At 66.1% G+C, this 54,723-nt stretch carries 56 protein-coding genes and 1 tRNA gene (2 of these 57 cut by a window edge); 28 read left to right on the forward strand and 29 right to left on the reverse strand.

The annotated features are described in order from the left end of the window. The 5 genes in view from mnmE to AC4PTO_RS16905 are tightly spaced (at most 12 nt apart) and all read left to right on the forward strand, a layout consistent with a single transcriptional unit that may run on beyond the window. Positions 1-797 carry the 3' portion of a tRNA uridine-5-carboxymethylaminomethyl(34) synthesis GTPase MnmE gene (gene mnmE / locus AC4PTO_RS16885; protein ID WP_492730486.1) on the forward strand. Its footprint begins 487 nt before the window's first position, so only the last 797 of its 1,284 coding nucleotides appear in the window; its start codon lies off the left edge, out of view; its stop codon occupies positions 795-797. A 12-nt stretch (positions 798-809) separates the two neighbouring features. Then, on the forward strand, positions 810-2,672 hold the full coding sequence (gene mnmG, locus AC4PTO_RS16890) for a tRNA uridine-5-carboxymethylaminomethyl(34) synthesis enzyme MnmG (protein ID WP_492730488.1): 1,863 nt from the start codon (positions 810-812) through the stop codon (positions 2,670-2,672). After that, complete coding sequence (gene rsmG / locus AC4PTO_RS16895) at positions 2,669-3,301, forward strand: 16S rRNA (guanine(527)-N(7))-methyltransferase RsmG (protein ID WP_492730492.1); 633 nt, start codon at positions 2,669-2,671, stop codon at positions 3,299-3,301. The genes mnmG and rsmG overlap by 4 nt, the downstream gene beginning before the upstream one ends. Then, on the forward strand, positions 3,294-4,109 hold the full coding sequence (locus tag AC4PTO_RS16900; RefSeq protein WP_492730494.1) for a ParA family protein: 816 nt from the start codon (positions 3,294-3,296) through the stop codon (positions 4,107-4,109). Before rsmG ends, AC4PTO_RS16900 begins: the two co-directional genes overlap by 8 nt. 4 nt (positions 4,110-4,113) lie before the next feature. Further along, complete coding sequence (locus AC4PTO_RS16905; RefSeq protein ID WP_492730496.1) at positions 4,114-5,004, forward strand: ParB/RepB/Spo0J family partition protein; 891 nt, start codon at positions 4,114-4,116, stop codon at positions 5,002-5,004. A 3-nt stretch (positions 5,005-5,007) separates the two neighbouring features. Here AC4PTO_RS16905 and AC4PTO_RS16910 read toward each other — a convergent pair whose 3' ends face one another. From AC4PTO_RS16910 to rph, 5 genes are read right to left on the reverse strand one after another with little or no spacing between them, the layout of a single operon-like run. Further along, positions 5,008-5,361, reverse strand: coding sequence for a YbaN family protein (locus AC4PTO_RS16910; protein ID WP_492730498.1), 354 nt, complete (start codon positions 5,359-5,361; stop codon positions 5,008-5,010). Continuing rightward, positions 5,361-6,515: a radical SAM family heme chaperone HemW gene (gene hemW / locus AC4PTO_RS16915; protein ID WP_492733673.1), complete on the reverse strand. Its 1,155-nt coding sequence runs from the start codon at positions 6,513-6,515 to the stop codon at positions 5,361-5,363. The genes AC4PTO_RS16910 and hemW overlap by 1 nt, the downstream gene beginning before the upstream one ends. Beyond that, positions 6,515-6,889 carry a RidA family protein gene (locus tag AC4PTO_RS16920; protein ID WP_492730500.1) on the reverse strand — a complete coding sequence of 125 codons (375 nt, stop codon included), beginning with the start codon at positions 6,887-6,889 and terminating at the stop codon, positions 6,515-6,517. The genes hemW and AC4PTO_RS16920 overlap by 1 nt, the downstream gene beginning before the upstream one ends. A 1-nt stretch (position 6,890) precedes the next feature. Then, positions 6,891-7,499 (reverse strand): RdgB/HAM1 family non-canonical purine NTP pyrophosphatase, encoded by a 609-nt coding sequence (rdgB, locus tag AC4PTO_RS16925; RefSeq protein WP_492730501.1) that lies wholly within the window; start codon positions 7,497-7,499, stop codon positions 6,891-6,893. After that, on the reverse strand, positions 7,496-8,209 hold the full coding sequence (rph, locus tag AC4PTO_RS16930; protein ID WP_492730503.1) for a ribonuclease PH: 714 nt from the start codon (positions 8,207-8,209) through the stop codon (positions 7,496-7,498). The genes rdgB and rph overlap by 4 nt, the downstream gene beginning before the upstream one ends. A 115-nt stretch (positions 8,210-8,324) precedes the next feature. On the opposite strand from rph, the gene hrcA reads away from it, so the two are divergent. Continuing rightward, positions 8,325-9,386, forward strand: a complete 1,062-nt coding sequence (gene hrcA / locus AC4PTO_RS16935; protein WP_492730504.1) for a heat-inducible transcriptional repressor HrcA — start codon at positions 8,325-8,327, stop codon at positions 9,384-9,386. 5 nt (positions 9,387-9,391) lie between these two features. Then, positions 9,392-9,943 carry a nucleotide exchange factor GrpE gene (locus AC4PTO_RS16940; RefSeq protein ID WP_492730506.1) on the forward strand — a complete coding sequence of 184 codons (552 nt, stop codon included), beginning with the start codon at positions 9,392-9,394 and terminating at the stop codon, positions 9,941-9,943. A 66-nt stretch (positions 9,944-10,009) separates the two neighbouring features. Here the strand turns inward: AC4PTO_RS16940 and mutS are convergent, their stop codons facing one another. After that, positions 10,010-12,655, reverse strand: a complete 2,646-nt coding sequence (gene mutS / locus AC4PTO_RS16945; RefSeq protein WP_492730507.1) for a DNA mismatch repair protein MutS — start codon at positions 12,653-12,655, stop codon at positions 10,010-10,012. A gap of 116 nt (positions 12,656-12,771) precedes the next feature. Here mutS and AC4PTO_RS16950 point away from each other — a divergent pair, with 116 nt between their 5' ends. After that, positions 12,772-15,039 (forward strand): NADP-dependent malic enzyme, encoded by a 2,268-nt coding sequence (locus tag AC4PTO_RS16950; protein ID WP_492730508.1) that lies wholly within the window; start codon positions 12,772-12,774, stop codon positions 15,037-15,039. Between the two features lie 34 nt (positions 15,040-15,073). Further along, positions 15,074-15,961 (forward strand): ribokinase, encoded by an 888-nt coding sequence (locus AC4PTO_RS16955; protein WP_492730509.1) that lies wholly within the window; start codon positions 15,074-15,076, stop codon positions 15,959-15,961. Here the strand turns inward: AC4PTO_RS16955 and phoB are convergent. From phoB to tsaD, 11 genes are all read right to left on the reverse strand, one after another. Next, positions 15,946-16,638, reverse strand: coding sequence for a phosphate regulon transcriptional regulator PhoB (gene phoB, locus AC4PTO_RS16960; protein WP_492730511.1), 693 nt, complete (start codon positions 16,636-16,638; stop codon positions 15,946-15,948). The genes AC4PTO_RS16955 and phoB overlap by 16 nt on opposite strands. 3 nt (positions 16,639-16,641) lie before the next feature. Further along, a complete protein-coding gene (gene phoU, locus AC4PTO_RS16965; protein ID WP_492733675.1) occupies positions 16,642-17,358 on the reverse strand; it encodes a phosphate signaling complex protein PhoU in 717 nt (238 codons plus the stop codon). Positions 17,359-17,369: 11 nt separating this feature from the next. Further along, positions 17,370-18,167, reverse strand: coding sequence for a phosphate ABC transporter ATP-binding protein PstB (gene pstB / locus AC4PTO_RS16970; protein ID WP_492730515.1), 798 nt, complete (start codon positions 18,165-18,167; stop codon positions 17,370-17,372). Between the two features lie 12 nt (positions 18,168-18,179). Beyond that, positions 18,180-19,514, reverse strand: a complete 1,335-nt coding sequence (pstA, locus tag AC4PTO_RS16975; protein WP_492730517.1) for a phosphate ABC transporter permease PstA — start codon at positions 19,512-19,514, stop codon at positions 18,180-18,182. Beyond that, entirely contained in the window at positions 19,511-20,956 is a 1,446-nt protein-coding gene (pstC, locus tag AC4PTO_RS16980) for a phosphate ABC transporter permease subunit PstC (protein WP_492730519.1), read from the reverse strand. The genes pstA and pstC overlap by 4 nt, the downstream gene beginning before the upstream one ends. 63 nt (positions 20,957-21,019) lie before the next feature. Beyond that, positions 21,020-22,060 carry a substrate-binding domain-containing protein gene (locus AC4PTO_RS16985; RefSeq protein ID WP_492730522.1) on the reverse strand — a complete coding sequence of 347 codons (1,041 nt, stop codon included), beginning with the start codon at positions 22,058-22,060 and terminating at the stop codon, positions 21,020-21,022. A gap of 135 nt (positions 22,061-22,195) precedes the next feature. Further along, positions 22,196-22,900, reverse strand: a complete 705-nt coding sequence (locus AC4PTO_RS16990) for a CbiX/SirB N-terminal domain-containing protein (protein WP_492730524.1) — start codon at positions 22,898-22,900, stop codon at positions 22,196-22,198. 275 nt (positions 22,901-23,175) lie between these two features. Next, on the reverse strand, positions 23,176-23,595 hold the full coding sequence (locus AC4PTO_RS16995) for an EVE domain-containing protein (RefSeq protein WP_492730527.1): 420 nt from the start codon (positions 23,593-23,595) through the stop codon (positions 23,176-23,178). After that, entirely contained in the window at positions 23,595-23,864 is a 270-nt protein-coding gene (locus tag AC4PTO_RS17000) for a YciI family protein (protein WP_492730530.1), read from the reverse strand. The genes AC4PTO_RS16995 and AC4PTO_RS17000 overlap by 1 nt, the downstream gene beginning before the upstream one ends. A gap of 2 nt (positions 23,865-23,866) precedes the next feature. Then, positions 23,867-24,823 carry an NAD(P)H-dependent glycerol-3-phosphate dehydrogenase gene (locus AC4PTO_RS17005; protein ID WP_492730532.1) on the reverse strand — a complete coding sequence of 319 codons (957 nt, stop codon included), beginning with the start codon at positions 24,821-24,823 and terminating at the stop codon, positions 23,867-23,869. Beyond that, positions 24,820-25,914 (reverse strand): tRNA (adenosine(37)-N6)-threonylcarbamoyltransferase complex transferase subunit TsaD, encoded by a 1,095-nt coding sequence (gene tsaD / locus AC4PTO_RS17010; RefSeq protein ID WP_492730534.1) that lies wholly within the window; start codon positions 25,912-25,914, stop codon positions 24,820-24,822. The genes AC4PTO_RS17005 and tsaD overlap by 4 nt, the downstream gene beginning before the upstream one ends. 72 nt (positions 25,915-25,986) lie before the next feature. On the opposite strand from tsaD, the gene AC4PTO_RS17015 reads away from it, so the two are divergent. The 4 genes from AC4PTO_RS17015 to AC4PTO_RS17030 all read left to right on the forward strand — a co-directional run bounded on the left by AC4PTO_RS17015 (position 25,987) and on the right by AC4PTO_RS17030 (position 29,686). Next, positions 25,987-26,703 carry a uroporphyrinogen-III synthase gene (locus tag AC4PTO_RS17015; protein ID WP_492730536.1) on the forward strand — a complete coding sequence of 239 codons (717 nt, stop codon included), beginning with the start codon at positions 25,987-25,989 and terminating at the stop codon, positions 26,701-26,703. 69 nt (positions 26,704-26,772) lie between these two features. Continuing rightward, positions 26,773-28,050: a COG4223 family protein gene (locus tag AC4PTO_RS17020; RefSeq protein WP_492730538.1), complete on the forward strand. Its 1,278-nt coding sequence runs from the start codon at positions 26,773-26,775 to the stop codon at positions 28,048-28,050. Positions 28,051-28,060: 10 nt separating this feature from the next. Continuing rightward, positions 28,061-29,566 (forward strand): heme biosynthesis protein HemY, encoded by a 1,506-nt coding sequence (locus tag AC4PTO_RS17025; protein WP_492730540.1) that lies wholly within the window; start codon positions 28,061-28,063, stop codon positions 29,564-29,566. 44 nt (positions 29,567-29,610) lie between these two features. Then, positions 29,611-29,686, forward strand: a tRNA-Thr gene (locus AC4PTO_RS17030). 128 nt (positions 29,687-29,814) lie between these two features. On the opposite strand, the gene AC4PTO_RS17035 is transcribed toward AC4PTO_RS17030, so the two are convergent. Both AC4PTO_RS17035 and AC4PTO_RS17040 read right to left on the reverse strand, forming a co-directional pair. Continuing rightward, positions 29,815-30,687 (reverse strand): LysR family transcriptional regulator, encoded by an 873-nt coding sequence (locus AC4PTO_RS17035; RefSeq protein WP_492730541.1) that lies wholly within the window; start codon positions 30,685-30,687, stop codon positions 29,815-29,817. A gap of 203 nt (positions 30,688-30,890) precedes the next feature. Continuing rightward, positions 30,891-31,481 (reverse strand): HD domain-containing protein, encoded by a 591-nt coding sequence (locus tag AC4PTO_RS17040; protein WP_492733677.1) that lies wholly within the window; start codon positions 31,479-31,481, stop codon positions 30,891-30,893. 170 nt (positions 31,482-31,651) lie between these two features. Here AC4PTO_RS17040 and ahcY point away from each other — a divergent pair, with 170 nt between their 5' ends. After that, positions 31,652-33,043, forward strand: coding sequence for an adenosylhomocysteinase (gene ahcY, locus AC4PTO_RS17045; RefSeq protein ID WP_492730543.1), 1,392 nt, complete (start codon positions 31,652-31,654; stop codon positions 33,041-33,043). A 234-nt stretch (positions 33,044-33,277) separates the two neighbouring features. Next, on the forward strand, positions 33,278-33,619 hold the full coding sequence (locus tag AC4PTO_RS17050; protein ID WP_492730545.1) for a DUF2853 family protein: 342 nt from the start codon (positions 33,278-33,280) through the stop codon (positions 33,617-33,619). A 56-nt stretch (positions 33,620-33,675) separates the two neighbouring features. On the opposite strand, the gene AC4PTO_RS17055 is transcribed toward AC4PTO_RS17050, so the two are convergent. Beyond that, positions 33,676-34,287 (reverse strand): enoyl-CoA hydratase/isomerase family protein, encoded by a 612-nt coding sequence (locus tag AC4PTO_RS17055; protein WP_492730547.1) that lies wholly within the window; start codon positions 34,285-34,287, stop codon positions 33,676-33,678. A gap of 117 nt (positions 34,288-34,404) precedes the next feature. Here AC4PTO_RS17055 and AC4PTO_RS17060 point away from each other — a divergent pair, with 117 nt between their 5' ends. The 3 genes from AC4PTO_RS17060 to AC4PTO_RS17070 all read left to right on the forward strand — a co-directional run bounded on the left by AC4PTO_RS17060 (position 34,405) and on the right by AC4PTO_RS17070 (position 38,083). Continuing rightward, complete coding sequence (locus AC4PTO_RS17060; protein ID WP_492730548.1) at positions 34,405-35,886, forward strand: DUF2125 domain-containing protein; 1,482 nt, start codon at positions 34,405-34,407, stop codon at positions 35,884-35,886. 72 nt (positions 35,887-35,958) lie between these two features. Continuing rightward, on the forward strand, positions 35,959-37,311 hold the full coding sequence (locus AC4PTO_RS17065; RefSeq protein ID WP_492730550.1) for a TldD/PmbA family protein: 1,353 nt from the start codon (positions 35,959-35,961) through the stop codon (positions 37,309-37,311). Beyond that, positions 37,298-38,083, forward strand: coding sequence for a 3'(2'),5'-bisphosphate nucleotidase CysQ (locus tag AC4PTO_RS17070; RefSeq protein WP_492730552.1), 786 nt, complete (start codon positions 37,298-37,300; stop codon positions 38,081-38,083). The genes AC4PTO_RS17065 and AC4PTO_RS17070 overlap by 14 nt, the downstream gene beginning before the upstream one ends. Before the next feature lie 6 nt (positions 38,084-38,089). Here the strand turns inward: AC4PTO_RS17070 and AC4PTO_RS17075 are convergent, their stop codons facing one another. Beyond that, the gene (locus AC4PTO_RS17075; protein ID WP_492730554.1) at positions 38,090-38,719 is read right to left on the reverse strand and encodes an NrsF family protein; all 630 of its coding nucleotides are present in this window, start codon (positions 38,717-38,719) and stop codon (positions 38,090-38,092) included. Next, the gene (locus AC4PTO_RS17080; protein ID WP_492730556.1) at positions 38,716-39,264 is read right to left on the reverse strand and encodes a sigma-70 family RNA polymerase sigma factor; all 549 of its coding nucleotides are present in this window, start codon (positions 39,262-39,264) and stop codon (positions 38,716-38,718) included. Before AC4PTO_RS17080 ends, AC4PTO_RS17075 begins: the two co-directional genes overlap by 4 nt. 188 nt (positions 39,265-39,452) lie before the next feature. On the opposite strand from AC4PTO_RS17080, the gene AC4PTO_RS17085 reads away from it, so the two are divergent. From AC4PTO_RS17085 to AC4PTO_RS17105, 5 genes are all read left to right on the forward strand, one after another. Continuing rightward, a complete protein-coding gene (locus tag AC4PTO_RS17085) occupies positions 39,453-39,725 on the forward strand; it encodes a BufA1 family periplasmic bufferin-type metallophore (RefSeq protein ID WP_492730558.1) in 273 nt (90 codons plus the stop codon). A gap of 63 nt (positions 39,726-39,788) precedes the next feature. Beyond that, complete coding sequence (bufB, locus tag AC4PTO_RS17090; protein WP_492730560.1) at positions 39,789-40,637, forward strand: MNIO family bufferin maturase; 849 nt, start codon at positions 39,789-39,791, stop codon at positions 40,635-40,637. After that, a complete protein-coding gene (locus AC4PTO_RS17095) occupies positions 40,621-41,415 on the forward strand; it encodes an HvfC/BufC N-terminal domain-containing protein (RefSeq protein ID WP_492730563.1) in 795 nt (264 codons plus the stop codon). The genes bufB and AC4PTO_RS17095 overlap by 17 nt, the downstream gene beginning before the upstream one ends. Next, complete coding sequence (locus tag AC4PTO_RS17100) at positions 41,403-41,867, forward strand: DoxX family protein (RefSeq protein WP_492730565.1); 465 nt, start codon at positions 41,403-41,405, stop codon at positions 41,865-41,867. Before AC4PTO_RS17095 ends, AC4PTO_RS17100 begins: the two co-directional genes overlap by 13 nt. A gap of 60 nt (positions 41,868-41,927) precedes the next feature. After that, entirely contained in the window at positions 41,928-42,482 is a 555-nt protein-coding gene (locus AC4PTO_RS17105; RefSeq protein WP_492730568.1) for a flavin reductase family protein, read from the forward strand. On the opposite strand, the gene AC4PTO_RS17110 is transcribed toward AC4PTO_RS17105, so the two are convergent. From AC4PTO_RS17110 to AC4PTO_RS17125, 4 genes are read right to left on the reverse strand one after another with little or no spacing between them, the layout of a single operon-like run. Further along, a complete protein-coding gene (locus tag AC4PTO_RS17110; RefSeq protein WP_492730569.1) occupies positions 42,483-43,046 on the reverse strand; it encodes a PqiC family protein in 564 nt (187 codons plus the stop codon). A gap of 15 nt (positions 43,047-43,061) precedes the next feature. Then, positions 43,062-45,083 (reverse strand): PqiB family protein, encoded by a 2,022-nt coding sequence (locus AC4PTO_RS17115; protein ID WP_492730571.1) that lies wholly within the window; start codon positions 45,081-45,083, stop codon positions 43,062-43,064. Positions 45,084-45,085: 2 nt separating this feature from the next. Further along, on the reverse strand, positions 45,086-45,715 hold the full coding sequence (locus tag AC4PTO_RS17120) for a paraquat-inducible protein A (protein WP_492730573.1): 630 nt from the start codon (positions 45,713-45,715) through the stop codon (positions 45,086-45,088). Next, a complete protein-coding gene (locus AC4PTO_RS17125; protein ID WP_492730575.1) occupies positions 45,712-46,347 on the reverse strand; it encodes a paraquat-inducible protein A in 636 nt (211 codons plus the stop codon). The genes AC4PTO_RS17120 and AC4PTO_RS17125 overlap by 4 nt, the downstream gene beginning before the upstream one ends. A 129-nt stretch (positions 46,348-46,476) precedes the next feature. On the opposite strand from AC4PTO_RS17125, the gene AC4PTO_RS17130 reads away from it, so the two are divergent. The 5 genes from AC4PTO_RS17130 to AC4PTO_RS17150 all read left to right on the forward strand — a co-directional run bounded on the left by AC4PTO_RS17130 (position 46,477) and on the right by AC4PTO_RS17150 (position 52,330). Then, on the forward strand, positions 46,477-47,331 hold the full coding sequence (locus AC4PTO_RS17130) for a flagellar motor protein MotB (protein WP_492730577.1): 855 nt from the start codon (positions 46,477-46,479) through the stop codon (positions 47,329-47,331). Positions 47,332-47,422: 91 nt separating this feature from the next. Next, positions 47,423-48,730, forward strand: coding sequence for a flagellar hook protein FlgE (locus tag AC4PTO_RS17135; protein ID WP_492730579.1), 1,308 nt, complete (start codon positions 47,423-47,425; stop codon positions 48,728-48,730). A gap of 36 nt (positions 48,731-48,766) precedes the next feature. Beyond that, on the forward strand, positions 48,767-50,221 hold the full coding sequence (gene flgK / locus AC4PTO_RS17140; protein WP_492730580.1) for a flagellar hook-associated protein FlgK: 1,455 nt from the start codon (positions 48,767-48,769) through the stop codon (positions 50,219-50,221). A 1-nt stretch (position 50,222) separates the two neighbouring features. Continuing rightward, on the forward strand, positions 50,223-51,236 hold the full coding sequence (locus AC4PTO_RS17145) for a flagellin family protein (protein ID WP_492730582.1): 1,014 nt from the start codon (positions 50,223-50,225) through the stop codon (positions 51,234-51,236). After that, complete coding sequence (locus tag AC4PTO_RS17150; RefSeq protein WP_492730584.1) at positions 51,233-52,330, forward strand: flagellar basal body P-ring protein FlgI; 1,098 nt, start codon at positions 51,233-51,235, stop codon at positions 52,328-52,330. The genes AC4PTO_RS17145 and AC4PTO_RS17150 overlap by 4 nt, the downstream gene beginning before the upstream one ends. Positions 52,331-52,336: 6 nt before the next feature. Here AC4PTO_RS17150 and AC4PTO_RS17155 read toward each other — a convergent pair whose 3' ends face one another. The 3 genes from AC4PTO_RS17155 to cobT form a co-directional block, all read right to left on the reverse strand. Then, a complete protein-coding gene (locus AC4PTO_RS17155) occupies positions 52,337-53,485 on the reverse strand; it encodes an amidohydrolase (RefSeq protein ID WP_492730586.1) in 1,149 nt (382 codons plus the stop codon). Between the two features lie 120 nt (positions 53,486-53,605). Further along, positions 53,606-54,361 carry an adenosylcobinamide-GDP ribazoletransferase gene (cobS, locus tag AC4PTO_RS17160; RefSeq protein ID WP_492730588.1) on the reverse strand — a complete coding sequence of 252 codons (756 nt, stop codon included), beginning with the start codon at positions 54,359-54,361 and terminating at the stop codon, positions 53,606-53,608. Continuing rightward, positions 54,358-54,723 carry the 3' end of a nicotinate-nucleotide--dimethylbenzimidazole phosphoribosyltransferase gene (cobT, locus tag AC4PTO_RS17165; protein ID WP_492730590.1) on the reverse strand. It continues 642 nt past the right edge of the window, so only the last 366 of its 1,008 coding nucleotides appear in the window; the start codon falls outside the window, past its right edge — the gene reads right to left on this strand; the stop codon is at positions 54,358-54,360. The genes cobS and cobT overlap by 4 nt, the downstream gene beginning before the upstream one ends.

Here is a 54,723-nt window from a genome sequence, read left to right on the forward strand (position 1 = left end):
CCGCCCTGATCGAGGCGACGATCGACTTTGCCGATGAGGATGTTCCCGTCGATGTCACGCCCGAAGTCTCGGCCCTGATCGAGGGGGTTGCGCAGGCCGTCGCGCGGGAATTGCACCGCGTGGGTGCGGCCGAACGCATCCGCGAGGGGTTCGAGGTTGCGATCGTCGGGCGTCCGAATGTCGGAAAGTCGACCTTGCTGAATGCGCTGGCCGGGCGCGAGGCGGCCATCACCTCGGAACATGCGGGCACCACGCGCGACGTGATCGAGGTGCGGATGGATATCGGCGGGCTGGCGGTAACGCTGCTGGATACCGCCGGGCTGCGCGACACCGAGGATGCGGTGGAGGCCATCGGGGTGAAGCGCGCGGTGGAGCGTGCAGAGGCCGCCGACCTGCGGGTGTTCCTGGTCGAGGCGGGGGATCTTCCGCTTCTCGATCCGCGCGAAGGCGATCTGGTCGTGCGGGCCAAGGCCGATCTGGGCACGGGCGACGGGCTGGCGGTGTCGGGCAAGACTGGCCGCGGCCTTGATGCGTTGATCCGCGCAATCACAGATATTCTGTCCGCGCGCGCCGCCGGCGCCGGTGTCATGACGCGAGAGCGGCACAGGATTGCGCTGGCTCACGCATTTGAGGCTTTGGAATCGGCGCGTCTTGAGGTATCCGGTGGCCCGGACCGCGCCGAGTTCGCGGCGGAGAATCTGCGCCAGGCCGCGCGGTCGCTGGAATCGCTGGTTGGCCGGGTGGATGTCGAGCATCTCCTGGACGAAATTTTCGCCAGCTTCTGCATCGGCAAGTAAGGAGTGTTTCACGTGAAACATTTTGACGTCATCGTTGTCGGGGGTGGCCATGCGGGCACCGAGGCCGCGCATGCGGCCGCGCGCATGGGTGCGCAGACGGCTTTGGTGACCTTGCGGCGCGATGCGATCGGCGTGATGTCGTGCAACCCGGCGATCGGGGGCCTGGGCAAGGGCCACCTCGTGCGAGAAATCGACGCGCTGGACGGTGTGATGGGGCGTGTCGCGGACCGGGCGGGGATCCAGTTCCGGCTGCTCAATCGTCGCAAGGGCCCTGCCGTTCAGGGGCCGCGAGCTCAGGCGGACCGCAAAATCTATCGTGAAACGATGCTGGCGTTGACCGAGGCGACCGGGAATCTTGAGGTCATCGAGGGCGAAGCCGCCGATTTCCTTCTTGAGGGTAAGGGCATCGTGGGCGTGCGGCTGGCGGACGGGGCCGAGATCCGCGCCTGCGCCGTGGTGCTGACGGCGGGCACCTTCCTGCGCGGCATCATCCATATCGGGGACCGCAAGACCCCCGGCGGCCGGATGGGGGACAAGCCTTCCGTTGCGCTTGCGGAACGGCTTGGCGCACTTGGCCTGCCGCTTGGCCGGTTGAAGACCGGAACCCCGCCGCGGCTGGACGGGCGCACGATTCGCTGGGATCTGCTGGAATCGCAGCCGGGCGACGATGTGCCCGCGATGTTTTCCTTCCTGCACCATGCGCCCTTCGTGCGGCAGGTCTCTTGCGGGATTACCCATACCAACGAAGCCACGCATGAGGTGATTCGAGAGAATCTTGCCCGCTCGGCCATGTATGGCGGCCATATCGAGGGGGTCGGCCCGCGCTATTGCCCCTCGATCGAGGACAAGGTCGTGCGTTTTGCCGACAAGACCGCGCACCAGGTTTTCCTTGAACCGGAAGGGCTTGACGATCACACGGTCTATCCCAACGGGATCTCCACCTCGCTACCCGCCGATGTTCAGGAGCGGTATGTCCGCTCGATTCGCGGGCTGGAAGAGGTGGCGATTCTCCAGCCTGGCTATGCGATCGAGTATGATTTCGTCGACCCGCGCGCCCTGCGCCCGACGCTCGAGCTGCGCGATCAGGCGGGGCTTTATCTTGCCGGGCAGATCAACGGCACCACCGGCTATGAAGAGGCGGCCGCGCAGGGGCTTGTCGCAGGGCTCAATGCGGCGGCGCGGGCGCTGGGGCGCGACCCGGTGATCTTCAGCCGGACGAACAGCTATATTGGCGTGATGATCGACGATCTTGTGGTTCGGGGGGTCAGCGAACCCTACAGGATGTTTACCTCACGCGCCGAGTTCCGCCTTTCGCTGCGTGCGGACAATGCCGACCAGCGGCTGACCGGGCTGGGCCAGGAGATTGGCTGCGTGGGGGCCGCGCGTGCCGAGGCCTTTGCGCGGAAGATGGATGCGCTCGATCGGGGCCGGGCGCTCCTCGAGGCCGAATCACTGACCCCGACCGAGGCGCTGAAGGCCGGGTTCCGGGTGAATCAGGACGGCCAGCGGCGCACGGCCTTCGCGCTTCTGTCCTTTCCGGACGTTTCCTTTGATGCGCTTGCGCAGGCAATGCCGGCCCTGGGCACGATCCCGCCCGAGATTGCCGAGCAACTGGGGCGTGACGCGCTTTACGCCAATTATGTCGTGCGACAAGAGGCCGATGCCGCGGCGATCAAGCGTGACGAAAGCTGGCAGATTCCCGAGGATTTCGATTTCGCCGCACTTCAGGGCCTGTCAAATGAGCTGAAATCCAAGCTCATGCGCGCGCGCCCGCAAACCCTTGGGCAGGCCGGGCGGGTCGATGGCGTGACCCCGGCGGCCCTGACGCTGATCCTTGCCCGGCTGCGGCAACAGGCGCGGGCGAAAACGGCGTGACGGATCAGGATTCCGAGGCCCGGCTTCTTGCGCTTTGCGATGTTTCACGTGAAACAATCGGCCGCCTTCGCACATATGAAGGCCTGCTGAAAAAGTGGAATCCGGCGATCAACCTGGTGTCCCGCCGCACGCTGGATGAGGTCTGGACCCGCCACTTCCTTGATTCCGCGCAACTTTTCGCGCAGGTTGACGATCCGAAGGGGATCTGGGCCGATCTTGGTGCGGGCGGCGGCTTTCCGGGTCTGGTGATTGCCATCCTGGCGCTTGAGAGGGCGCCCGCGCTGCGCGTGGTGCTGGTGGAAAGCGATCAGCGCAAATCGACATTCCTGCGGACCGTCGCAAGAGAGTTGTCTTTGCCCGTTACCGTCCTGACGGGGCGAATCGAGGATATCGCGCCGATCGGGGCACATATCGTCAGCGCCCGCGCCCTTGCGCCGCTGCCGCTGTTGCTGGATTACGGTCAGCGGCACCTGGCGCCGGGTGGAATTGCGCTGTTTCCGAAGGGCGGGACCTGGAAGGGCGAGTTGCACGAGGCGGCGCAGCAGTGGAAATATGAGGTTGAAACCGTGCCCAGCCTGACCGAACCATCTGCCATCCTGTTGAAGTTGAAAGGAATAACGCGTGTCTGATCCGACCCGGCCGCGCGCGCCCAAGATCATTGCGATCGCAAACCAGAAGGGCGGCGTGGGCAAGACCACGACGGCAATCAACCTTGCAGCGGCGCTTGCGGAAAGCGGCCAGAGGGTGCTTCTTGTCGATCTCGATCCGCAGGGCAACGCCTCGACCGGGCTCGGGATCGAACCCGAGGCCCGTGCGCGCACGACCTATGACCTGCTTCTGGACGAGGCGCCGATCGGCGAGGTGATCGCGCGCACGGATGTCGAGGGGCTTTGGATCTGCCCCGCGACCACGGACCTTTCCTCGGCGGATATGGAGTTGGTTTCGACCGAAAAGCGCAGCTTCCTTCTGCATGATGCGCTTCGCCAGACCGGAATCGATGCCTTTGCGCTGGATTATGTGCTGATCGACTGTCCGCCCTCGCTCAGCCTTTTGACGGTGAACGCCATGGTCGCCGCGCATTCGGTCCTGGTTCCGCTTCAGGCCGAATTCTTCGCGCTTGAGGGGCTTTCGCAGCTTTTGCTGACGATCCGCGAAATCCGCCAGACGGCGAACCGCGACCTTCGGATCGAGGGCGTAGTTCTCACGATGTATGACGTGCGCAACAATCTGTCACAACAAGTAGAGGCCGATGCCCGCGCGACACTGGGCGAAGTCGTGTTCCGCACGATGATCCCGCGCAATGTGCGCGTGTCCGAGGCGCCCTCTTACGCGTTGCCGGTTCTGAGCTATGATAGCGCCTCGCGCGGGGCGGCGGCCTATCGGGCGCTTGCGAAAGAGCTGCTGACGCGCCACGAATCGATCGGAAGGAAGGGGTGAAGGTATGAGTGACAAGAAGGCCGAACGGCGCGGGCTTGGGCGTGGGCTTTCCGCATTGATGGCGGATGTGAATCTGGCCAGCCCGTCCAGGGAAGAGGCACCGCGCCGCGCCGAAATGCGCATCCCGGTCGAGAATCTGGAGCCGAATCCCGATCAGCCCCGGCGCGATTTTTCGGCCGAGGCGCTGGACGAGCTTGCCGCCTCGATCCGCGAAAAGGGCGTGATCCAGCCGCTGATCGTGCGCCCGCACCCCCGAAAACCCGATCATTATGAGATTGTTGCCGGCGAACGCCGCTGGCGTGCCGCGCAGATGGCGCAGCTGCACGACCTGCCCGTGGTCATCCGAGAGCTTGACGATACCGAAGTTCTGGAAGTCGCCATCATCGAGAATATCCAGCGCGCCGACCTCAACCCCCTGGAAGAGGCGCTTGGATATCGGCAGCTGATGGACCGTTTTGGCCATACCCAGGAAAAAGTGGCCGAGGCCCTGTCGAAAAGCCGCAGCTATATCGCAAACCTTCTGCGCCTGCTGCAACTTCCCGAAGAGGTGCAGGGCTGGCTGCGCGAAGGCAAGCTGTCTGCCGGGCATGCCCGCGCGCTGATCACGACCGAAGATCCGGTGCGCCTTGCGAAAGAGGTCATCGCAAAAGGCCTTTCCGTGCGCCAGACCGAGCGTCTGGCGCAGCAACCGAAGGGCGCGTCCGCCCCAAGGAAAGCCACGCGGGGGCCTGAGAAAGACGCCGATACGCGCGCGCTGGAGCAGGATATCTCCGCAGCACTTGGTATGAAGGTTCTGATCGACCACAAGGGGTTGAGCGGCGGCAGCCTGACTGTCAGCTATGCCGACCTTGATGAGCTGGATCGTATCTGCCAGCTTCTCGGCTCGGGCCGGTAGGATTCAGGTATCGGGGCGGGTCCAGATGAACAGGGCCACCCCCAGAAGCACCACGGCCTGAAGCGCCAGAAGGGCGGGGCGCAGCCCGATTGCGACTGACAGCGCGAAACCCGCAATCATCGACAGGGTGGCGGCCCATTTTGCCGGCCGCGCAATGGCGCGCCGGTCAGACCATTCCTGGATCGCGGGGCCGAAACGTGGATGGGTGATCAGCCAGTGATGCAACCGCTCGGATGATCGCGCGAAGAAATAGGCGGCCAGCAGCATCAGCGGAACGGTGGGCAGAAGCGGGACGAAAGCCCCGATCAGGCCCAGTAAAAACGACACTATTCCAGCCAAAAGCCACAGGATACGCATCAGGGGAAAAGCCTTCTGAGGATTGCATCCAGAACGGCGCGCCCCTCGCGGGTGGCGCGCAGCTGGCCGGGGGAAAGGTCCAGCAGGCCAAGATCGGCCATCTCGTGGATGGCGTCGGCATCAAGCGCCTGCCCGGCAAGGCGGGCATAACGCCCGGTGTCGATTCCTTCGCGCAGCCGCAATCCGAACATCAGGTATTCCAGCGCCTGGTCCTGCGTGGGGACGGGTTCGGCCAGCACCTCACCGCTTCTGTGCGTTTCGACCATTTCAAGCCAGCGAAGCGGAGCCTTTGGGGTATCGGTCGCGGTCTTGATCCCGTTCAGCGTCAGGCGCCCATGCGCGCCCGGCCCGATGCCCGCATAATCGCCATAGCGCCAGTAGATCAGGTTGTGGCGGCTTTCCATGCCGGGGCGGGCGTGGTTTGAAACCTCATAGGCGGGAAGCCCGGCGGCTTCGCAAATATCTTGCGTTATCAGATACATATCTGCCGACAGATCCTCTGATGGCAGCCCGCGCAACTTGCCTGCCGCGTGGCGCGCGCCAAAGGCGGTGCCGTCCTCGATCGTCAGTTGGTAGAGCGAGAAATGATCGACGGCCATATGCAGGGCCCGCGTCAACTCGGCCCGCCATTCGGCCAGCGTCTGCCCCTGGCGGGCATAGATCAGATCGAAGCTGACCCGCTCGAACGTATCGCGGGCAATGCCGAAGGCGCGCTCGGCCTCGGCCACGGAGTGCAGCCGCCCAAGCCGGCGCAGGTCATCATCGTTCAGCGCCTGAATGCCCATGGACAGACGGTTCACCCCGGCATCCGCATAGCCGCGGAACCGCCCCGCCTCGGCCGAGGTTGGGTTGGCCTCCAGCGTGATTTCAAGGTCATTGGCGGTGGGCCAGGTTGCGCGGATCCGATCCAGAAGCGATGCGACAAGCTCGGCGGGCATCAACGAGGGCGTGCCGCCGCCGAAGAAAACCGTGTTCAGGACCCGCCCTTTTGTCAGCTCGCCGATCCTGTCGATCTCGCTCAGATAGGCTCTGTTCCAGCGGTTTATGTCGATTTCCGCGGCCACATGGCTGTTGAAATCACAATAGGGGCACTTGGCGGCGCAGAAGGGCCAGTGCAGGTAAAGCCCGAAGCCGCCATGGCGCCAATCCTCCATCATGGGTGGAAGGCCGTGACTTCGATCTCGATCTTCATCTCGGGCCGGATCAGCCCGGCGATCACCATCGTCGCGGCGGGGCGGATCTCGGACAATGCCGCGCCAAGGGCGGGCGTGACGGCATCGACAAGCGCCGCATCGGTCAGCGTGTATTGCACGCGCACGATGTCCTCCATGGCAAAGCCGCCCTCGTGCAGAACGCCGGCGATCGTGGCAAAGCAGTTGCGCGCCTGATCGGCCACATCCTCGGGAATTTCCATCGTGGCGTAGTCATAGCCCGTCACGCCGGAGACGAAGCACCACGGGCCTTTCACCACGGCGCGGCTGTAGCCCATGGTCCGCTCGAACGGGGAGCCTGTGGTGATGCGCTGCATGTTAACCTCCGAAACAGGCGACAAGTTTGCCGAAAGCATCGGCGCGATGGCTGATGCGGTTCTTCTGGGTGGGGTCCATTTCGGCGAAGGTCTGGGCATGGCCCGCGGGCTGGAACATCGGGTCATAGCCATGGCCCTGCGCCCCGCGCATCGGCCAGACCAGTTCGCCCTCGACCTTGCCCTCGAACACCTCGTCATGCCCGTCCGGCCAGGCCAGGACCAGGGTCGAGCGGAAGCGTGCCCTGCGCGGAAGCGGGGCGGATCGTGCCTCGCATTCGGCCCAGGTGCGGGTCATGGCCTGCGTGAAATCGCGGCCCTGCGGGGTTTCGGCCCAGTCGGCGGTATAGACGCCGGGCGCGCCGTCCAGCGCATCGACCTCGATACCGGAATCGTCGGCAAGCGCGGGCAGGCCGGTGGCCTTTGCGGCGGCATGGGCCTTGATGCGGGCATTGCCGATGAAGGTGGTCTCGGTTTCGGCCGGTTCGGGCAGGTTCATCGCGGCAGCGCCGACGCATTCGATACCGAACGGCGCCAGAAGGGCCGCCATCTCTTCCAGCTTGCCACGGTTATGCGTGGCCACCAGCAGGCGCTTGCCGTCGAACATCCTCATGCGGTGGCTGCCTTTTGCGCGGCGACAAGTTCTGCGATCCCGGCCTCGGCCAGATCGAGCAGCGTGTTCATCTGATCGCGCGAGAAAGTGGCCCCTTCGGCCGACATCTGCACCTCGATCAGCTTGCCCGAGCCGGTCAGGATGAAGTTGCCGTCGGTGCCGGCCTCGCTGTCCTCGGCATAGTCCAGATCGCAGACCGGCTGGCCGGCATAGATCCCGCAGCTGACCGCCGCGACATGATCGACCAGCGGGTCCGAGGTAACGAGGCCCGCCTTGAGAAGCCTGTTCACCGCAAGGCGCAGCGCGACCCAGCCGCCCGTGATCGAGGCGCAGCGCGTGCCGCCATCGGCCTGGATCACGTCGCAATCCACGACGATCTGCCGCTCGCCCAGGGCCACGCGGTCGACGCCGGCGCGCAGCGCGCGCCCGATCAGGCGCTGGATTTCCTGGGTGCGGCCCGATTGCTTGCCTGCCGCGGCCTCGCGCCGGTTGCGGGTGTTGGTGGCGCGCGGCAGCATGCCGTATTCCGCCGTGACCCAGCCCAGACCCGAGCCCTTGAGGAAGGACGGGGCCTTGTCCTCGATCGTGGCGGTGCACAGCACATGCGTATCGCCCATCCTGATCAGGCACGAGCCCTCGGCATGTTTCGTCACGCCCGTTTCAATTGAAATCGCGCGCATTTCGCTTAAGTTCCGGCCAGAGGGGCGCATGTCGTGTCCTTTCTTGGATATGGGGCCAATTACAAGGCGCCGTGCGCGCGATGCAACCCCGATTGACGCCCGAGGCGGGCGCGCCTTATCTGGATCGCGCCAAGGTGAACTGCGGATGACCGACGGATCGAATATCTATGCTGAGCTGAACGAACGCTCGCGCGAGGTTTTTCGCCGGGTGGTCGAGGGCTATCTGGAGACCGGGGATCCGGTCGGCTCGCGCACGCTGACCCGGCAGATGAGCGAGAAGCTGTCCGCCGCCACGGTGCGCAACGTGATGCAGGATCTGGAATATCTGGGCCTGCTGGACAGCCCGCATATCTCGGCCGGGCGGGTGCCCACGCAGCGCGGGCTGCGCATGTTCGTCGACGGGCTGATGGAGATCAGCCAGCTGACGCCCGACGACCGCGAAAAGATCGACGCGACGATGGGCGGGAACGATCCCGATGTGGGCTCGTTGTTGGACCGGGTGGGCAGCGCGCTTTCGGGGATCACGCAGGGCGCCTCGCTTGTGCTGACGCCCAAGCACGAGGCGCCGATCCGGCATATCGAGTTTGTCAGCCTGGGCCATGACCGCGCGCTTGTGGTGCTGGTCTTTGCCGACGGGCAGGTGGAGAACCGCGTGTTCGTGCCGCCGCCCGGCCAGACGCCCTCGTCGATGCGCGAGGCCGCGAATTTCCTCAATGCCATTGCCGAGGGGCGCACGCTTTCCGATCTGCGCCGCCAGATCGGCACGGAAATCGCCGCGCGCCGCCAGGAACTGGACAGCCTGGCGCGCGATCTGGTCGAAAGCGGCATGGCGCAATGGGAAAACGAGGGCGAGCATACCGAGCGGCTGATCGTGCGCGGACGTGCCAACCTGATCGGCGGGGAAGAGGATCTGGACCGGATTCGCAGCCTGTTCAACGATCTGGAGCGCAAGCGCGACATCGCCTCGTTCCTGCAACTGGCCGAGGATGGCGAGGGGGTGCGCATTTTTATCGGCTCGGAGAACAAGCTTTTCTCACTTTCGGGTTCCTCTCTGGTCGTCTCTCCCTATATGAACTCTGACCGGAAGATCATCGGTGCGGTCGGTGTGATCGGGCCCACGCGGCTCAATTACGGGCGCATCGTTCCGATCGTGGATTATACAGCGCAGCTGGTCGGACGGATGCTGTCCGGCCGCGGCAAGGGATGAGACGCATGAGTGAGATGAAGAAAGACGAAATCGCCGAGGATCAGGCGCAGATCGACGAGGAATTCGAGGATGTACTGACCGAAAGCGTGGATGAGGTGGCCGCACTTCGCGCCGAGCGCGACGAGCTGCGCGACCGTTTCATGCGTGCCCTGGCCGATGCCGAGAACATCCGCAAACGCGGCGAACGCGACCGGCGCGAGGCCGAGCAATATGGCGGGTCGAAGCTCGCGCGCGATCTTTTGCCGGTTTACGATGCGTTGCGGCGCGCGCTGGATGCGGCGGGCGAGGAACAGCGCAGCATGGCGGGCGGGTTGATCGAGGGGGTCGAGCTGACGCTGCGCGAGTTGCTTAACGTCTTTGGTCGCCACGGGATCGAGGCGATTGCCCCGGCGGTGGGTGACAGGTTTGATCCGCAGCATCACGAAGCGATGTTCGAGGCGCCGGTGCCGGGCACGGTGGCGGGCGATATCATCCAGGTGATGGATGAGGGGTTCATGCTGCATGAGCGGCTGTTGCGGCCTGCGAAGGTTGGCGTTTCGTCCACGCCGAAAGGCTGATCCCGAGGCCGGGGGGCCGTCTGCCCCCCGGACCCCCCGAGGATATTTGCGCGAAGATGAAGGGGATCAGTCCTTCAGCAGCGCGCGCAGTTCGTAAAGCGCGCCGAGCGCATCGCGGGGGGTCATCTCGTCGGGGTGCATGTCGCGCAGGCGGGTTTCAAGTTCGGAAATGGCCGGTTTCGCGGGGGCCGGTTGCGGCGCGGGCGAGACGGCGAAAAGCGGCAGGTCGTCGATCATCGCGCGGGTTTTCGCGCCGCCTTCGCGTTCGCCCTTTTCGAGCGCGTCCAGAACGATGCGGGCCCGGGCCACCACGGTCTCGGGCAAGCCTGCGAGGCGGGCGACCTGCACGCCGTAGGAGCGGTCGGCCGCGCCCTTGCGGACCTCGTGCAGGAAGATGACCTCTCCTTCCCATTCCTTGACGGTCACGGTGGCGTTGTCGACGCCGTCGAGCTTGGCCGAAAGCGCCGTCATTTCGTGGTAATGCGTGGCGAAAAGCGCGCGGCAGCGGTTGGCGCCGTGCAGGTGCTCCATCACCGCCCATGCGATGGACAGCCCGTCATAGGTGGCGGTGCCGCGGCCGATCTCGTCCAGGATGACGAGGGCGCGATCGTCGGCCTGGTTGAGGATCGCGGCGGTTTCGACCATCTCGACCATGAAGGTCGAGCGGCCGCGGGCCAGGTCATCGGCGGCGCCGACGCGGCTGAACAGTTGGCTGACAAGGCCGATATGCGCGCGGCGGGCGGGAACGAAGCTGCCGGCCTGTGCCAGAAGGGCGATGATGGCGTTCTGGCGCAGGAAGGTCGATTTGCCCGCCATGTTGGGGCCGGTCAGCAACCAGATCGCCGGGGTTCCGCCGCCGGTCAGGGCGCAGTCGTTGGCGATGAAGGGCTCGCCCGTGCGTTTGAGCGCGTGTTCCACGACAGGGTGGCGGCCGGCCTCGATTTCGAAGGCGCGGGTGTCGTCGATCTGCGGCTCGACCCAGTTCTCGGCGCTGGCGATGGATGCGAACGCGGCCGCAAGGTCGATTTCGGCAAGGGCGCGCGAGGCTTCGGAGATGGGCCCCGCCTGATCGAGGATTGCCTGTTTCAGGCTGTCATAGAGCCGCTTTTCGATTTCGAGCGCGTGGTTTCCGGCGTTCAGGATGCGGGTTTCCAGCTCGCTCAGTTCGACGGTGGTGAAGCGCACCTGATTGGCGGTGGTCTGGCGGTGGATGAAGGTTTCGCTGAGCGGCGGGGCGAGCATCTTTTCGGCATGGGTGGCGGTGGTTTCGATGAAATAGCCCAGCACGTTGTTGTGCTTGATCTTGAGCGCCTGGATGCCGGTGCGGGTGACGTAGTCGCCCTGCATCCGTGCGATCACGCCGCGGCCTTCGTCGCGTAGCGCGCGGGTTTCGTCCAGCTCTCCGTCATGACCGGGGGCGATGAAGCTGCCGTCGCGGGCCAGAAGCGGCGGTTCGGCCACGAGCGCATCCTGAAGCAGGGTGACAAGCACCTGATGGCCTTGAAGCGCGCGGGCGGCATCCTTGAGGCGGGCGGGGGCCTCGGATCCGGCCAGCCGATCCGCGATATGCCCGGCCTGTTCCAGCGCGTTGCGGATCGCGGCCATGTCGCGTGGGCCGCCGCGGTCCAGCGCAAGGCGCGAGAGCGCGCGATCCAGGTCGGGGCAGCGCTGCAGGTCGCTGCGCAGATCTTCCTGAAGGCGGCTCTGTTCTTGCAGGAAACGCACGGATTCAAGCCTGTCGCGGATTTCTGCCAGATCGCGCGAGGGGGCCGAGATCCGCCGTTCCAGAAGCCGCGCGCCGGCGGCTGTCACCGTGCGGTCGATCACCGAAAGAAGCGAGCCTTCGCGCCCGCCCGAAAGCGCCTGCGTCAGTTCCAGGTTGCGGCGGGTTGCGGCGTCGATCTGCATCGTGCCGCCGGGCGCTTCGCGGATCGGCGCGCGCACAAGGGGCAGCTTGCCGCGCTGCGTCATCTCAAGGTAATCGGCGATCGCGCCCATGGCCGAAAGCTCGGCCCGCGAGAAGGCGCCATAGGCATCGAGCGTGCCGGTCTTGAACAGCGCGCACAGCCGCTTTTCCGCGCCCTGGCTGTCGAAACTCGAGCGGGCAAGCGGGGTCAGCGACAGCGCGAAATCGGCGGTGACGGGGCCAAGCGCCTGTTCGTGGCCCTCGCTGACCAGCAATTCGCGCGGGGCAAGGCGCGCAAGTTCCGGCGCAAGGCGGATCATCGGGCAGGCCATCACCCGCAGCTCTCCGGTCGAGATGTCCACCCAGGCCAGCGCGCCTTCGTCGCGCACCCCGGCCCAGGCGGCAAGGTAGTTGTGGCGCCGCGCCTCCAGCAGGCTTTCCTCGGTCAGCGTGCCGGGGGTGACCAGCCGCACCACATCGCGCCGCACCACGGATTTGGCACCGCGCTTCTTCGCCTCGGCAGGATCTTCAAGCTGCTCGGCGATCGCCACGCGAAAGCCCTTGCGGATCAGCGACAGAAGATAGCCCTCGGCCGCGTGGACGGGAACGCCGCACATCGGGATGTCTTCGCCCATATGTTGGCCGCGCTTTGTCAGCGCGATATCGAGCGCGGCCGCCGCGGCCACGGCATCGTCGAAGAACATCTCGTAGAAATCGCCCATCCGGTAGAACAGGAGCGCGCCGGGATTGGCCTCTCGGATCGCCAGATATTGCGCCATCATCGGTGTGACGGTCTGCTCGGCCATGATTTCCCCCAAGTCTTTGCGCGACCCTACAAAAGCCCCTGTCCGGGTGCAAATCCATTGAGCGGCTAGACGCCGGGCGCTATGAGGGGCGGGCCTGCAGGAGGAGCCCGCACCCGATGACCAACAAGAACCGCATCACGCCCGAAGAAGCGCTGGCCTATCACCTCGATCCGCATCCGGGGAAATACGAGATCACGGCAAGCAAGCCGATGACCACGCAGCGCGACCTGTCGCTGGCCTACAGCCCCGGCGTCGCGGTTCCGGTCGAGGCGATCGCGGAAAACCCCGAGACCGCCTATGACTATACCGTCAAGGGCAACATGGTTGCGGTCATCTCGAACGGGACGGCGATCCTGGGGCTGGGCAATCTGGGGGCGCTGGCCTCCAAGCCGGTGATGGAGGGCAAGGCGGTCCTGTTCAAGCGCTTTGCCGACGTGAACGCCATCGACATCGAGCTGGACACCGAAGACCCCGACGAGATCATCCAGGCCGTGCGCCTGATGGGCCCCACCTTCGGCGGCATCAACCTCGAGGATATCAAGGCGCCCGAATGCTTCATCATCGAGCAGCGGCTGAAAGAGATGATGGACATTCCGGTGTTCCACGACGACCAGCACGGCACCGCCGTGATCTGCGCCGCGGGCCTGATCAACGCGCTGGAGCTTTCGGGCAAGAAGATCGAGGATTGCAGGATCGTGCTGAACGGCGCCGGTGCGGCCGGGATCGCCTGCCTCGAACTGGTCAAGGCGATGGGCGCGCGGCATGACAACTGCATCATGTGCGACACCAAGGGCGTGATCTGGCAGGGCCGGACCGAGGGCATGAACCAGTGGAAATCGGCCCATGCCGCCCGGACCGGGGCCCGCACGCTGGAAGAGGCGATGGTGGGGGCGGACGTGTTCCTTGGCGTCTCGGCCAAGGGGGCGGTCACGCCCGAGATGGTGGCAAGCATGGCCGACAATCCGGTGATCTTCGCCATGGCCAACCCGGACCCCGAGATCACCCCGGAAGAGGCCCATGCCGTACGCCAGGATGCCATCGTGGCCACCGGGAGGTCGGACTATCCCAACCAGGTCAACAACGTTCTGGGCTTTCCCTACCTGTTCCGCGGCGCGCTCGACATCAACGCCCGCGCGATCAACGACGAGATGAAGATCGCCTGTGCGCGCGCCCTTGCAGCCCTTGCGCGCGAGGATGTGCCCGACGAGGTGGCGATGGCCTATGGCCGCAAGCTGGCCTTCGGGCGCGATTACATCATCCCCACGCCGTTCGATCCGCGCCTGATCCACGTCATCCCGCCCGCCGTGGCCAGGGCCGGGATGGATACCGGCGTGGCGCGCCGCCCGATCATCGACATGGCGGCCTATGAGCATAACCTGAAGGCGCGGATGGACCCGACGGCCTCGATCCTGCAAGGCATCCACGCCCGCGCGCGCCAGGCGCAGGCCACGATGATCTTCGCCGAGGGCGACGATCCGCGCGTGCTGCGTGCGGCCGTCGCCTATCAGCGCGGCGGGCTTGGGCGCGCCGTCGTGGTGGGGCGCGAGACGGATGTGCGCGAAAAGCTTGAATCCGCCGGTCTTGCCGATGCCTATCGGGAGCTGGGCGTGGTCAATGCCGGCAGTTCGCGCCATATCGAGACCTACAAGGAGTTTCTCTATTCCCGCCTGCAACGGCAGGGCGTCGACCGGATGGAGGCGCACAAGCTGGCCACCCGCGACCGTCACGTCTTTGCGGCGCTCATGCTGGCGCATGGCCATGGCGACGGGCTGGTGACGGGGGTGACGCGCAAGTCGGCGCATGTGATGGACCTGATCAACAAGGTCTTCGATGCGCGCGCGACCGACGGCGCCGTGGGGATCACCGCGATCCTGCACAAGGGCCGGATCGTGCTGATGGGCGACACGCTGGTGCATGAATGGCCCGACGAGAACGACCTGGCCGATATCGCCACGCGCGGCGCGCATGTCGCACGCGGGTTGGGGCTGGACCCGCGGGTGGCGTTCCTGTCCTTCTCGACCTTCGGCTATCCGGTGTCCGAGCGTGCCACCAAGATGCTGACCGCGCCCAGGGTGCTGGATGCGCGCGGTGTCGATTTCGAGTATGACGGCGAAATGACCGTGGATGTGGCGCTCAATGCCGAGCAGATGGCCAACTATCCCTTCTGCCGCCTGTCCGGCCCGGCCAACGTGCTTGTGGTTCCGGCGCGGCACTCGGCCTCGATCTCGATCAAGCTGATGCAGGAAATGGCGGGCGCCACGGTGATCGGCCCGATCCTGACCGGGGTCTCGGCGCCGATCCAGATCTGTAGTTCGATGTCGACGGTGAACGACATCATCAACATGGCGGCGATTGCCGCCTGCCGGCTGGGGCAGGTGAAATAGCCCCGGCCACCGGGGCGCAGCGCGGGGGGACGAGATGACGATCTTTAATCTGGGGTCGATCAATATCGACCATTTCTACAGGCTTCCGCATCTGCCGCTGCCGGGTGAAACGCTGGCCGCGCTGTCCTATCGGCGCGGGTTGGGCGGCAAGGGCGCGAACCAGTCCGTGGCCGCCGCGCGTGCGGGTGCCGATCTGCGCCATATCGGTGCGGTCGGGGCCGACGGGCGCTGGATGGTCGCGCGGCTGGGTGAGCTGGGCGTCGATTGCACCCATGTGGCCGAGGTCGCCGAGGCTTCGGGCCATGCGATCATCAATATCGATGAGGCTGGCGAAAATGCGATCGTGCTGTATCCCGGCGCCAATCGTGCGATCCCGGCCGCGGCCGTGCAGAAGGCACTGGGCCAAGCCGGGCCGGGCGATTGGCTGATCTTGCAGAACGAGACCACGCTTCAGGCGGAAGCGGCCCGTTTTGCGCGGGAACAGGGTCTTTTCGTGGCCTATTCCGCGGCACCCTTCGATGCCGGGGCGGTGCGCGCCGTCCTGCCCCATGTCACTCATCTTCTGGTGAATGAGGTAGAGGCCGCGCAGCTTTGCGCGGCGCTGGAAACCGGGCTGCCGGATCTGCCCGTGCCCTATCTGGTGATGACGCTGGGCGCGCGCGGGGCCGTCTGGCAGGACCGGGCCGCAGGCACGCGGATCGAGGTTCCGGCCCTGCCCGTCACCCCCGTCGACACGACGGCGGCGGGCGACACATTCGCGGGTTACCTGATTGCGGCGTTGGCCGAAGGCATGCCGGCAGACGGGGCTATGCACCTTGCAGCCGCCGCCGCCGCGTTGAAGGTGACGCGGCCGGGCACGGCGGATGCGATTCCGGCGCGGGCCGAGGTTGCGGCCTTCATGGCCGCTCAACCCAGCGCGTAGCCGGTTCCGCGCACCGTGCGCACCGGATCGGAGCCGCCATGCGCCATCAGTGCCTTGCGCAGCCGGCCGACATGCACGTCGATCGTGCGGGTATCGACATAGATGTCGCGCCCCCAGACCCGATCCAGAAGCTGATCGCGCGTCCAGACCCGGCCGGGCTTTTCCATCAGCGTCGAAAGCAGGCGAAACTCGGTCGGGCCGAGTTTCAGGGGCTGGCCGTCGCGGAACACGCGGTGCTCGCCCGCATCCAGGACGATATCCTCGTATTGCAGCCGCTCTCCCATCGTGGCGGGGCGGGTGCGGCGCAACTGCGTGCGCAGGCGCGCCATCAGCTCGACCACGGAATAGGGCTTGACCACATAATCGTCGGCCCCGGTTTCCAGCCCGCGTACGCGGTCGGTTTCCTCGGAGCGGGCCGAAAGCATGATGATCGGGATCGGCCGGGTTTCGGGATTGGCCTTCACCCTTCGGCAGATCTCGATCCCCGAGACATTGGGCAGCATCCAGTCCAGAACGATCAGATCCGGCTTTTCCTCTTTCACCATCAGCAGGGCCTCGTCTCCATTGATCGCCATGGCGACGCGGAAGCCCTCGGCCTCGAGATTGTAGCGCAGAACCTCGCGCTGGGCGGACTCGTCCTCGACAACCAGAACGCAAGGCTGTTGGGCGGGGGTCATGTCTTAGTCCTCGGCCGTCGTGAAAGCGGTGACGCTTTCGGTTTTCGGGCGCGCCTCGTCGGGGGTTTCGCCGGTGACAAGGTAGATGACCTGCTCGGCGATCGAGGTGGCGTGGTCGCCCATCCGTTCGACGTTCTTGGCGATGAAATGCAGATGCATGCAGGCGGTGATGTTGCGCGGGTCTTCCAGCATGTAGGTCAGGAATTCGCGGAACAGTGCGTTATACATCTGGTCCACCTCGATGTCGCGGGCGCGCACATCGGCGGCAAGCTTTGCATCGCGCTGGATATAGCTGTCGATCGCATCGTTCAGCATCGTCTCGACCGTGCGCGACATGCGCCGGATCGCGCCGGCGGATTCGTTGATCGCGGGCATGGTCATCAGGACGTGGCTGCGCTTGGCGATGTTCTTGGCGTAATCGCCCACCCGCTCAAGGCTGGCCGAGATCTTTATGACCGAAAGCGCGACGCGCAGGTCGCTTGCGGCGGGCGCGCGCAGCGCGATCAGGCGCGCGGCCTCATGGTTGATTTGTTCCTCCAGCGCGTCGACGGCCTTGTCGCGCTTGCGCACGTCATTGGCCAGTTCCTCGTCGCGCATCTCAAGTGCGGTGGTGGCATCGTGGATCGCGGCTTCGACCATGCCGCCCATCTTCACGACCATTGCCTGAACCGTCTCGAGATCGCGGTCGAAGGCGGAAAGGATATGCTGGTTGCTCACGATATCGTCCTTTCTCAGCCGATGCGGCCGGTGATGTAGCTTTCGGTGCGCGGGTCCGAGGGGTTGGTGAAGATCTGCCCCGTCTCGCCGTATTCCACCAGGCTGCCAAGGTGGAAGAAGGCGGTGCGCTGGCTGACCCGTGCGGCCTGTTGCATCGAATGGGTGACGATCACCACAGAGAAGTTGGCCCGCAGCTCGTCGATCAGTTCCTCGACCTGCGCGGTTGCGATCGGGTCGAGGGCCGAGCACGGCTCGTCCATCAGAAGAACCTCGGGCGAGGTGGCGATGGCGCGCGCGATGCACAGGCGCTGCTGCTGGCCACCCGAAAGCCCGGTGCCGGGCGCATCCAGCCGATCCTTGACCTCGTTCCACAGCGCGGCCTTGCGCAGTGAATCCTCCACGATCCCCTCAAGCTCGCTGCGCGAGCGGGTCAGGCCGTGGATCTTGGGGCCGTAGGCCACGTTGTCGAAGATGGATTTCGGGAAGGGGTTGGGTTTCTGGAACACCATGCCCACCTTGGCGCGCAGCTGCACCGGGTCGACCTTGCGGTCGTAGATGTCCTCGCCGTCCAGCAGGATCTTGCCGCCGACCCGGCAGATGTCGATCGTGTCGTTCATCCGGTTCAGACAGCGCAGGAAGGTGGACTTGCCGCAGCCAGAGGGGCCGATGAAGGCGGTGACGGTCTTGCCGAGGATGTCGACGTCCACGTCCCTTAGGGCATGCGACGCGCCGTAATGGACCTGAACGCCTCGTGCCTCGATCTTGATATCGCTGGCTTTCACGGCTCTCTCCGTCAATCTCATGTCGTTCATTATCCGGGTTCCTTACCAGCGACGCTCGAAGCGGCGGCGCAGAATGATGGCCAGAAGGTTCATCGCCAGCAGGAACACCATCAGCACGATGATGGCCCCTGAGGCGCGTTCGATAAAGGCCGGATCGGCCCTTTGCGTGAAGTTGTAGACCTGCACCGGAAGCGCCGCGGCCGGGTCGCCGAAGCCTTCGGGCGGGGCGGCGGGGTATTCGCGCACGAAGGCCACCATCCCGATCAGCAGAAGCGGCGCGGTTTCGCCAAGCGCCTGGGCCAGCCCGATGATCGTGCCGGTCAGGATGCCGGGCATCGCCAGCGGCAGCACATGGTGGAACACCGTCTGCATCTTCGACGCCCCGATCCCGAGTGCCGCGTCCTTGATCGAGGGCGGCACTGCCTTCAGCGCGGCGCGGGTGGCGATGATGATGGTGGGCAGCGTCATCAGCGTCAGCACAAGCCCGCCCACCAGCGGCGAGGATTGCGGCAGGCCCGCGAAGTTGATGAAGACCGCAAGCCCCAGGATCCCGAACACGATCGAGGGCACCGCGGCAAGGTTGGCGATGTTCACCTCGATCAGGTCGGTCCATTTGTTCCTGGGCGCGAATTCCTCAAGGTAGATCGAGGTGGCCACCCCCAGCGGCAGCGCAAGCGCCAGAACGATCAGCATCATGTAGGCCGACCCCAGGATGGCGACGCCAAGGCCGGCGGCCTCGGGGCGCAGTTCCGAGGCGTCGGGGCCGAAGATGAAGCCGGGGTTGAAGGACAGCTCCATGATCCCCGCCGCGCGCAGCGTATCGGCCAGGCGCAGTTGTTCGGGGGTGACGTTGCTGTCCAGCTCGGCGCTTTGCAGGCTGACGCGGCCCTTGAAATAGCCGTCGATCCGGCCGTTCGCATAGGCCTTGAAACGGATCGTCTGGCCCACGAGGTCGGGATCGGCCAGCACCCTGTCGCGTAGCTGGGCCGGCGCCTCTTTCGAGATCAGGGCGCCCACGTCCTTCGCGCTCATCCCCTCGACGGCAAAGCCCTTTTCGGCCAGCTCGGCATTGAGGCTGGTCTGCAAAAGCTTGCCATAGCCGATCGTGGTGACCTTTTTCATCACCTCGGGGTCGCGCGTGCCGGATTTGTCCAGAACACCTTCGTCCAGCATCACATCCATCACCACGAAGGTCTGGCGGAATGCGCCCACGCCCTGCGCCAGAACCGAACTGAGCAGCACCACCAGCGCCAGCACACCGAACCCGACAGCGGCAAGGCCATACAGGCGAAAGCGTTTCTCGGCCGCGTTGCGCCGCTTCGTGCGGGTATCGAGCCTATAGAGAGAGCGATGGGTCGGGGCGGCTTGCGCGGTCATTCGTATTGCTCCCGGTATTTGCGCACGATGTAGAGCGCGAGGATGTTCAGCCCGAGCGTGAAGACAAAGAGCGTCAGGCCAAGCGCGAAGGCCACAAGCGTTTCGGGGCTGGCGAATTCGGTATCGCCGGTCAGCTGGCTGACGATCTTGACGGTGACGGTGGTCATCGCCTCGAACGGATTGAGGTCCATCTTGGCAGCGGCCCCCGCGCCCATGACGACGATCATCGTCTCTCCAATCGCGCGCGAGGCGGCCAGCAGGACCGCGCCGACGATGCCGGGCAGGGCCGCGGGCAGGATCACCTGCCGGACGGTTTCCGATTGTGTCGCGCCCAGCCCGTAAGAGCCGTCGCGCATGGCCTGCGGCACCGCATTGATGATGTCATCGGACAGTGACGAGACGAAGGGGATCAGCATGATGCCCATCACCAGTCCCGCCGTCATCACCGAGGACGAGGACGAGCCGAGCCCGAGCGGCTGCGCAAGGTAATCGCGCAGCATCGGCCCCACGGTGATCAGCGCGAAAAGGCCGTAGACGATGGTGGGAATGCCCGCGAGGATCTCGAGCAGCGGCTTGGCGGTGGCGCGGGTCTTCCTGCCGGCATATTCGGCCAGGTAGATCGCCGCGAAAATCCCCACCGGCACCGCGACCAGAAGCGCGATGAAGGATACATAGAGCGTGCCCCACAGAAGCGGCCAGATGCCAAGGTCCGACCCGCCGCGGAACTGCGGATTCCATGTCAGGCTGAGGAAGAACTCGCGCGCGGGATAGAGGCGGAAGAAATGCGTGGTCTCGAAGACCAGCGACAGCACGATCCCCAGCGTGGTCAGGATGGCCACCGAAGAGGCGCCGATCAGCAGGGCCTTGATGAAACGCTCGACCACGTTGCGGGCGCGGAAGGCGGGGGTGATGCGCGAAAATGCATAGGCAAAGCCCGCGCCCGACAGGGCGATCACCGCGACCGTCATCGCCAGCCGCCCCTTGGCGGCGCGGGCGCGATAGTCGGTGGCGGCGTCGAAGATGGCGGGTTTCACATCGTTGCCAAGGGCGATGCCGGCCTCGGCCAGGCGGCTGCGCAGCGTCGCGGGATCGAGGCTTGCGGTATCGGGCGCGCCGCGCGCGGCAAGAACGTCCAGACCGTCCGCGATGCGGCGCACATCGCTCATCACAAGGCTTTGCGACGATCCTTGCGGAATATCGGCCGGGGCGATCGTCGCGCCCACGCGCATGTCGATCAACAGGGGTTGAAGCACCAGCCAGCCCGCAAGAAACACAAGCGCCGGAACGGCGGCGAAAAGGGCGACCGACTGGCCGTAATATCCGGGCAGGGAATGCAGGGAACGGCTGTCACCTGACGCGGCGGACAGCGCCCTTTTGCGGCCGATCACGAAACCGGCAGCCGCAATCGCAAGGACGAGCAGGGCAAGAAGGCCAGGGGTCATTGGGAAATCCGCTTTTGCAAGAGGAACGGGTGGCACCTTTCCGACGCCACCCGCTTTGTCAGATCAGTTCAGCATGCCCATCGGGGTTTCGCTGGCGACCATCTCTTGCGTCTTGGCCAGCTCCGGGTCGGACACGAGGCCGTATTCAGCCAGCGGGCCATCGGGGCCGGCCATATCGTCCGAGACGAAGAACTCGATATACTCCTTCAGGCCCGGAATGACGCCCAGATGCGCGTTCTTGACGTAGAAGAAAAGCGGGCGCGACACCGGGTATTCGCCCGAGGCGATCGAGTCGACCGACGGCACCACGCCCGACATCGTGGCGACGCGCAGCTTGTCGGTGTTGTTCTGGTAGAAAGACAGGCCGAACACGCCGATGGCGTTTTTGTTCGCGGCGATGCGCGACAGGGTTTCGGTATAATCGCCGTCGATATCGACCGAGATGCCGTCGGTGCGCAGGCTCATGCACATTTCTTCGGCCTTGTCTTCGTCACCGCCATTGGCCGCGGCGAAAACTTCCATTGCACCGGTTTCCTCGCAGCCTTTCAGGATCACCTTCTCGTCAAAGACTTCGCGGGTGCCGTGCTTGGTGCCGGGGATGAAGGCCAGCAGGTCCTGCGCGGGCAGATCGGGGTTCACGTCGGCCCAGGTCTTGTTCGTGTTGGCGGTGACTGCGCCGTCCTTCACGATGTCCTTGGCAAGGGCGTTGAACCAGTCGGCCGGGGTGAAGGCGAATTCCGCGCCTCCGATATCCGAGGCGAAGACGATCCCGTCATAGCCGATGCGCACTTCCATGATCTCGGTCACGCCGTTCGAGGCGCACAGGTCGATGTCGGATTGCTTGATGCGCGAGGAAGAGTTGGCGATGTCGATCGTATTTTCGCCCACGCCTTCGCAAAGCTTCTTGCGGCCGGCGCCCGAACCGCCCGATTCGACCACCGGGGTCGGGAAATCGAAGTTCTCACCGAAGGCTTCGGCAACGATCATGGCATAGGGCAGCACGGTCGAGGAGCCGGCGGTCTGGATATTGTCGCGGGCGAAGGCGCCCGATGCCGATGCGGCAAGGATAGCCAAGGCGGAAACGGTGCATTTTGCGGTTTTCATGGATCACTCCTGAACATCTGGTGCGGGCCGTTGGTGGCCTCGAGGGCGGTCCTAAGCGGTTCGCATGACGCTTATGCAAATGTTGTGTGACATCTGCATGACAGGATGTTCAGGGGTCGGAAATCCGCTGCGGGGTCAGCCTGCGGCGTGGGTGGCCGCGCGGCGAAGCGCCGCGGCGATCAGCGCGGGCACGCCGGGATGCTCGCCGACGGGCGGCAGGCAGGGGCCCTCGAATCCGGCCGCACGCAGGGCCTGCGGCACGTCGTCGGCCACATGGCCGGCATGCAGCGCGAAGAAGGGCAGGCAGACGCCGCGCCCGATTTCCCGCGCGGTATCGGCCAGAAAGGGGGGCTCTTCGATCAGGCCGACGGCGATGCGGCCGAACCCGGTCAGCCGGGTCAGGTTTTCGGCCATGGCATAGCTTGAGTCCTTCGACCGCCGCGCGGTCCTCGATCCATGTGCCGCAAGCAAAAGCCCCGATTCTGCGGGTTCCAGCCCCGCGTCAAGCGCGGCCTTGGTGGTCGCCTCCGCGATCAGCCGGGGCAGCTCCGGCTCAAGGCCGAAAGGCGCCATCTGGCGCACCTCGGCCCCCAGCGCGGCAATTCGCCGGGGCAGTTCCTTGCCCGTGAACCAGCCCGCGGCCATGAAGAACGGATAGACCAGGGGCCGGTCAAGCCCGCGCAAGGCCTCGCCAAGCGCATCCCCGGCTGCCAGCGTGGCGCCACGCACGTCCCATTCCGGCACGAGCGCGCCAACCGCACGGGCAAGCGCCCGAAGCGCTTCTTGCTGCTCATCCGGATTCGAGGGCGATCCGTGCGCGACGATGACGGCGTGGGACATGCGGTTTCCTTTCGGCACAGATTAGGTCGGTATCGGATGAAGGCAACGGGTTTTCTTGCCGGAATATCCACCATGGTTAAGCGGAACGTTCCACTAATATTATGATTTTATGATACATTTAATCATCATTCGATTGCGCGGCACAGCGTTTCCGCGCTAGAATCCCCTTGTCGGCCAGAATGGCAGGACCCGGATAGAGTTTCACATGTGGTGCTTGGGGAAGCGTGTGGGGTGATGAAGGGTCCTGGCAGGGGTGCCGGGGCCCTTCGCTTTTGTCAGGGCTCGACGCCCCCCAACTCGCAGACGATCCGCCATTCCTCCTCGGTCACCGGCTGCACCGAAAGGCGCATGCTTTTAACCAGGGCCATCTCTTGCAGGCGCGGATCGGCCTTTACCTCGGCCAGCGTCACGGGGCGGACCAGCGGGCGCAGCGCGCGGATATCCACGCAGTCCCAACGCGGATCATCGGTCGTGCTGTCGGGGTGGCTTTCGGCGCAGACCTCGACGATGCCGACGATCTCCTTGCCGATATTCGAGTGATAGAAGAAGCCCTGATCCCCGATCTTCATCGCGCGCATGTTGTTGCGGGCCAGATAGTTGCGCACGCCGTTCCATTCCTCGCCCGCATCGCCCCTGGCGACCTGCATGTCCCAGCCCCAGACATCGGGCTCGGACTTGAAAAGCCATTTCGCCATCAGCCGATCACCTTCTTCCATTCCGTCACCGTGACCGATTCGAACAGCCCGGCCTTTGCATAGGGGTCGTTCTCGGCCCAGCCATGGGCGGCAGCAAGGCTGTCGGCCTCGATGATCACAAGCGATCCGCACATCGCCCCCTCTTCAAGGAACGGGCCGGCCATGGCGACGTTTCCGGTCTGCGCGATATAATCGAGATGCGCGGCGCGGGTGTCGAGGCGGGTTTGCAGATGGCCGGGCCGGTCCCGGCAGATGATTGCGAAAAGCATGCTCACTCCTGTTTCAATGGGCGCGAAAGAAGGGCCTGGACGGCCTCGGCGATGGTGATGCGGCGGTCGACAAGGGCGGCGACCATCTGCGCCACGGGCAGATCGAGGCCGCGTCGCGCCGCCATCGCGGCAACGGCCTTCGAGGTGGCCGCCCCCTCGACCGTGGTGGCGGTGTCGAAGGCCTCGCCCGCGCCCAGCGCGTGGCCAAAGCGGAAGTTGCGCGACTGCATCGAGGTGCAGGTCAGCACCAGGTCGCCCAGCCCCGAAAGGCCCGCCAGCGTGTCGGGTTGTGCGCCAAGCGCGATGGCCAGGCGGTTCATCTCGGCAAAGCCGCGCGTCATCAGCGCGGCGCGCGCCGAATCCCCAAGGCCCGCGCCGATCACGACACCCGCCGCGATGGCGATGACGTTCTTCAGCGCGCCGCCCAGCTCGGCCCCGATCGTGTCGGTGGTGCGGTAAAGCCGCAGGCTCGGGGTCGACAGAAGGGCCTGAAGCGCCGCGGCATCCTCGCGGCAGGCAAGGGTCAGCGCGGTGGGCAGGCCGCGCGCGATATCGGCGGCGAAGCTGGGGCCGGTCAGGATGGCGGCGCGCGCGTCCGGGCAGGCCTCGGCCATCAGGGCGACGGGGCCCTGCCCGGTGGCAAGGTCGATCCCCTTCGAGCAGGCGACAAGCGTCTTGCCCGACAACAGCGGCGCATGCGTGCCCAGAAAGGCCGCCATCTGCTGCATGGGCATCGCCAGAAGGATCACCCCGGCCGTGCAGGCCACCCCGATTTCGGCTGTAACAGAGACGTTTTCGGGCAGATCGACGCCCGGAAGGCGGGTGGTGTTGCGGCGGGTTTCCTGAATGGCGCGCACCTGGGCCGGATCGCGCGCCCAAAGCGTCACGGGGCCGTTCTGCGCAAGGCTGACTGCCAGCGCCGTGCCGAAGGCGCCCGCGCCAAGAACCGCGATGCTCATGCCTTGGCCCCCTTCTTTCCCGATCCCAGCAGCGCCGGGGCGTCCTGATCCAGCGGCCAGCGGGGCCGCGCCCAAAGATCCATGCCGTCACGATGGCCAAGGCGGAACCGCTCGATCCCCGCCCAGGCGATCATCGCGGCATTGTCGGTGCAAAGCGCAAGCGGCGGGGCGACGAACCGGGCACCATGCCGCGATGCAACGTCCTCCAGCGCGCCGCGGATCGCGCGGTTCGCCGCCACGCCTCCGGCCACGGCAAAGGCCGGGTGCGGCGGATCGCAGGCCAGATAGTCGACAAGGGCGCGGCGCGATTTCTCGGCCAGAACGTCGCGGATCGCGGCCTGGAACCCGGCGCAAAGATCGGCGCGTCTCCCGCGCGGCAGGCCGCCATGTTCGGCCACCACGGCATCGCGCGCGCGCAGCAGGGCCGTTTTCAGGCCCGAGAAGGACATTTCGCATCCCGGCCGGTCCAGAAGCGGGCGGGGAAAGGCGAAGCGGGCGGCATCGCCGGCGCCGGCCTCGGCCTCGACGGCGGGGCCGCCGGGCTGGGGCAGGCCAAGAAGCTTCGCGGTCTTGTCGAAGGCCTCGCCCGGGGCATCGTCGATCGTGCCGCCCAGACGGGTAAAGCTTTCGGGCCCGCGGACGATCAGGAACTGGCAATGCCCGCCCGAAACCAGCAGCATCAGATAGGGAAATTCCAGCCCGTCGGTCAGGCGCGGGGTCAGCGCATGCCCGGCAAGGTGATTGACGCCCACCAGGGGCAGGCCCGCCCCCGCGGCGATGCCCTTGGCGCACATCACGCCCGACATGACCCCCCCGATCAGGCCGGGTCCGGCCGTCACGGCCACTCCGTCAAGATCGCCGAACCCGATATCGGCCCGCGCCATCGCCTCTTCGACGCAAAGATCGAGCTTTTCGGCATGCGCCCGCGCCGCGATTTCGGGAACGACGCCGCCGAAATCGGCATGCAGCTCGGTCTGCCCCGCGACGACCGAGGCCAGGATCGCGGCCGCGCCCCCGTCCGCGCGCACGATCGCGGCCGCGGTGTCATCGCAGCTTGATTCGATGCCAAGAAATGTAAGGCTCTTCGTCATGATGCTCAGGTTGCATGGCCGTGTCTTCGCAGGTAACACCGGGATACCGAGTGCACAATCCCGGGGTTGTCCGTGCCCGACCAGCGTCCACCCCTTCTTCTGACCCGCCCGAGGGCCGCCTCGGAGCGATTCGCCACCGAGTTCCGGGCGCGGTTCGGCAAGGACTGGCCTGTCACCATCGCCCCCCTGATCGAGATAGCGGCGCTTCCCGCAGCCGTCCCGAAGGCGGATGCGGTGATCTTCACCTCGGAAAACGCGGTTGCGCCATTTGTCGCGGTTTCGCCCCCCGCAGGACGGCGGGCCTATTGCGTGGGCGGGCGCACCGGCAAGGTGGCCGGCGCCGCGGGGTTCGAGGTGATCTCGGGTCCGGGGGATGCCGTGCGCCTTTTGCCGCTGATCCTTGCCCATCACAGGGCGGGCAGCCTGGTGCATGCGCGCGGGCGCCATATCGCCGCGCCGCTTGCGGATCAGCTAAATTCCGCCGGAATAGAGACGTTTGAAGCGGTGGTCTACGAACAGCGCGACCAGCCCCTTGCGGCGCGGGCGGCGGTGCTTTTGCACGGGACGGGGCCGGTTCTGGTGCCGCTTTTCTCGCCGCGCAGCGCGGCGCTTTTTGCCGGGTTTGCGCAGGATTCCTCGGCCGAACTGCTGCTTGCTCCGATCAGCGCGGCCGCAGCGGCCCCCTGCGCGAACCTGCCCCGCGCCGCCCTTGAGCAGGCCGAACGGCCCGAGGCGGCCTCGGTGCTGGATGCGCTGGCGCGGCATCTGCAAAAAAGGGTTACGGGTTGAGTGGTTAGCCCCGGCTCATTAGATTGATCTCAGAGTGCCCGTTGCACCCGTATGTAAGGAGGAACCGCCGTGGCCAAACCGAAGACACCGAAATCGGCAGCAACGGAAGACACGGCAGATCAAATAGAAGATCAGGTAGCGGCAACACAGGCCGAAAGCGACAGGCAGGACCCGGCCCCCGATATGGCCGATCCCGTCGCGGCGGCCGAGCCTGCGCGGAAAGAACCGGCCGAGGTGGCCAAAGCCCCTGACAGCAAGGCGAAACCCAAGGATCCCAAGCCCGCAGACGTGCCGAAGCGGCCCGAACCGGCCGTAAGCAAGGCACCGGCTGCCGCGCCCGCACGCCGCAAGGGCGGCTTCGTGCCGATGGTTCTGGGGGGCATCGTCGCCGCCGGGATCGGGGCGGGGGCGACGATCTATCTGTTGCCGAAACTCCCGCCCGAATGGCTTCCGGTTTCTCAGACGCCACAGGTCGACGAGGCCGCCCTGCGGGAGGCGATCGACACCCAGGGCGCGCGGCTTGAGGCGTTGGGGAATGAACTGACCGCGCTTCGGGGCGCGGCGCCCGCTGCATCCGATCTTCAGGCCGCGCTGGCCGAACTGCGCCAGACCTCCGACGGGCTTGCGGCGGTGCAGACGCGCCTTGCCACGCTGGAAAGCCGCCCGGCGGAAGGCGGCGGCGCCCCCTCTGCCGCACTTGAGGCCCTTCAGCGCGACATGGAAGAGATGCGCGCCACGCTGGAGCAAAGCCGCAACGCCGGCGATACTACGCAGGAACAGATTGCTGCCGCCGCCGAGCAGGCCGCCGCACGCATTGCCGAGGCCGAGCAAGAGGCTGCCCAGTTGCGCCAGGAGGCCGATGCCGCCGCCCGCCGCGCCATGGCCCAGGCCGCCGTGGCCCGCCTTGCCGCTGCCGTCGAAAGCGGCATTCCGGCCGCCCCGGCGCTTGGTGATCTTCAGGCCGCGGGCGTCACGATTCCCACGGAATTGCAGGGCGACATCCCCAGCCTTGCCAGTCTGCGCAGCGGCTTTCCCGAGGCGGCGCGCGCCGCCCTTGCCGCCGCGCGCAAGGCGACGGCCGGCGAAGGCACGATGGACCGGATCGGCGCCTTCCTTCTGGCGCAGACCGGCGCGCGCTCGCTTGAGCCGCGCGAAGGGGCGGACCCCGATGCGATCCTGTCGCGCGCCGAAGCGGCGCTGGAAGGGGGCGATCTGGAAACCGTCCTGACCGAGATCGCCGCCCTTCCCGAGGCCGGACAAGCCGCGCTTTCCGATTGGGTCGCGCTGGCCGAGCAGCGCCTGGCCGCAACCAACGCGCTCGGGGCCCTGGCCCAGAGCCTGAACTGAGGAGGCCGCGATGCTCTGGTCCTTTATCAAGGTTGCCATGTTTCTCGTCATCATCGCGGCGCTGACCCTTGGCGCCACTCACCTGGCCGACAGCGGCGAGGGGATCCGTATCGCCTTTGCCGGGATGGAGCTGACGCTTGGCCCGTTGCAGGCGGTGATCGGGGCGCTCTTGCTGCTTTGTGCGCTTTGGCTGGTGATGCGGCTGGTCGGGCTTCTTGTGGCGTTCCTGCGGTTTCTCAACGGCGACGAAACCGCGATTAGCCGCTATTTCGACCGCAACCGTGAACGTAAGGGCTATGAGGCGCTGGCCGACGGGATGCTGGCCGTTGCCTCGGGTGAGGGGCGGCTGGCGCTGTCCAAGGCCTCGCGTGCCGAGCGGTTCCTGTCGCGTCCCGAACTCACCACGCTTCTGAGTGCGCAGGCCGCCGAACTGGCCGGCGATACCCGCAAGGCGACCGAGGCCTACAAGCGCCTTCTGGGCGATGACCGGACCCGGTTCGTCGGTGTGCGCGGGCTGATGAAGCAGAAGCTGGCCGAGGGCGATACCGATACCGCGATGAAACTGGCCGAGAAGGCCTTTGCGCTGAAGCCCAGGCATGAAGAGGTGCAGGACGTGCTGCTGAAGCTTCAGGCCGACAAGGGTGACTGGAAAGGCGCGCGCGACGTGCTGAACGCCAAGGCGCGGCAGGGGCTTTTGCCGCGCGATGTCTATCGCCGCCGCGATGCGGTTCTGGCGCTGCAAGAGGCGAAAGGCATTCTGGACGAAGGCGCCAGCGTCGAGGCGCGCGAAGCCGCGATCGCGGTCAACAAATCCTCGCCCGATCTGATTCCGGCCGCGGTGATGGCCGCGCGCGCCTATATCGAAAAGGGCAGTCCGCGCTATGCCGCGCGCCTGATCCAGAAGGCATGGGAGGCGCAGCCGCATCCCGAACTGGCCACCGTCTTCGCCGAGATCGCGCCCGAGGAAAGCCCTGCCGACCGGCTGCGCCGTTTCGCGCCGCTTCTCAAGATCCACCCCGAGCATGAGGAAACCCGCCTGCTGCGCGCCGAGCTGAACATCGCGGCCGAGGATTTCCCGGGCGCCCGCCGCGCGCTTGGCGATGTGATCGAGACCCATCCCACGCAGCGCTCGCTTGCGATCATGGCGGCGGTCGAACGCGGCGAGGGTGCCGATGATGCGGTGGTGCGCGGCTGGCTGGCGCGGGCGCTGACGGCAAGCCGCGGTCCGCAATGGTGCTGCGACAAATGCCAGAACATCCAGGCAAGCTGGGGTCCGGTCTGCGACAACTGTGCCGGTTTCGACACGCTGAGCTGGCGCGAGCCCGCGCAGACCGCGGCCCCCCTGCCGCACGGGGCCGAGATGCTGCCCCTGATCGTCGGCCGTCCCACCCCTGAACCCGAACCGGAACCCGACCCCGAAACCGCCGAAGAGATCCTGGAGGCAGAGCTGAACGAAGACCCGATGGCCGAACCCGACGCGGTTCTGGCGGCCCGAGGGGCGAAGCCGGAAAATTAGGGCTACACATCCCGCATCGGGCATGCTAATCGGCGCGCCACCGGGCCGGTGTAGCTCAGCTGGTAGAGCACGTCATTCGTAATGATGGGGTCGGGGGTTCGAGTCCCTTCACCGGCACCACCATCAAAACAAGCGGTTAGTGTCCTGATCGGCGCTGACCGCTTTGTTTTTTTGGGCCACTCCGCGCAGATTGCAATGCCATGGACGAAGGCGGATCGGTCGCGGGGCTGTCTGGTCACCGAACCTCCTCAGATCTGGGATTTCAGCCAGTCCACGAATATCCGCGCGGCGGGTCCGACCGGCCCGGGCGGTCGCACGATATAATAGCCGAGGCTTTCGTCGCGGATCTCGTGGATTTTAACAAGCCAGCCGTTGCGGATATCCTCATCCACAAGCGCCGCGCTTTCCAGATGCAGGCCAAGCCCTTCGCGTGCGGCGGAAAGTGCCAGTTCCTCATTCGGAAAATCGGTGAACCTGAGCGCGGCCGGTTGCAGCCCGATCGATTCCAGCAGCTGCATCTGTTCGGGCCAGTCGCCCTCGCGCACCCAGGGAAGCATCGACATCTCGCGCAGCGACAGGCTGCGGCGCCCGCCAAGCAGTTCCGGGGCGCCGACCACGATCTGCGGCGCCTCGACCAGAAATTCCGAGATCACGCCGGGCCATTTGCCGTCGCCGAAACGGATGCCCAGTGCCGCGCCGGCCTCGCGCAGGTCGACGATCCGGTGCTCGGGCAGAAGCGACAGGGGGATCTCGGGGTGGCGTTTCCAGAACCCCGCAAGCCGGGGCATCAGCCATTCGGCGGCAAAGGCCGGCGGCAGCGTCACCGATAACGGGCGGTCCGCGTTCTGGTCGCGCAGCGCCACGATCGCGTCCTGCATGGTGGCGAACCCCTCGGCCAGGGCCCGGGCCAGCCGCTCGCCCTCGGGCGTCAGGCGGATCCGGCGGCCGTCGCGCCAGACCAGCGGCAGGCCCAGATGCTCTTCGAAGGCGCGGACATGCTGGGCCACGGCGGCATGGGTCACGTTCAACTGCCGCGCCGCCGCGCTGAAACCGCCTTCCTGCGCGGTGGCTGCAAAGGCCCGCAACGTCGAGAGAGAGGGCATCCGGCGCCAGTCGATCATGCCTATACGATAGCTCAGCTTACATGTTGCGCAAAATTACTGACTGGCAAGATGGCCGCTGTCAAACCAAATAGAGGCCACAACAAGAAGAAAGAAGGAGGATCGACCATGATCCGCATGCTAGCTGAAGTCATGACCATCGCAATCGGCGGTTATGCACCCCGCCCCGCCGGACGGGGCGAATACCGCCGCCGCTAAGGTGGTCAGGCGGTCATTTCCGCCAGAAGCGCATGGTGGCGCGCGGTATAATCCGCGCGCACCTCGGCCGGGGGACGCAGGCGGATCTCCAGCCCCCGGATCACCGCAGGGTCGGGCCTGCCGAACAGGCGATCCGCCTCGGCCGTGGAGAACCCTGCGATCTGCTCGGCCTCGAGCCGCGCCGAGATGATGTCCGCGACCTTGATCGCCTTCTTGATCGGCGCGGGCAGGGCGGCCGGCAAGCCGAAGCGCAGATGCACCGCCGCGCAAAGGCGGGTGTCAAGCTCTTCATAGCCTGATCCGATGGTGGCCTTGACCGGGCTGATCATGTCGCCCAACACATATTCGGGCGCGTCGTGCAACAGCGCCGCCAGCCGCCAGCGGGCGCCGATGCCGGGGTTCTGGCGGGCGAAGATCTCTTCGACCAGAAGCGAGTGTTCGGCCACCGAATAGGCCCAGTCCCCCAGCGTCTGGCCATTCCAGCGGGCCACGAAGGCAAGGCCGTGGGCGATGTCCTCGATCTCGATATCCATCGGCGTGGGGTCCAGCAGGTCAAGCCTGCGGCCCGACAGCATTCTTTGCCACGCGCGCTTCATTGCCACCTTTGCCACCTCTGCTGACCGGCCCGGCACAGAGCTATCCAAACCCGCCGGTGCTGTAAACGCGGATGCACGCCGCCCGCATCGGGAAGGCGCGCGGCAGACAGATTGTCCTTTTGCCCGGTGAAGTGCTAGAACCCGCCAAATTCAGTATTCAGGAGCTTGGTATGGCCGATTACATCATCAAGGATATCGCTTTGGCCGATTACGGCCGCAAAGAGCTCGACATCGCGGAAACCGAGATGCCGGGCCTGATGGCGCTGCGCGAGGAATATGGCCAGTCCGCCCCCCTGAAGGGCGCGCGGATCGCGGGATCGCTGCACATGACGGTGCAGACCGCCGTCCTGATCGAAACGCTTCGCGCGCTTGGGGCGGATGTCCGCTGGGCCTCGTGCAACATCTTCTCAACCCAGGATCACGCGGCGGCGGCGATCGCGGCGGGTGGCACGCCGGTCTTTGCGGTCAAGGGTGAAACCCTTGAGGAATACTGGGCCTATACCGACCGGATCTTCCAGTTCGGGGAAGGCACCTGCAACATGATCCTCGACGATGGCGGGGACGCGACGCTTTACATCCTTCTGGGCGCGCGGGTCGAAGCCGGGGAAACCGGCCTGATCGAGACGCCGACCTCGGAGGAAGAGATCTGCCTGTTCAACCAGATCAAGAAGCGCCTTGCCGAAACCCCCGGCTGGTTCACCCGGCAGCGCGACGCGATCAAGGGCGTGTCCGAGGAAACCACCACCGGCGTGCACCGCCTTTACGACCTGCACAAGAAGGGCCTTCTGCCCTTCCCGGCGATCAACGTGAACGACTCTGTCACCAAGTCGAAATTCGACAACAAATACGGCTGCAAGGAATCGCTGGTGGATGGCATCCGCCGCGCCACCGACGTGATGATGGCCGGCAAGGTCGCCGTGGTCTGCGGCTATGGCGATGTGGGCAAAGGCTCGGCGGCCTCGCTCCGCGGTGCAGGGGCCCGCGTGAAGGTGACCGAGGTCGACCCGATCTGCGCGCTTCAGGCCGCGATGGACGGCTTCGAGGTTGTCGTGCTGGAGGATGTTGTCGCGGATGCCGACATCTTCATCACCACCACCGGCAACAAGGACGTGATCCGCATCGAGCATATGCGCGCGATGAAGGACATGGCCATCGTCGGTAATATCGGCCATTTCGACAACGAGATCCAGGTTGCCGCGCTGAAGAACCACAAATGGACCAATATCAAGGACCAGGTGGACATGATCGAGATGCCCTCGGGCGCGCGGATCATCCTTCTGTCCGAGGGGCGCCTGCTGAACCTCGGCAATGCCACCGGCCACCCCAGCTTCGTGATGTCGGCCAGCTTCACCAACCAGGTGCTGGCGCAGATCGAGCTTTGGACCAAGGGCGCGGACTACAAGCCCGGCGTCTATATCCTGCCCAAGGCGCTGGATGAAAAGGTCGCGCGGCTCCACCTGAAGAAGATCGGTGTGAAGCTGACCGAACTGCGCCCCGATCAGGCCGACTATATCGGTGTCTCGCCCGAGGGGCCTTTCAAGTCGGATCACTATCGCTACTAGGCCTTTGCAGGTGCCGCGCATCCGCCCCTCGGCGGCGGGTGCGCCGATCTTGCGATCTGCGTCGGCAGAAACGTGCCCGCATGCCGCCAGCGGGACTTTCTGTCGTGCTGCAACGGGGAAAAGTGCGTAATTTTCCCTTGGTTGCGCACCCGCTTTGCCCTTAACCTCTCGCTGGGTCCGGGGCTGCTGCGGCGCCGGGCATTCATGTCAAACCCGGGACAGGTGGAGTTGCAAATGGGTAAAAGAGACGAGTTGATCGCGAAATATGCCGACGATCTGAAGAACAAGTGCGGCATGACGCCGGACATGACGCTTCTGAGCAAGGTTACGATCGGCTGCGGCCCGGCGATCTACAATGCCGATGCCGCCACCGTCGCGGCGGGTCAGGAAAGCGAACTGGAAACGGTGAAGAACAATTTCCTGATCAAGAAACTTGGTCTGAAGGACGGGCCCGAACTGATGGCCGCGATCAATGCCGTGATCGAAACCTATGGCCGGTCCGAGCGCAACAAGTATCGTGCCGTCGTCTATTACATGCTGGTCAAGCATTTCGGCAAGGAAAGCGTCTACGCCTGAGGCGGGGACCGCTATCACGGATATCGGGCGCGCCGGGCTGGCGCGCCCGTTTCATGTCAGATCATCGCCTTGATCGCCGCGACATGCGTGGCGGCGGCGCCCTGCGGATCGACCGAAAGGGCGGTGATCGTTTCGTCCAGCGCCTCGGGCGCGACGATCCGGTCGATCAGGCCCCAGGACAGCGCCTCGTCGGCCTCGATCTTCTGGCCGGCCATCAGGATCATCTTCGTGCGCGCCGGGCCGATCAGCGCGGCCATGCGGCGGGGGTCCGAGGGCTGGGGCAGAAAGCCAAGCTTCATCACCGGATAGAAGAACCGCGCGCCGGGCACCGCGATGCGCAGATCGCAGGCAAGGGCCATGCCCATGGCGCCGCCGGCCAGCGTGCCGTTCAGCGCCGCGACCGTCAGGCAGCCCAGCCCCGCAATCCGCGCCGAAAGCCGTTCCCAGACACCGTCGGTCGCAAGGCCCGCGCGGGCCTCGTCCAGGTCGGCGCCGGCGGAAAAGACCTTGCCGGTCCCGCGCAGCACCAGAACCCGCGCGCCCTCGGCCCCGGCACGGGCGGCGAGGGCGTCGATTTCCTCGAGCATGGCGCGGGTAAGAGAGTTGGCCTTGTCCGGCCGGTCGATGGTAATGGTCCAGAGGCCGTCATTTTGCCGTGAACGGATCATGCCTGCGTCCTTTCAAAGAGGGTCTGCCCCGTCCTAGCAACGGTTCGGCCTCTTGACCATTGCTGCCACGCGCGGGATGTTACCGCGCAAGACACCATTCGTCGAAAGGGTTGCCAGATGGTTCATTGGAAATTGCGGGGCGCAGGCGTTCTGGTGGCGTCGCTTCTGGGCTCGACCGCGGTCTGGGCGGATGTGACGCCCGAAGAAGTCTGGACCAGCTGGTCGAACAGTTATCAGGCCTTCGGCTACGATGTCACGGTCGGCTCTCAGGACCGCGCCGGCGACACGCTGACGCTGAACGATGTGGTGATGACGGCCGAGACCCCCGATGCGATAAGCTCGATGAAGATCGAGGCGCTTTATCTGCGCGATCTGGGCGACGGGACCGTCGAGGTGACCACCTCCGAGACCAGCGACCTCGAGACCACGGCCAAGGCCGAGGACGAAGAGATCCACATGGTCATGCAGATGCGCCAGAAGGACATGAAGGCGATCGTGTCGGGCACACCCGACAACCTGGCCTATGACATGACCGCGCCCGAGATCGTGATCGACATGGATCAGGTGGTCTCGAACGGGGAAACCCAGCCGGTGAAGATGCAGATGACCCTGCTCGACAGCAAGGGCATCTATCGGCTGGAACAGCAGAACGGCCAGAAGGTCACCACGAATTTCGAAACCGGAACGCTGAAATTCGCTGTCTCCGGGGCCGATCCGGCCGATGGCGCAACCTTCACGATGACGGGCAACCTCGCCGACTTGGTTGCGGGCGGCGATATGTTCGTGCCTGTCGGCGTCGACATGAACCTGCCCGGCGCGGCGCTGAAGGCCGGCATGACGATGGATTTCGATGTCACGTACGGCCAGGGAAACTATGAGATCGACGGCGAAAGCCCCGATGGACCGTTCAAGCTCATGGCGGCGGCAGAATCCGGGACCTTTGGCCTGAAGCTCGCGCAGGAAGGTTTTGCCTATGCTGCGGGCGGCAAGGGGGCCGATATCTCGGTTCTGGTGCCCGACTTCCCGCTGCCCATGAACGTGAAGCTGGCCGAAACGCTGGCCGATTTCGCCATGCCTCTTGCCGCCTCGGACGAGGCCGCGCCCTTCAACGCGGTGATCAGGCTGGTCGGCCTTGAGGTTTCCGATGAGCTTTGGTCGATTTTCGATCCGACGGCCACGCTTCCGCGTGACCCGGCTTCGCTGGTGGTGGATCTGTCGGGCATGATGCGCCCGATGATCGACCTCTTCTCGGAAGAGGCCGCGCAATCGCAGATGCCGCCGGTCGAGATGCGCTCGCTTGACGTGAACGACGTGCAGCTTCGCGCCGCGGGGGCCGAGCTGACCGGGACCGGCGCGATGACCTTCGACAACAGCGCCGGCATGCCGATGCCCATCGGCGAGGTCAACCTGCGTCTGGCGGGGGCGAATGCGCTGATGGATAATCTGGTCGCCATGGGGCTGATGCCGCAGGATCAGGTGATGTTCGCGCGCATGATGCTGGGTCTTTATGCCGTTCCCTCGGGGGATGACACGCTGACCTCGAAGATCGAGTTCAAGGAAGGTGGCAAGATCTTTGCCAATGGCCAGCAGGTGCAATAAGGCCTTCCGATAAGTCAGGGGCCGTCCGGAAACCCTCCGGGCGGCCCTTTCCTTTCCCTGTCGGAGCGTGACATGATGCAGGACGATGATCTGGCGAAACTGACCGATGCCCTTCTTGACGCGGCCCGCAAGGCAGGCGCGCCCGAGGCGGATGCAATCGCCGTCGACGGGCGTTCGGTCTCGATCGACGTGCGGGCGGGCGCGCTGGAACAGGCAGAGCGCGCCGAAGGGGTGGAGATCGGGCTGCGGGTTTTGCTTGATGGGCGGCAGGCCTGCGTTTCGGCCTCGGACATCTCGGCGCGCACGATCTCGGACATGGCAGAGCGCGCGGTTGCCATGGCGCGCGAGGCGCCGCGCGACCCCTGTGTCGGCCTGGCCGATGCCGCCCAGCTTGCCCGAAGCTGGGATCTGGCGGCGCTGGAGCTTGAGGACCCCTCGGCCGAGCCTGCCCCGGCCGATCTGGAACGCGACGCGCGCGAGGCCGAGGCCGCGGCGCTTTCGGTCGCGGGGGTGACGCAGGTGCAGGCGGCTTCGGCCAGCTATTCGCGCCGGCGCCTGCATATCGCGGCCAGCAACGGGTTTTCGGGCGGCTACGGGCGCAGCTCGCGGTCGGTTTCCGCGGTGGCGATCTCGGGCGAGGGCCTGACGATGGAGCGGGACTGGGCCGCCGAAGCCCGCATCTGGCAGGCCGACCTTCCCCCCGCGGCCGAGGTGGGCCTGCTGGCCGGGCAGCGCGCGGCCGAACGCGCGGACCCGCGCCGCCCGCCGACCGGCAGTTATCCGGTCGTGTTCGACGAGCGCATCGCGGGCAGCCTTGTCAACCACCTTCTGGCGGCCATCAACGGCACGGCCATCGCGCGCGGGGCCTCGTGGCTGCGCGACGGTCTGGGCGGGCCGGTGCTGCCCGCGGGCCTGTCGCTGATCGAAGAGCCGCATCGCCCAAGGATTTCCGGCTCGCGCCCCTTCGATGCCGAGGGGCTGCCCACCGCGCGGCGTGCGATCGTGCAGGAGGGTATCCTGACCGGCTGGACGCTTGACCTGGCAACCGCGCGCAAGCTGGGCATGACCAGCACCGCCAATGCCGGGCGCGGAACCTCGTCTCCGCCCGCGCCGGGGGTGGGCAACGTGACGCTGACGCAGGGCAGCGCCAGCCGCGCCGATCTGTTGCGGGACATGGGGACGGGTCTTCTGATCACCTCGTTCATCGGGGCCACGATCAACCCCACGACCGGGGATTATTCGCGCGGCGCCTCGGGCTTCTGGGTCGAGGGCGGAGAGATCCGCTATCCGGTGAACGAATGCACCGTGGCCGGGAACCTGCGCGAGATGCTGGCCCGCATCACGCCCGCCAATGATGCCCGCCCGCATCTGAGCCATGTCGTGCCCAGCCTGCTTGTCGAGGGGCTGACGCTTGCCGGAGAATGACCTGAAGCTGCTGGCCGGGGCTGCGGAGGCCGCCGGAAAGATCGCCCTGCGTTACTGGAAGAACGCGCCCGACGCCTGGGACAAGGGCGGCGGTGCGGGCCCGGTGTCCGAGGCCGACCTGGCCGTGAACGCGATGTTGCAGCACGATCTTTGCGCGGCCCGGCCCGGCTATGGCTGGCTATCCGAGGAAAGCGATGAAAACCCCGACCGGCTGAGGGCGGACCGCATCTTCATCGTCGATCCGATCGACGGCACGCGGGCCTTCCTTGCGGGTGAGCGCAGCTTCGCCCAGTCGCTTGCCGTCGCACATGGCGGGCTGGTGACGGCGGCGGTGGTGCATCTGCCCGCGCTTGGCCTGACCTATACCGCCACGGCGGATGGTGCGGCCTGTCTGAACGGGCAGCCCTTGCGCGCGGGTCAGGCCGCGCGGATCGAGGAGGCGCAGATCCTCAGCTCCTCTGCGGTCAGCGATCCGCTGAACTGGCGCGACCCCGTGCCCCGGTTCCGGCGCGTCTTCCGCCCCTCGCTTGCATGGCGCTTCTGCCTTGTGGCCGAGGGCCGGTTCGATGCGGTCCTGTCGCTGCGCCCGGCATGGGAGTGGGATATCGCGGCCGGAAGCCTGATTGCGATCCGGGCCGGGGCCATCGCCAGCGACCGGGCGGGCCAGCCGCTGCATTTCAACAGCCAGACGGCAACCGCGAATGGCCTTGTGGTGGCGCCCCCGGCGCTGCATGCGGATCTGCTGGCGCGTTTGCGGCCCTGGCCGGGCTGAGGCGGCCTACCAGCGCAGAAACCGGGGCCCAAGCGCCGCGCCGATCCCTGCCGCGGCAAGGATGCCAAGCGAATACCATGTGGCATAGAACATCGGGCTGTCCTCGATGCAGTGCATCGCATAGATCGCGGTGGCAAGCCCCCCGGCCGCCAGCCCCGCAACCGCGCCGGCGCGGCCGGGTGCGGTGACGGCCCCGTGGCGCAGCGCCAGCATCACCGCTGCAAGGATCGGCAATGACAGAAGCGGAATCGATATCAGGCATACGCCGATGCTTTTCCCGGTAAAGGCCATCATTCGCGCGCCCTCGGGTGTCACGATCCAGGCATAGGCCGCCGCAAGCGCCGCAAGGGCCGGCGCGATCAGAAGCCAGCGGCCCTGCCCGGTTGCGCCCGGCCGCGCCAGCACCAGCGCCAGCGGCAGCGCCGCCGCCGCCAGCACCAGCGGCAGCACCATCTTCAACCCCACAAGCGGTTGGGAAAGCGCGGCGACAAGGCCGTCACGCAGGCCAAGCGTCGCGGCCATTGCCAGGAAGGCGACCGCCATTGCCGGGCCGATCCAGCGCATCAGCACCTGCCGCGCGCCCGGGCGGGGCAGCGTATCCTCGGCCAGTATCCTGAGCAGATCCTCGGTCTTCATATCTCGATATACCTTTCGCGCAATTCGGCCAGCTTGCGCAGGCTTCTGTGCAACATCACGCGCACGGCGCCTTCCGTCATGTCCATCCGCTTCCCGGTTTCCGCGATGCTTGCCCCCTCGATCCCGATCCCGCGGATCACGGCCGCCGCGCGCGGCTCCAGCATGGCGATCAGCTTGTCCATGTCGTGCCGCTCGGTCGGGTCGGCCTCGGGCGGGGCGGGAAGGACCTCGGTGAAATCCTCGATCGGCACCTGCACCCGGCGGCCGCGGCGGCGGAACGCGTCCACCACCTTGTGGCGTGCGATCGCATAGACCCACGGCGCGACCGGATCGCCCTCGCGCCAGGTGTGGCGCTTGAGATGTATGGCCAGCAGGACCTCTTGCAAGATGTCGTCTCCTTCCTCGGGGCCAAGCCCGGCCCCGCGTGCCCGGATCACACCGCGCAAGACCGGCGTGACGGCCTCAAGGAAAAGCCCATAGGCGCGCGCATCGCCCGCATTGGCGGCGCGCAGCAGCAATACCCAGTCCGCTTTCCGGTCGTGCATCATCACCTTCTGTTCGCCCGCATGGGCCGAATGTTACAGCCCCGCGCGGGATTGGACAGCGCTTTTGCGAAAAGCCGGAGGGCTGCGCGCGATCACGGGTTCGTGTGCGCCGTAACGCGGGGCCATCGCGGGGCGAAAGGCAATCAGGAACCGCGCTTCGGTTCCGTTAACCTTTCAGGGAGAAGACCATGACCAAGACCGATACCGCACTGAGCCTTGCCGCCGCGATCACCTGCGCGATCGCCGTTTCCGCCCCCGCGCATGCCGCCGGCGATATGGAGAAGTGCTATGGCGTCGCCCTTGCCGGCCAGAACGATTGCGCCGCCGGCCCCGGCACGACCTGCGCGGGCACCTCGACCATGGATTACCAGGGCAATGCGTGGAAATACGTTCCCGCCGGCACCTGCGTGACGATGGAAACCCCCAAGGGGATGGGCTCGCTGGAAGCGATGGACTCCTGATCGAAACGGGGCGGTCCCCGGGCCGCCCCCGCAATTTCAAGGCATCGGCAGGGAGGATTGCAGATGTTGCCCGCAAGACCCGGAATAGGGTTCAAACCCGAACATTTCCCCGCAATCGTGCAAACCCGCCTCGATCTGGGGTTCCTTGAGGTCCATGCCGAGAATTACATGGGGGCGGGCGGCCTTCCGCATCGGATGCTGACCCGGCTGCGGCAGGATCATGCGCTTTCGGTTCATGGGGTCGGGCTGTCCATCGGCGGGCCGGACCCGTTGAACGAGGATCACCTTGCCCGCCTGCGCGCATTGTGTGACCGCTATCAGCCCGAAAGCTTTTCCGAGCATCTGGCCTGGGCAAGCCATGGCGGCGAATGGATGCATGACCTTCTGCCGCTTCCCTATACCGGCGAAACCCTGGATATCGTGTGCGATCATATCGACCGCGTGCAAGAGGTCCTGGGCCGCCGGATGTTGCTGGAAAACCCGGCAAGCTATGTTCTGTTCGAACAATCCGACATTGCCGAAACCGCCTTTCTGGCCGAGGTCGTGCGGCGCACGGGATGCGGGCTTCTGCTTGATATCAACAATGTCTTCGTGTCCTGCGTCAATCACCGGACCGACCCGCGCGCCTATCTGGCGGATTTCCCGCTGGAGGCCGTGGCCGAGATCCATCTGGCCGGTCACGCGACCGAGGACCTGCCCTCGGGTCCGCTGCTGATCGACGATCACGGCGCCCCTGTGGCCGAGCCTGTCTGGGCACTTTATGCTGAAACAGTCTCGAAATCGGGTGCGCTTCCCAGCCTGATCGAGTGGGACAACGACCTTCCCCCCTTCGAGGATCTGATGGCCGAGGCCGCGCGTGCGGGCCGGATCCTCGATGCCTTGCCGCAGGCGCGCCATGCCCGCGCATCGTGAGTTCGCGCAGGCCTTTCGTCAGGGTCTGGGGACGGGCCGGTTACCTCCGGGCCTTACCGCGCCCGCGCCCGAAGAGGCCGCGCGCCGCTTTGCGGTCTATCGCAACAATGTGGCGCATGGCCTGATCCAGGCGCTGCGGGCGCGCTTTCCCGCGATCGAGCGCTTGGTCGGGCCGGAATTCTTCGCGGCGATGGCGCGCGAGTTCATCCGCGCCTGTCCGCCCGACGGCCCGATCCTGCAACGATGGGGCGGCGCGATGCCATCTTTCCTGCAAGAGTTTCCCCCGGTGCGGGGCCTGCCCTATCTGGCCGATATCGCCCGGATCGAGATCGCGCGTGGCCAGGCCTATCACGCGGCCGATGCCGAGCCGGTTCCGCCCGAAAAGCTGCGCGCGGCGGCGCTGAAAGCCCCCGACACAATGCGGCTGCATCTGCATCCCTCGGTCCGGATTCTGCACTTGGCCTGTCCGGGGGGCGCGATCTGGGCGGCGCAACAACCCGGCGGCCCGCCACCCCCGCCACCGGAAGACTGGGGCCCGCAAAGCGTGCTGATCGCGCGGCGCGGCTGGCATGAGGTGACCGTTACCGTTCTGGCCGCATCCGACGCCGCCTTCACCGAGGCCATCCTTGCCGGAAAAAGCTTCGCGCAAGCGGTGCGGAAGGCGCAGGAAACCGGGAAGAAATTCGACCCTGTTTCAGCCCTTTTAAGCCTTTTGCAGGCCGGGTTGATCACCGGAGCAACCGTCATTCAGGAAGGAGACCAAGGATGCCCGACTTGACACAAGAGCGCGCCGTGGCCGGACCCCTGCGCACCGCTGCCACGCTGAACGCATGGCTTGGCCGGCTGCCCGAAGACCTGCCCGCGCTTGCCGCGCGCCTCTTTCCGGCCGCCGTATTCTGGATGTCGGGGCGCACCAAGGTCGAGGGATTCTCGATCAAGCCCTCCACCTGGGCGCTGTTCGAGGATCTCTATGTATTGCCGCTGATCCCGGCCCATTGGGCGGCGGTCATGGCAACGGCGGCGGAACATCTTTTCCCGGTGCTTCTGGTGCTGGGCCTGTTTACCCGGTTCTCGGCGCTTGCCCTTCTGGGCATGACACTGGTGATCCAGACCTTCGTCTTTCCCGGCGCATGGGTGACACACGGGCTTTGGGCGACCGCGTTCCTGTGGCTGATTGCGCGCGGGCCGGGGCGGTTTTCCCTGGATCATCTGCTGCGGATCGAGCGTTGAGGCTTGCCACCCGCGCCCAAGGGGTTAACTGTGACCCTGTAGGCGGTGATGCGGGGAAACATGCGCGAAAGCGAGAAGATCGAAGCGGCGGTGGACGAGGCAGAGCATAACAGCGGGGGCACCGTGCCCGATACCCGCAACGCGCGGCAGTTCCGCGCGGCGCTTGGCCGGTTTGCCACCGGGGTGACCGTGGTGACCGCGCGCGAGGCGGGCGGTGGCCCGCCGGTGGGCATCACCGTGAACAGCTTCGCCTCGGTTTCGCTGACCCCGCCGCTGGTGTTGTGGTCGGCGGCGCGTGCCTCGTTGCGGCATGCGCATTTCTCCGAGGCGCCGGCCTTTGCCATCCATGTGCTGCGCGATGACCATATCGACCTGGCCAACCGGTTCACGCGCAACGGCGCGGGGTTCGAGGGGCTGGAGTTCACGCTGAGCGATCAGGGGGTGCCGCTTCTGGCCGATGCGCTTGCGCGGTTCGAATGCGCGGCCGAAACCCGTCACGAGGGTGGGGATCACACCATCATCATCGGCCGCGTGCTGCGCTTCGAGACATCCCTGGAAGGTGAGCCGCTGGTCTTCGCGCATGGCCAATACGGCCGGTTCCTGCCTAAAGGCTGATCAGCCGAGCTGTGCGATCCGTTCCGCCAGAAGCTCGATTGCGCGCGATTGGGCGGCGGCGATGGCGGGCGGGCCTTCGCCCTCGATCGGCACCGACAGGTCGAACCGGCGCACCACGTCGCGCCCGCCACCCAGATCCGCGGCCGAGACGAAATAAACCCCCGAAAGCCGCACCACGCCATCGGCGCGCGCCAGAAGCTGTTCCACCCGCACCTCGATGCGCCGGTCCGGGCCGTTCGACAGCGGCCACGGCTCGGCCACCACGGTCGCGCCCGACAGCGCCGAGATCTGGCGCGCAAGAACCAGCGTCATCGCGCGCGGCGGATCGTCGGCCCAGATGTTGTCCGGGGTCGACCGCAGGGCGCCGTCCTCGGTCTGATAGGCGATCTCCTGCCCCGAGGCATATTGCGGCAGCGATACCTCGCGCAGTTCGGCCAGGCCGAGGCGGTTGGGCAGGCGCTGTTGCGCCGCGGGCGGGTCGATGACGTAGCGCGCGGTCTTTTCGGGGCTTGAGCAGGCGGCAAGTGCGATCAGGCCGGTCAGCAGCAGGCGGGTCAGGGTCATGTCGTCATCCTCCGGTCAGCGGCCCAGGATAAAGGCGCGGGGATTGCGTTCGATGGTGCGGGCAAGCGCACCGAATGCGGCGGTGGCACGGCGCAGTTCCCGCATCGTGTTGAGCACCTCGGCGTTGAAGCTTGACCGTTCGCCGTAAGAGGCGACAAGCGTATCGGCCTGCGCGATCAGCGCCTCAAGGCGGCGCGTCACCTCGGGCAGGCGTTCAGAGGCGGCGGCGATGGCATCGGCCGCGCCCTCTGCCGCGCCAAGCGCGCTGTTGAGGTTTTCGGCCGCCCCGCCTTCGCGCAGTTCCGCAAGAAGGGCCGCCGCCTCGGTCAGCGTATCGGAAAGCGCGCGCGGAAGCTGATCGGCATCTTCCGAACCCAGCATCGCGCGCAGATCGCCCAGGATGCCGTCGATATTGCGGCCGATATCGCCAAGCGGCATGTCGGCGGCGGCGGCGGCGGCCTTGTCCACGGAAACCAGCGTATCGCCCAAGCCCTCGATCTCGGTCATCACGGTATCGGCCGCCGATGTCACCCGGTCCAGCGCCACCACCGTCTTTTCCCCCGCATCCTTGGCGTTGAGATCGTTGACCAGCGTGCGGATCTCTTCCAGCACGCCGGCAAGCTCGCCCGGGACGGCGCGGGTATCTTCGCTTTCGGCCACCGCCGAGATGCTGTCGAGCGTGCGGATCGCGCTTGCCAGAAGCTCTTCGATCGGAAGGTTGTTGATGCGCGTGAACACACCCTCGGCCGAGGCCGCAAGGTCGTTCTGCGCGGCCGGCCCGACGGGGATGGTGGGATAAGGTTCGGCGTCCAGCTTCATGATCGCATGGGGAACATTGTCCAGATCGGTCAGCTCGATCACCAGCGTCGTGCCCAGCAGCCCCACCGCTGCGGTGCGCGCGCGCAGGCCGTTCTCGACCTCATTGGCAAGGAATTCGGCCACGATATCGGGATCGGTGTCGCGCGCAAGGCCCATGCGTTCGGGCGACAGTGCGATCACCACCTGCTGGCGGGCATATTTCGTGCCAAGCGTGTCGGTCTCGACCCGGATCGAGATATCGACCACCTCGCCTGCCTCCACGCCCCGGAACTGCACGCGGGTGCCCTGTTCAAGGCCGCGCACGGCCTCGTCGAACAGAAGCGAGAAGCGCACCGGATCGGACATGCCGTCGCCAAAGATCGATTCACGCGCGGTTTCGGCATTGCTGAACAGTCGGAAGCGGTGCCCGCTTTCGACCAGCGTCCCGCCCGAAGTGAAGGTGTTGAACTCTACCCCGCCCTGGACAAGCGTCGCCAGAGAGCGCACGTTCAGGCTCACCCCCGCCGCGCCGAGCGAGACCGAGATGCCCGAGGTATCCCAGAACCGGGTCGAGCTTGTAAGGCGCTGGTCATGCGGGGTTCTGATGAAGGCATCCACGATGACGCCCGAGTCGTTCTCGGCCAGACGCAGGTTCTGCAACTGGCCCACGGTCAGTCCGCGAAACAGCACCGGCGCCCCTTCCACAAGGCCCCCGGCATCGTCTGCGCGCAGCTCGATCCAGGTGCCCTTGGAGGGGTCGGGCGCCAGCGGCGCCCGCGCAAGCCCCGTGAAACGGCTTTGCGGCGCGCCGGGCTCGGCGTCCCAGAATCCTTCGATGAACGTGCCCGACAGCACCGTATCAAGCCGCGAGATGCCTTGTGTCGTCACCTCGGGGCGCACCAGCCAGAACAGGGCGTCGGCATCGACGAAGGGTGCCACATCCTTGTTCACCCGCACGCCGAGGCGCACGTTGCTGAGATTCTCGGAAAAGCCCACGGTTTCGACATGGCCCACATCGACCTCGCGGAATTTCAACGTGGTCTCTCCGGGGCGGATGCCGGTGGCGTCGGCAAAGTCGATCTCGATCAGAACGCCGCGATCCGAATAGCTTTTCCAAGCCACGCCAAGTGTGATGGCAAGGGCCAGAAGCGGCACCAGCCAGATTACCGACAGCCGGGTCCAGATCGGGTTGGGCGCCGTGGTTTTGACAAGCTTGGCGGGTTCGGGCGAGTTGGTCATTGTTACTGAGGTTCCTTGTTAACGGTCGGGCCGCGCCAGATCAGCCTTGGATCGAAGCTTTGGGCCGATAGCATGGTGAATGCAACCGAGAGCGCGAAGGAAACCGCGGCAGGGCCCGGATGGATCGAGGCCACGAAGCCCAGTTGCACCAGCGCCGACAGGATTGCGACGACGAAGACGTCGATCATCGACCAGCGGCCGATGAACTCCACCACCTCGTAAAGCCATAGATGCCGGTGGCCGCCGGCGCGGTTTTCGTGCCCCACCGCAAGCGCGAGATACGAGATCGCCAGGAACTTGGCCAGCGGGATCATGATCGACGCCAGAAAAACGATCGCGGCCACCCCGTAATTGTGATGCGCCACCAGTTCGACCACGCCGCCGAGGATCGTGTTCTCCTGGCTGCCGGTGATCGTGGAGGTGCGCAGCATGGGGTAAAGATTGGCCGGGATGTAGAAGATGATCCCCGCGATCAGCCAGGCCCAGACCTTTTGCAGGCCGGCGCTGTCCACCGGCGACAGCGGCGCCCCGCAGCGCGCGCAGCGCGCCGTGCCCTGTGGCCAGACCCGGCCGCAGCTTGTGCAGCCGATCAGCCCGCAATCATGGGCGGTGGGGATCGCTTCGGGTGTCATTGCTGCTCGATCGCCTGCCAGATGGTCCACTTGCTCAGGAAGGAATTCTTGAGCGCGGTGACGATGATCAGGGCGCAAAAGGCCCAGAAGGCCGGGCCAAGCGAAACCGTCGCAAGCCCCGCAACCTTCACCAGCGCGACCGCGGTGCCGATGATGAAGATCTCGGCCATGGACCAGGGCTGAAGCTCTTCGGCAAGGCGGAACAGGCGCTGGGCCCGCGGCCAGGCGCTGCGCCCGTTGGCCAGCGGCCAGAGCACATAGATCAGCGCGGCAAAGCGGACGACGGGCAGGGCGACGATCATCAGCATCACCGCAAGCGACAGGGGCGCCACGATCCCGTCGGAAAAGGCCATCGCCGCCCCGAAGATCGAGCTGTCATGCGAAAGCCCCTGCGCCGAGATCTTCAGGAACGGGAAGAACATCGCCCCGAACATCAGGATCATCGCAGTGAAGGCAAGCGCGATGACATGCAGGAAGGATCGCGCGGGCGGTGCAATTAGGATCGTGCCGCAACGCGCGCATTCGGCGCGCTGCGTCTCTTCAAGCGCTTCGACGCGGTGCAGGGCGTCGCAACGCGGACACGCCATCAGTTCGGTCAGCCGGTCGGGTGCGGCGGGCAGCGGATTCAACATGGGCGCAACTTAGCGCCTGATGGATTGCCGACAAGGCAACAAGGAATATGCTGCGCATTTTAGCTTTTAAGTGCGTCTTAAGGGCCGCTTGCTAGACCGGTCGCGGGGTATAGTAAGAAGGGTGACAGGATGGCCATGCGCGACAATGCCGCGCCAGTCATCATCAAGCGCAAGAAGATCATCGCCGGGGGCGGGCATCACGGCGGGGCCTGGAAGGTGGCCTATGCCGATTTCGTGACCGCGATGATGGCCTTCTTCATGTTGATGTGGCTGCTGAATGCGACGACGGAAAAGCAACGCAAGGGGATTGCGGACTACTTCAACCCGACGATTCCGGTGAACCGGATCTCGGGCGGGGGTGAGGGGGCCTTTGGCGGCGAATCGGTCTTTTCCGAGGATCAGATCGCCCAGAACGGCACCGGCGCTAGCGCCCTGCGCCCGACCGAGGCCCGCCAGGCCCGCGGCACGCAGGGCACCGATTCCGACCGCGAGTCGCAAGGCGAGACTTTCGAGGCCATCTCCCGCACGATCGAAAAGGCGCTTCTGGGCACGGGCGGTGAATCGATGGTGTCGAATGCACTTGTCCGCCATATCGTGACGCGCGTCACGGATGAGGGGCTGATCGTCGAGTTCTTCGATCTTGACGACGCGCCGCTTTTCGCGCCCGAAACCGACGATCCCATGCCGGTCATGCATGACATCGCCGCGATGCTGGTGCGGGTGATGCAGCTTGTGCCCAACGGGATTGCGCTGAACGGCCACAGCCGCGCCTATCCCGAGATGCTGCGCAAGAACCCGGTCTGGGATCTGTCGACCGCGCGCGCCCATACCGTGCGGGCCCTGCTTCGGGATGCGGGCCTGCCCGAGACCCGGATCCAGCGCGTCACCGGCTTTGCCGATCGCAAGCTGGCGGCGCCCAACCCCATGGCCGCGCGCAACAACCGGCTGGAGCTGATCGTGCTGCGTGCGGATGCGGGCCGGTGAAAATCCGAAGAATTTTAGCCGTTAGCAGGATCTTAAGCCCTGCGCCCGCAGGCTGGCCGCAGATTTCCGGATGCAGCAGAAAGGCGCACTCATGTCGATTTCCTCTTCGCTCAACGCGGGTGTCGCGGGGCTTGCCGCGAATGCCACGCGGCTTGCGACCATTTCGGACAATATCGCCAACTCGGCCACCTATGGCTACAAACGCGTCACGGCCGATTTCGAAAGCATGGTCCTTAATCAGGCGCGCGGGGCGGGGGTCTATTCCGCGGGCGGCGTTCGCGCGCAGACGGCCCGCCTGATCGACGAGCGAGGGTCCCTGGTGCCAACGTCGAACGCGCTCGACCTTGCCATTTCGGGGCGCGGCATGTTCCCGGTGCAGCCCACGGTCTCGCTTGGCAATACCGTGGGTGAGCAGCCGTTGATGATGACCACGACCGGCGCGTTCCGGGCAGATTCCGAAGGCGTCCTGAAAACCGATTCGGGGCTTGTCCTGCTGGGATGGCGGGCCAATGCGGATGGCACGATCCCGGTTTTGCCGCGCGATACGGTTGCCGGGTTGGAACCGGTGGTGATCAACACCAACCAGACGGCGGGCGATCCGACGACGCGGATGAAGCTGGGCGTCAACCTTCCCGCCGTGAATACCGAAGCCGGTGCGGCAGCCACGCCGCTGCCGCTCTCGGTTGAGTATTTCGGGAATCTCGGCACGTCAGAGACGCTGGACATCTCGTTCACGCCCACGATCCCGGCAACCGGATCGTCCAATACCTGGACGATGGTGATCCGCGATTCCGCGCAGGGCGGGGCCGTGATCGGCGAATATGAGCTGGTCTTCGACGATACCCGCGGCAGCGGGGGCACGCTGGCTTCGGTCACCGCCGTGTCGGGCGGGGCCTATGATCCGGCCTCCGGCACGCTGGGGCTAAGCGTTGCGGGCGGCCCCCTCGCGCTCGAGATCGGGACGATCGGGGCCGGAAACGGGCTGACGCAGCTTTCCTCCAGCTTCGCCCCGACCGCGATCACCAAGGACGGATCGCCGGTCGGGAACCTGACCGCCGTCGAGGTCGATGAAAACGGCTATGTCCGGGCGACCTATGACACCGGCTTCATTCGCACCGTCTTTCAGATCCCGGTCGTCGACGTGCCCAATCCGGGCGGGCTGCTGTCGCTCGACAATCAGGCGTTCCAGGTCTCGCCGACTTCGGGGTCGTTCTTCCTGTGGGATGCGGGTGATGGGCCGACCGGCGCGGTGGTCGGATATGCACGCGAAGGCTCCACCACCGATGTGGCAGAGGAGTTGACAAGCCTGATCCAGACCCAGCGAGCCTATTCGTCCAACGCGAAGGTTATCCAGACGGTCGATGAGATGTTGCAGGAGACGACGAATATCAAACGCTGACCCGTCGGGCCGGCGTTCGAAGGCGGAGATTGAGGGATGAGCATCACAGGTGCGCTGAACAATGCGCTTTCCGGTCTGGCGGCGGCCTCGCGCGCGGCGGAAATCGTGGCGTCCAATACCGCGAACGCAACCACGCCCGGTTACGCCAAACGCGGGCTGGCGCTTTCGGCCGCCGATCTGGGCGGCAGGGGCGCCGGGGTGCGCATCGACGGGGTCACGCGCCAGGTCAACGACTCGCTGCTTGGCGATCTGCGGTTGGCGACGGCCTCGGGCGGCAATGCGCGGCTGCTGACCGGGTTCCATTCGGATCTGGAGGCGCGGATCGGCGCGCCGGGCGAGGCGGGGTCGCTTTCGGCGCGCCTTGCCGGGTTCGAAAGCGCGCTGATCGGCGCGGCAAGCCAGCCCGATGCCACGCTGCGCCTGACGCAGGTGCTTTCGGCCGCGCAGGATGTCGTGCAGCAGGTCAACGGGATCTCGGCCCATCTTGAAACGGTCCGCACCCAGGCGGACCGGCAGATCGCCACGCAGGTCGGCGTGATGAACACGACGCTGGTGCAGATCGCCGATCTGAACCGGCAGATCGTGGCGCAACGCAGCCTGGGGCAGGATGGCGCGGCGCTGATGGATCAGCGTCAGGTGCTTGTGGACAAACTGGCCGAGATCGTCCCCCTGCGCACCGTCGCGCGCGACAACGATCAGATCGCCCTGTTCACGACGGGCGGGGCATCGCTGCTGGAGGGGCACCCCGCAGAGATCGGGTTTGCGCCTGTGGGCCTTGCCACCGCCGATATGACACTCGCGTCGGGGGCCTTGTCCGGCCTCACGCTGAACGGGATGCCGATCGATTCGAAGGAGGGCGGCGTTCTGGGAGGCGGTCAGCTTGGGGCGCTGTTCACGATTCGGGATGACCTGGCACCCGACGCGCAGGCCCAGATGGACGCGTTCGCGCGCGACCTGATCGCCCGTTTCTCGGACCCGGCGATCGACCCGAGCCTGTCGCCCGGCGATGCGGGCCTGTTCACCGATCGCGGCGCGCCTTTCGATCCGCTGGAGGAAGTCGGGCTTGCCGGCCGGCTGGCCATCAATGCCGCCGCCGATCCCGGTCAGGGCGGCGCGGTCTGGTGGTTGCGCGATGGCCTGAATGCGGCTGCCGCGGGCGATGTGGGCGATCCGACCCTGCTTGTGTCGCTGCGCGCGGCGCTGACGGATTCGGAACCGCCCGCATCGGGGGCGTTTGCGGGCCTTGCGAAAACGCCCTCGGGCCTGGCTGCGGATATCCTGTCGATGGTCTCGGGTGCGCGACAGGGGGCCGCCGCCCGGGAAAGCTATGCCAATGCGCGGCAGGATGCGCTGACCGGCGCGTTCCTTGCCGAGGGCGTGGACACCGACCAGGAGCTGCAAAAGCTTTTGCAAATCGAGCAGGCCTATGCCGCCAATGCCCGCGTCATCACGACCATCGACGAAATGATCCAACAACTGCTGAGGCTGTGACATGATCAACCCTGCCTACGGCGATCTCGCCCAGAACTATCTGCTGAAGCGCCACGACACCGCGCTCAAGACCGGGATCGCGCGGCTTACGCAGGAACTGACCGGAGGAACGCGGCAGGATATCGGCGCGGCGGTGCGCGGCGATTACCGGACACTCGCCGGGATCGAACGGACGATTACGCAGCTGACCGCGATGAACACCGCTGCGTCCGAAGCCGCCCTGCGCGCCTCGGCCACGCAAAGCGTTCTGGGCACGCTGAAGGATCTGGCGTCGGGCAATGCGGTCACGTTGATGACGGCCGTGTCCAGCGCCAACCCGGCAATGATCGACGCCGCCACGAGCGACAGCAGGGAGCGCCTGTTTTCCGCCGTCTCGGCCCTGAATACCGATATTGCGGGGCGTCACCTCCTGTCCGGCACGCGAAGCGATGTGCCGCCCCTGACCTCGGGCGAGGCGATCCTGACCGCGCTGCAAGGGGCGGTCGCGGGGGCGGCCACGGTGTCGGACGCGCTGAGTGCCATTGACGATTGGTTCGATGCGCCGCAGGGCGGCGGCGGATTTCTGGATCAGGCCTATCGCGGATCCGACACGGCGGTCGGTTATGCGCCCGTCCTGCAGACCGGGATGAACGATGGCCTTACCGCCGCCGATCCTGCGATCCGCGCGGCCCTGCGCGGCCTTGCAGTTGCGGCGCTTGTGTCGGAGGGGCTGTTTTCCGGCGATGCGGCGGCGCGTGCCAGCCTCGCGCAGGCCGCAGGCGAAAGGTCGATCGCCAGTTCGGACGGCCTGACTGCCTTGCAGGGCAAGACCGGCGCTGCCGAAGCGGCGATCGCGGCGCTATCCACGCGCAACGCGGCCGAAATATCGGGCCTCGAACTCGCCCGCGCCGGGATCGTCGCGGCCGATCCATATGAGACCGCAACCGAACTCGAGGCGGCACAGACACGGCTTGAAACGCTTTACACGATCACCGCGCGGCTCTCCCGTCTGTCATTTGCGGATTATATGTCATGAAGACGCTGATACTTATCCTTGCCCTCCTGCTGCCCGGTCTGGCGGGCGCCGCGCCGATCCGGATCAAGGATCTGGTCGATTTCGACGGGGTGCGCGGCAACGATCTGGTTGGCTACGGGCTTGTCGTGGGCCTGAACGGAACCGGTGACGGTATCCGGAACGCGCCTTTCACCGAAGAAATCATGGCCAACATCCTTGAAAGGCTGGGCGTCAATGTCACCGGAGAGCAGTTTCGCCCCAAGAACGTGGCTGCCGTTCTGGTGACGGCCACGCTTCGGCCCTTCGCGCGCGCAGGCAGCCAGCTTGACGTGACGGTTTCGGCGATCGGGGACGCCAAAAGCCTTCTGGGCGGCACGCTGGTCATGACCCCGCTGAACGCCGCCGACGGCGAGATCTATGCCGTGGCACAGGGCACCATCATCGCCGGGGGGGCATCGGCCGAGGGGGCCGGCGCGTCGGTCGTCCAGGGGGTGCCCACGGCGGGTTCGATTCCCGCAGGCGCGCGGGTTGAGCGCGAGATTGCCTTCGATCTTGGCAGTCTCAGCACGATCCGTCTGGCGTTGCGCACCCCCGATTTCACGACCGCCGGGCGGATCGAAAAGGCCATCAACCAGGAATTCGGCAACCGGGTGGCGCTGATGCAGGATTCGGGAACCGTTGCGCTGGATATCGGCGGGACGCGGATGCGCTCCCCCGCGCATGCATTGGGGCGGATCGAGAACCTGACGATCGAGCCGGAAAGGCGCGCGCGCGTCGTGGTGGACCAACGCTCGGGCACCATCGTGATGGGGGAAGATGTGCGCATCTCCAGGGTCGCGGTCAGTCAGGGCAATCTGACGCTGCGCATCGAGGAAACGCCGCTGGCGGTGCAACCCAATCCGTTCGCGCAGGGCGAAACGGTGATCGTGCCGCGCACGCAGGCCTCGATCGAGGAGGAACCGGGGCTGCATATCGCGGAAATCCCCGACGGATCGTCACTTTCCCAGGTTGTCTCGGGGCTGAATGCGCTGGGTGTCAGCCCGCGCGACATGATCGACATCCTCAAAAGCGTGAACTCGGCCGGGGCGCTGCATGCCGAATTCGTGGTGCATTAGACCCGCTTAGCCGCCCAGAAGGTCGCGCAAAATGCGCTCGAACAAGGTGACGCCGGGGCCGATGAGCGTATCGGGAAAATCGTAATCGGGATTGTGCAGCATGGGGTGGTCGGTTCCGGACCCCAGAAGCACCATGGCTGAACGGGCGGCCGCGCCGAAGCGGCCGAAATCCTCGGAGGCGCGCATCGGAAGCGCCGCGTCGCAATGTGTCAGGCCAAGGGCGTCCAGCGCATCGGTGATGGCCTGCGTTGCCGCGGGATCGTTCGTGCAGGCCCGAAAGACGTCATGGTGGCTGATGGCCAGATCAAGGCCCTGATCCTTGGCTTCATCGTGCAGCAGGGACAGGATGTCGGCTTCAAGCGCGGCCATGTCCGCGTCCAATAGGGTGCGCAGCGTCAGCCACAGCTCGGCCTCGCCCGGCGCAATGCCGAAGGCGGGCTCGCCCATGCGGGTATGGGTCACCGTAACCAGCCGATATCCCGCGACGACCTCGCCCCCCTGACCCGCGGCCATCGCGGCAGGGATCAGCCGCGCGAGGGCCAGGGCGGGCGAGACACCCCTTTCGGGCACCGAAGCGTGCGAGGTCTTGCCGCGCAGCACCACCCGAAGCCCCTGCGAAGCGCAGTTCACCGGACCGGGCCGGATCGAGAACCGCCCCAGCGCGATGCCCGGCATGTTGTGCAGCGCAAACGCCCAGTCCGGGGCGAAGGGTGCGAAACGCGGATCCGCCAGGACCGCCGCCGCGCCCGAGCCATCCTCTTCGGCGGGTTGGAACAGCAAGACGACGCGGCCCCGCTCCGGCGGGCGCCGCGCGATCAGCCGCGCGAGCCCAAGAAGAATGGTCGAATGCCCGTCATGCCCGCACAGATGCCCCACCCCCGGCACGGTCGAGCGGTGCCCGGCCCCAGACAGCTCTTCGATCGGCAGGGCATCAAGTTCGGCCCGGAACAGGACGGTCGGGCCGGGTTTCCCGCTGTCGAACATCGCGGCAAGGCCGTGCCCGCCCAGTCCGGTCTCCAGCCGGGTCGGGCTCAGCGGTTGCAGCGCGGCGGCGACCGTGGCCGCAGTGCGGCTTTCCTGCCCCGACAGCTCGGGGTGGCGGTGCAGGTGATGGCGCAGGGCGGTCAGTTCGACGATATCGGAATTGGTCAGCATGGTCGTCCCCTTGGGGTGGCGCGCCAAGGCTATCGCGCGGGCCGGGCGAACGGCAACCCTTTGGCCGCGTGCCACGCAGGGCGGGTGCCGCTGAAAAGGCTCTGTTTCGGCGCTTTCAGCCTAAAGGCAGCTTGCCAGAAGAACCAGCGCCGCGATTTCGGCAACTTGCTGCGCGGCGCCCAGCACATCGCCCGTCTGCCCGCCGATCCTGCGCAGCGCCAGCCGTGCAAGCGCGACGCCAAGCGCGGCCTGAAGCGCCATCGCCCAAAGAACGGCAGGCAAGAGCAACGCCGGGAAGGCAGCCAGCAGAACCGCGACAAGGGCCGGGCCAAAACGGGCCCGCCCGGCCGCCCGGCCCAGTCCGTCGCTGCGTGCCGGGGGCAGCGCGGCAAGCATCACGGCAGGCAGGGCGCGGCTGGTCATCGCGGCACAAAGAAGCGCGATTCCCGCAAGAACAGGGTCGATTTCGGCAAGATATGCAAGCGCCACCCATCGCAGCCCGACGGACAGGATCAGCGCCAGAACCCCGTAGCTTCCGATCCGGCTGTCGCGCATGATCTCAAGCCGCCGTTCGGGGGTGGCCCCGCCCCAGAAGCCGTCCGCCAGATCCGCCAACCCGTCTTCGTGCAGCGCGCCGGTCAGCACGATCTGGAGCCCAAGCGCAAGGCCCGCCGCCAGAGCCACCGGCATTCCAGCCATCGCCGCCCCGACAAGGGCGGCAGCGGCCAGCCCCCCCGCGGCTAGCCCGGCCAGAGGAAAGGCCCAGACCGAGGCGGCGATTGCGGGGGGCGGGTCGGGCAGGCGCCCGGCTGGAAGACGGGTCAGCAGTATCAGGGCCACCTGCGCCTCGGCCAGACGGGTGCGGCCCGCGCTCATGCCTCGGAGACGCCCGCTTCGCCAAAGGTCGCCATGCCGTTATGGCATTCCAGCGCGGCGCGCAGGATGCCAAGCGCAAGCGCCGCGCCCGAGCCTTCGCCCAGACGCATGTCGAATTCGAGCACGGCCCGTTTGCCAAGCGCGGCCAGAAGGCGGCGGTGGCCCGGTTCGGCCGAGACATGGCCGACAAGGCAATGGTCCAGCAGGCACGGATCGGCCGCGTGCAGGACCGCCGCCGCCGCGGTGCAGATGAACCCGTCAAGGATGACCGGCACCCGCGCCTTGCGCGCGGCCAGAACCGCCCCGCAAATGGCGGCCTGTTCGCGCCCGCCAAGCGCGGCCAGCACGGCCATCGCATCCAG

The organism is Rhodobacter maritimus, assembly GCF_058747975.1.

Excerpts from the sequence above, each read along its gene's own strand:
- AC4PTO_RS16940 (WP_492730506.1), top strand. The coding sequence starts at position 9,392 with ATGAGTGAGATGAAGAAAGACGAAATCGCCGAGGATCAGGCGCAGATC.
- pstC (WP_492730519.1), bottom strand. The coding sequence starts at position 20,956 with ATGACCCCTGGCCTTCTTGCCCTGCTCGTCCTTGCGATTGCGGCTGCC.
- AC4PTO_RS16995 (WP_492730527.1), bottom strand. The coding sequence starts at position 23,595 with ATGGCGAAATGGCTTTTCAAGTCCGAGCCCGATGTCTGGGGCTGGGAC.
- AC4PTO_RS17100 (WP_492730565.1), top strand. The coding sequence starts at position 41,403 with ATGCCCGACTTGACACAAGAGCGCGCCGTGGCCGGACCCCTGCGCACC.
- phoB (WP_492730511.1), bottom strand. The coding sequence starts at position 16,638 with ATGACCCCCGCCCAACAGCCTTGCGTTCTGGTTGTCGAGGACGAGTCC.
- AC4PTO_RS17025 (WP_492730540.1), top strand. The coding sequence starts at position 28,061 with ATGCTCTGGTCCTTTATCAAGGTTGCCATGTTTCTCGTCATCATCGCG.
- AC4PTO_RS17040 (WP_492733677.1), bottom strand. The coding sequence starts at position 31,481 with ATGAAGCGCGCGTGGCAAAGAATGCTGTCGGGCCGCAGGCTTGACCTG.
- hemW (WP_492733673.1), bottom strand. The coding sequence starts at position 6,515 with ATGGAGGATTGGCGCCATGGCGGCTTCGGGCTTTACCTGCACTGGCCC.
- bufB (WP_492730560.1), top strand. The coding sequence starts at position 39,789 with ATGTTGCCCGCAAGACCCGGAATAGGGTTCAAACCCGAACATTTCCCC.
- rdgB (WP_492730501.1), bottom strand. The coding sequence starts at position 7,499 with ATGAGGATGTTCGACGGCAAGCGCCTGCTGGTGGCCACGCATAACCGT.
- AC4PTO_RS17005 (WP_492730532.1), bottom strand. The coding sequence starts at position 24,823 with ATGAGCATCGCGGTTCTTGGCGCGGGCGCCTTCGGCACGGCGCTGGCA.
- AC4PTO_RS16920 (WP_492730500.1), bottom strand. The coding sequence starts at position 6,889 with ATGCAGCGCATCACCACAGGCTCCCCGTTCGAGCGGACCATGGGCTAC.
- AC4PTO_RS16985 (WP_492730522.1), bottom strand. The coding sequence starts at position 22,060 with ATGAAAACCGCAAAATGCACCGTTTCCGCCTTGGCTATCCTTGCCGCA.
- AC4PTO_RS16990 (WP_492730524.1), bottom strand. The coding sequence starts at position 22,900 with ATGTCCCACGCCGTCATCGTCGCGCACGGATCGCCCTCGAATCCGGAT.
- pstB (WP_492730515.1), bottom strand. The coding sequence starts at position 18,167 with ATGAACGACATGAGATTGACGGAGAGAGCCGTGAAAGCCAGCGATATC.
- AC4PTO_RS16950 (WP_492730508.1), top strand. The coding sequence starts at position 12,772 with ATGACCAACAAGAACCGCATCACGCCCGAAGAAGCGCTGGCCTATCAC.
- mutS (WP_492730507.1), bottom strand. The coding sequence starts at position 12,655 with ATGGCCGAGCAGACCGTCACACCGATGATGGCGCAATATCTGGCGATC.
- AC4PTO_RS17075 (WP_492730554.1), bottom strand. The coding sequence starts at position 38,719 with ATGAAGACCGAGGATCTGCTCAGGATACTGGCCGAGGATACGCTGCCC.
- hrcA (WP_492730504.1), top strand. The coding sequence starts at position 8,325 with ATGACCGACGGATCGAATATCTATGCTGAGCTGAACGAACGCTCGCGC.
- flgK (WP_492730580.1), top strand. The coding sequence starts at position 48,767 with ATGAGCATCACAGGTGCGCTGAACAATGCGCTTTCCGGTCTGGCGGCG.
- AC4PTO_RS17080 (WP_492730556.1), bottom strand. The coding sequence starts at position 39,264 with ATGCACGACCGGAAAGCGGACTGGGTATTGCTGCTGCGCGCCGCCAAT.
- AC4PTO_RS17095 (WP_492730563.1), top strand. The coding sequence starts at position 40,621 with ATGCCCGCGCATCGTGAGTTCGCGCAGGCCTTTCGTCAGGGTCTGGGG.
- AC4PTO_RS17130 (WP_492730577.1), top strand. The coding sequence starts at position 46,477 with ATGGCCATGCGCGACAATGCCGCGCCAGTCATCATCAAGCGCAAGAAG.
- AC4PTO_RS17000 (WP_492730530.1), bottom strand. The coding sequence starts at position 23,864 with ATGCTTTTCGCAATCATCTGCCGGGACCGGCCCGGCCATCTGCAAACC.
- AC4PTO_RS17085 (WP_492730558.1), top strand. The coding sequence starts at position 39,453 with ATGACCAAGACCGATACCGCACTGAGCCTTGCCGCCGCGATCACCTGC.
- AC4PTO_RS16955 (WP_492730509.1), top strand. The coding sequence starts at position 15,074 with ATGACGATCTTTAATCTGGGGTCGATCAATATCGACCATTTCTACAGG.
- AC4PTO_RS17055 (WP_492730547.1), bottom strand. The coding sequence starts at position 34,287 with ATGATCCGTTCACGGCAAAATGACGGCCTCTGGACCATTACCATCGAC.
- AC4PTO_RS17145 (WP_492730582.1), top strand. The coding sequence starts at position 50,223 with ATGATCAACCCTGCCTACGGCGATCTCGCCCAGAACTATCTGCTGAAG.
- rph (WP_492730503.1), bottom strand. The coding sequence starts at position 8,209 with ATGCGCCCCTCTGGCCGGAACTTAAGCGAAATGCGCGCGATTTCAATT.
- AC4PTO_RS16905 (WP_492730496.1), top strand. The coding sequence starts at position 4,114 with ATGAGTGACAAGAAGGCCGAACGGCGCGGGCTTGGGCGTGGGCTTTCC.
- AC4PTO_RS17065 (WP_492730550.1), top strand. The coding sequence starts at position 35,959 with ATGATGCAGGACGATGATCTGGCGAAACTGACCGATGCCCTTCTTGAC.
- pstA (WP_492730517.1), bottom strand. The coding sequence starts at position 19,514 with ATGACCGCGCAAGCCGCCCCGACCCATCGCTCTCTCTATAGGCTCGAT.
- AC4PTO_RS17110 (WP_492730569.1), bottom strand. The coding sequence starts at position 43,046 with ATGACCCTGACCCGCCTGCTGCTGACCGGCCTGATCGCACTTGCCGCC.
- AC4PTO_RS17105 (WP_492730568.1), top strand. The coding sequence starts at position 41,928 with ATGCGCGAAAGCGAGAAGATCGAAGCGGCGGTGGACGAGGCAGAGCAT.
- AC4PTO_RS17150 (WP_492730584.1), top strand. The coding sequence starts at position 51,233 with ATGAAGACGCTGATACTTATCCTTGCCCTCCTGCTGCCCGGTCTGGCG.
- AC4PTO_RS17035 (WP_492730541.1), bottom strand. The coding sequence starts at position 30,687 with ATGATCGACTGGCGCCGGATGCCCTCTCTCTCGACGTTGCGGGCCTTT.
- ahcY (WP_492730543.1), top strand. The coding sequence starts at position 31,652 with ATGGCCGATTACATCATCAAGGATATCGCTTTGGCCGATTACGGCCGC.
- tsaD (WP_492730534.1), bottom strand. The coding sequence starts at position 25,914 with ATGACGAAGAGCCTTACATTTCTTGGCATCGAATCAAGCTGCGATGAC.
- cobS (WP_492730588.1), bottom strand. The coding sequence starts at position 54,361 with ATGAGCGCGGGCCGCACCCGTCTGGCCGAGGCGCAGGTGGCCCTGATA.
- AC4PTO_RS16910 (WP_492730498.1), bottom strand. The coding sequence starts at position 5,361 with ATGCGTATCCTGTGGCTTTTGGCTGGAATAGTGTCGTTTTTACTGGGC.
- AC4PTO_RS17115 (WP_492730571.1), bottom strand. The coding sequence starts at position 45,083 with ATGACCAACTCGCCCGAACCCGCCAAGCTTGTCAAAACCACGGCGCCC.
- AC4PTO_RS17135 (WP_492730579.1), top strand. The coding sequence starts at position 47,423 with ATGTCGATTTCCTCTTCGCTCAACGCGGGTGTCGCGGGGCTTGCCGCG.
- AC4PTO_RS17155 (WP_492730586.1), bottom strand. The coding sequence starts at position 53,485 with ATGCTGACCAATTCCGATATCGTCGAACTGACCGCCCTGCGCCATCAC.
- AC4PTO_RS17060 (WP_492730548.1), top strand. The coding sequence starts at position 34,405 with ATGGTTCATTGGAAATTGCGGGGCGCAGGCGTTCTGGTGGCGTCGCTT.
- AC4PTO_RS17125 (WP_492730575.1), bottom strand. The coding sequence starts at position 46,347 with ATGTTGAATCCGCTGCCCGCCGCACCCGACCGGCTGACCGAACTGATG.
- AC4PTO_RS17050 (WP_492730545.1), top strand. The coding sequence starts at position 33,278 with ATGGGTAAAAGAGACGAGTTGATCGCGAAATATGCCGACGATCTGAAG.
- AC4PTO_RS17120 (WP_492730573.1), bottom strand. The coding sequence starts at position 45,715 with ATGACACCCGAAGCGATCCCCACCGCCCATGATTGCGGGCTGATCGGC.